The 56,733-nt window shown below is 68.3% G+C and carries 54 protein-coding genes and 2 pseudogenes (2 of these 56 running past the window's edge); 14 read left to right on the forward strand and 42 right to left on the reverse strand.

The window, feature by feature from the left end:
- The 5 genes from D3H54_RS19535 to D3H54_RS19555 all read right to left on the reverse strand — a co-directional run.
- Positions 1 to 14 carry the 5' end (the start) of a cytochrome P450 gene (locus D3H54_RS19535; RefSeq protein ID WP_149380457.1) on the reverse strand. 1,201 nt of this gene lie to the left of the window's left edge, so only the first 14 of its 1,215 coding nucleotides appear in the window; the start codon lies at positions 12 to 14; the stop codon falls past the left edge of the window.
- Positions 15 to 40: 26 nt separating this feature from the next.
- Positions 41 to 1,174, reverse strand: coding sequence for a spirocyclase AveC family protein (locus D3H54_RS19540; protein WP_149380458.1), 1,134 nt, complete (start codon positions 1,172 to 1,174; stop codon positions 41 to 43).
- 5 nt (positions 1,175 to 1,179) lie between these two features.
- Positions 1,180 to 2,298 carry an ABC transporter substrate-binding protein gene (locus D3H54_RS19545; protein WP_149380459.1) on the reverse strand — a complete coding sequence of 373 codons (1,119 nt, stop codon included), beginning with the start codon at positions 2,296 to 2,298 and terminating at the stop codon, positions 1,180 to 1,182.
- Between the two features lie 13 nt (positions 2,299 to 2,311).
- On the reverse strand, positions 2,312 to 3,154 hold the full coding sequence (locus D3H54_RS19550; protein WP_149380460.1) for a CbbQ/NirQ/NorQ/GpvN family protein: 843 nt from the start codon (positions 3,152 to 3,154) through the stop codon (positions 2,312 to 2,314).
- 62 nt (positions 3,155 to 3,216) lie between these two features.
- A complete protein-coding gene (locus D3H54_RS19555; RefSeq protein ID WP_149380461.1) occupies positions 3,217 to 4,899 on the reverse strand; it encodes a nitric oxide reductase activation protein NorD in 1,683 nt (560 codons plus the stop codon).
- Positions 4,900 to 5,320: 421 nt separating this feature from the next.
- On the opposite strand from D3H54_RS19555, the gene D3H54_RS19560 reads away from it, so the two are divergent.
- Positions 5,321 to 6,424, forward strand: a complete 1,104-nt coding sequence (locus D3H54_RS19560; protein WP_149380462.1) for a hypothetical protein — start codon at positions 5,321 to 5,323, stop codon at positions 6,422 to 6,424.
- A 30-nt stretch (positions 6,425 to 6,454) separates the two neighbouring features.
- Here the strand turns inward: D3H54_RS19560 and hypE are convergent.
- From hypE to hypF, 4 genes and pseudogenes are all read right to left on the reverse strand, one after another.
- A pseudogene (gene hypE / locus D3H54_RS19565) lies at positions 6,455 to 7,624 on the reverse strand (hydrogenase expression/formation protein HypE).
- Complete coding sequence (hypD, locus tag D3H54_RS19570; protein WP_149380463.1) at positions 7,617 to 8,720, reverse strand: hydrogenase formation protein HypD; 1,104 nt, start codon at positions 8,718 to 8,720, stop codon at positions 7,617 to 7,619. The pseudogene hypE and the gene hypD overlap by 8 nt, the downstream one beginning before the upstream one ends.
- Positions 8,717 to 8,992: a HypC/HybG/HupF family hydrogenase formation chaperone gene (locus D3H54_RS19575; RefSeq protein ID WP_149380464.1), complete on the reverse strand. Its 276-nt coding sequence runs from the start codon at positions 8,990 to 8,992 to the stop codon at positions 8,717 to 8,719. The genes hypD and D3H54_RS19575 overlap by 4 nt, the downstream gene beginning before the upstream one ends.
- Positions 8,965 to 11,295, reverse strand: coding sequence for a carbamoyltransferase HypF (gene hypF / locus D3H54_RS19580; protein WP_149380465.1), 2,331 nt, complete (start codon positions 11,293 to 11,295; stop codon positions 8,965 to 8,967). Before hypF ends, D3H54_RS19575 begins: the two co-directional genes overlap by 28 nt.
- Positions 11,296 to 11,553: 258 nt before the next feature.
- On the opposite strand from hypF, the gene D3H54_RS19585 reads away from it, so the two are divergent.
- Together D3H54_RS19585 and hypB are read left to right on the forward strand one after the other, a co-directional pair.
- Positions 11,554 to 11,889 carry a hydrogenase maturation nickel metallochaperone HypA gene (locus D3H54_RS19585; protein ID WP_149380466.1) on the forward strand — a complete coding sequence of 112 codons (336 nt, stop codon included), beginning with the start codon at positions 11,554 to 11,556 and terminating at the stop codon, positions 11,887 to 11,889.
- Between the two features lie 24 nt (positions 11,890 to 11,913).
- On the forward strand, positions 11,914 to 12,714 hold the full coding sequence (hypB, locus tag D3H54_RS19590) for a hydrogenase nickel incorporation protein HypB (protein ID WP_149380467.1): 801 nt from the start codon (positions 11,914 to 11,916) through the stop codon (positions 12,712 to 12,714).
- 21 nt (positions 12,715 to 12,735) lie between these two features.
- Here hypB and D3H54_RS19595 read toward each other — a convergent pair whose 3' ends face one another.
- The 10 genes from D3H54_RS19595 to D3H54_RS19640 all read right to left on the reverse strand — a co-directional run bounded on the left by D3H54_RS19595 (position 12,736) and on the right by D3H54_RS19640 (position 22,478).
- A complete protein-coding gene (locus D3H54_RS19595) occupies positions 12,736 to 13,950 on the reverse strand; it encodes a cytochrome P450 (RefSeq protein ID WP_149383634.1) in 1,215 nt (404 codons plus the stop codon).
- Positions 13,950 to 14,528: a hypothetical protein gene (locus tag D3H54_RS19600; protein ID WP_286198935.1), complete on the reverse strand. Its 579-nt coding sequence runs from the start codon at positions 14,526 to 14,528 to the stop codon at positions 13,950 to 13,952. The genes D3H54_RS19595 and D3H54_RS19600 overlap by 1 nt, the downstream gene beginning before the upstream one ends.
- A 253-nt stretch (positions 14,529 to 14,781) precedes the next feature.
- Positions 14,782 to 15,960, reverse strand: a complete 1,179-nt coding sequence (locus D3H54_RS19605) for an NHL repeat-containing protein (RefSeq protein WP_149380468.1) — start codon at positions 15,958 to 15,960, stop codon at positions 14,782 to 14,784.
- Entirely contained in the window at positions 15,957 to 16,847 is an 891-nt protein-coding gene (locus D3H54_RS19610; RefSeq protein ID WP_149380469.1) for a NifU family protein, read from the reverse strand. Before D3H54_RS19610 ends, D3H54_RS19605 begins: the two co-directional genes overlap by 4 nt.
- Positions 16,831 to 18,003 (reverse strand): tetratricopeptide repeat protein, encoded by a 1,173-nt coding sequence (locus D3H54_RS19615; protein WP_432246603.1) that lies wholly within the window; start codon positions 18,001 to 18,003, stop codon positions 16,831 to 16,833. Before D3H54_RS19615 ends, D3H54_RS19610 begins: the two co-directional genes overlap by 17 nt.
- 106 nt (positions 18,004 to 18,109) lie before the next feature.
- On the reverse strand, positions 18,110 to 18,355 hold the full coding sequence (locus tag D3H54_RS19620) for a hypothetical protein (protein WP_149380470.1): 246 nt from the start codon (positions 18,353 to 18,355) through the stop codon (positions 18,110 to 18,112).
- 5 nt (positions 18,356 to 18,360) lie between these two features.
- Positions 18,361 to 19,122 (reverse strand): hydrogenase maturation protease, encoded by a 762-nt coding sequence (locus D3H54_RS19625; RefSeq protein WP_149383636.1) that lies wholly within the window; start codon positions 19,120 to 19,122, stop codon positions 18,361 to 18,363.
- A 104-nt stretch (positions 19,123 to 19,226) separates the two neighbouring features.
- On the reverse strand, positions 19,227 to 20,834 hold the full coding sequence (locus tag D3H54_RS19630; RefSeq protein ID WP_149380471.1) for a nickel-dependent hydrogenase large subunit: 1,608 nt from the start codon (positions 20,832 to 20,834) through the stop codon (positions 19,227 to 19,229).
- 54 nt (positions 20,835 to 20,888) lie between these two features.
- Positions 20,889 to 21,860, reverse strand: a complete 972-nt coding sequence (locus D3H54_RS19635; protein ID WP_036339240.1) for an NADH-quinone oxidoreductase subunit B family protein — start codon at positions 21,858 to 21,860, stop codon at positions 20,889 to 20,891.
- Between the two features lie 84 nt (positions 21,861 to 21,944).
- A complete protein-coding gene (locus D3H54_RS19640; RefSeq protein ID WP_149380472.1) occupies positions 21,945 to 22,478 on the reverse strand; it encodes a helical membrane plugin domain-containing protein in 534 nt (177 codons plus the stop codon).
- Positions 22,479 to 22,679: 201 nt separating this feature from the next.
- Here D3H54_RS19640 and D3H54_RS19645 point away from each other — a divergent pair, with 201 nt between their 5' ends.
- The gene (locus D3H54_RS19645) at positions 22,680 to 23,738 is read left to right on the forward strand and encodes an AraC family transcriptional regulator (protein WP_149380473.1); all 1,059 of its coding nucleotides are present in this window, start codon (positions 22,680 to 22,682) and stop codon (positions 23,736 to 23,738) included.
- 2 nt (positions 23,739 to 23,740) lie between these two features.
- Here D3H54_RS19645 and D3H54_RS19650 read toward each other — a convergent pair whose 3' ends face one another.
- Positions 23,741 to 24,949, reverse strand: a complete 1,209-nt coding sequence (locus D3H54_RS19650; protein WP_149380474.1) for a GAF domain-containing sensor histidine kinase — start codon at positions 24,947 to 24,949, stop codon at positions 23,741 to 23,743.
- Entirely contained in the window at positions 24,946 to 25,596 is a 651-nt protein-coding gene (locus D3H54_RS19655; RefSeq protein ID WP_149380475.1) for a response regulator, read from the reverse strand. Before D3H54_RS19655 ends, D3H54_RS19650 begins: the two co-directional genes overlap by 4 nt.
- Before the next feature lie 221 nt (positions 25,597 to 25,817).
- On the opposite strand from D3H54_RS19655, the gene D3H54_RS19660 reads away from it, so the two are divergent.
- Complete coding sequence (locus D3H54_RS19660; RefSeq protein WP_286199303.1) at positions 25,818 to 26,387, forward strand: HAD family hydrolase; 570 nt, start codon at positions 25,818 to 25,820, stop codon at positions 26,385 to 26,387.
- A 35-nt stretch (positions 26,388 to 26,422) separates the two neighbouring features.
- On the opposite strand, the gene gatB is transcribed toward D3H54_RS19660, so the two are convergent.
- Genes gatB through gatC form a run of 4 tightly spaced genes read right to left on the reverse strand, consistent with a single transcriptional unit; the run spans position 26,423 to position 30,816 of the window.
- A complete protein-coding gene (gene gatB / locus D3H54_RS19665; protein WP_149380477.1) occupies positions 26,423 to 27,937 on the reverse strand; it encodes an Asp-tRNA(Asn)/Glu-tRNA(Gln) amidotransferase subunit GatB in 1,515 nt (504 codons plus the stop codon).
- A gap of 48 nt (positions 27,938 to 27,985) precedes the next feature.
- Positions 27,986 to 29,017: an ATP-dependent 6-phosphofructokinase gene (locus D3H54_RS19670; protein ID WP_036339260.1), complete on the reverse strand. Its 1,032-nt coding sequence runs from the start codon at positions 29,015 to 29,017 to the stop codon at positions 27,986 to 27,988.
- A gap of 18 nt (positions 29,018 to 29,035) precedes the next feature.
- Positions 29,036 to 30,520, reverse strand: coding sequence for an Asp-tRNA(Asn)/Glu-tRNA(Gln) amidotransferase subunit GatA (gene gatA, locus D3H54_RS19675; protein WP_149380478.1), 1,485 nt, complete (start codon positions 30,518 to 30,520; stop codon positions 29,036 to 29,038).
- Positions 30,517 to 30,816: an Asp-tRNA(Asn)/Glu-tRNA(Gln) amidotransferase subunit GatC gene (gene gatC, locus D3H54_RS19680; protein WP_149380479.1), complete on the reverse strand. Its 300-nt coding sequence runs from the start codon at positions 30,814 to 30,816 to the stop codon at positions 30,517 to 30,519. Before gatC ends, gatA begins: the two co-directional genes overlap by 4 nt.
- Positions 30,817 to 30,839: 23 nt before the next feature.
- Here gatC and D3H54_RS31840 point away from each other — a divergent pair, with 23 nt between their 5' ends.
- Entirely contained in the window at positions 30,840 to 32,612 is a 1,773-nt protein-coding gene (locus tag D3H54_RS31840; RefSeq protein ID WP_286198937.1) for a hypothetical protein, read from the forward strand.
- Positions 32,613 to 32,665: 53 nt separating this feature from the next.
- Positions 32,666 to 33,325 (forward strand): ACT domain-containing protein, encoded by a 660-nt coding sequence (locus tag D3H54_RS19690; RefSeq protein ID WP_149380480.1) that lies wholly within the window; start codon positions 32,666 to 32,668, stop codon positions 33,323 to 33,325.
- Position 33,326: 1 nt separating this feature from the next.
- Here D3H54_RS19690 and ligA read toward each other — a convergent pair whose 3' ends face one another.
- Positions 33,327 to 35,390 carry an NAD-dependent DNA ligase LigA gene (gene ligA / locus D3H54_RS19695; RefSeq protein WP_149383637.1) on the reverse strand — a complete coding sequence of 688 codons (2,064 nt, stop codon included), beginning with the start codon at positions 35,388 to 35,390 and terminating at the stop codon, positions 33,327 to 33,329.
- Between the two features lie 90 nt (positions 35,391 to 35,480).
- Here ligA and D3H54_RS19700 point away from each other — a divergent pair, with 90 nt between their 5' ends.
- Positions 35,481 to 35,876: an MmcQ/YjbR family DNA-binding protein gene (locus D3H54_RS19700; protein ID WP_149380481.1), complete on the forward strand. Its 396-nt coding sequence runs from the start codon at positions 35,481 to 35,483 to the stop codon at positions 35,874 to 35,876.
- Here D3H54_RS19700 and D3H54_RS19705 read toward each other — a convergent pair.
- Together D3H54_RS19705 and D3H54_RS19710 are read right to left on the reverse strand one after the other, a co-directional pair.
- Complete coding sequence (locus D3H54_RS19705) at positions 35,873 to 36,079, reverse strand: hypothetical protein (RefSeq protein WP_149380482.1); 207 nt, start codon at positions 36,077 to 36,079, stop codon at positions 35,873 to 35,875. The genes D3H54_RS19700 and D3H54_RS19705 overlap by 4 nt on opposite strands.
- A gap of 190 nt (positions 36,080 to 36,269) precedes the next feature.
- Complete coding sequence (locus D3H54_RS19710) at positions 36,270 to 37,472, reverse strand: NADH:flavin oxidoreductase (RefSeq protein ID WP_149380483.1); 1,203 nt, start codon at positions 37,470 to 37,472, stop codon at positions 36,270 to 36,272.
- Between the two features lie 52 nt (positions 37,473 to 37,524).
- On the opposite strand from D3H54_RS19710, the gene D3H54_RS19715 reads away from it, so the two are divergent.
- Entirely contained in the window at positions 37,525 to 38,511 is a 987-nt protein-coding gene (locus D3H54_RS19715; RefSeq protein ID WP_149380484.1) for an NAD-dependent epimerase/dehydratase family protein, read from the forward strand.
- Here the strand turns inward: D3H54_RS19715 and D3H54_RS19720 are convergent.
- Together D3H54_RS19720 and D3H54_RS19725 are read right to left on the reverse strand one after the other, a co-directional pair.
- Positions 38,477 to 39,058 carry a TetR/AcrR family transcriptional regulator gene (locus D3H54_RS19720; RefSeq protein WP_149380485.1) on the reverse strand — a complete coding sequence of 194 codons (582 nt, stop codon included), beginning with the start codon at positions 39,056 to 39,058 and terminating at the stop codon, positions 38,477 to 38,479. The two genes, D3H54_RS19715 and D3H54_RS19720, sit on opposite strands and share 35 nt — an antisense overlap.
- 106 nt (positions 39,059 to 39,164) lie before the next feature.
- The gene (locus D3H54_RS19725) at positions 39,165 to 40,172 is read right to left on the reverse strand and encodes a uroporphyrinogen decarboxylase/cobalamine-independent methonine synthase family protein (RefSeq protein ID WP_149380486.1); all 1,008 of its coding nucleotides are present in this window, start codon (positions 40,170 to 40,172) and stop codon (positions 39,165 to 39,167) included.
- Positions 40,173 to 40,231: 59 nt separating this feature from the next.
- On the opposite strand from D3H54_RS19725, the gene D3H54_RS19730 reads away from it, so the two are divergent.
- Positions 40,232 to 40,870, forward strand: a complete 639-nt coding sequence (locus D3H54_RS19730) for a sensor domain-containing protein (RefSeq protein WP_149380487.1) — start codon at positions 40,232 to 40,234, stop codon at positions 40,868 to 40,870.
- On the opposite strand, the gene mnmA is transcribed toward D3H54_RS19730, so the two are convergent.
- The 6 genes and pseudogenes from mnmA to D3H54_RS19760 all read right to left on the reverse strand — a co-directional run bounded on the left by mnmA (position 40,848) and on the right by D3H54_RS19760 (position 46,852).
- A complete protein-coding gene (gene mnmA / locus D3H54_RS19735) occupies positions 40,848 to 41,930 on the reverse strand; it encodes a tRNA 2-thiouridine(34) synthase MnmA (protein WP_149380488.1) in 1,083 nt (360 codons plus the stop codon). The genes D3H54_RS19730 and mnmA overlap by 23 nt on opposite strands.
- A complete protein-coding gene (locus tag D3H54_RS19740) occupies positions 41,927 to 43,132 on the reverse strand; it encodes a cysteine desulfurase family protein (protein WP_149380489.1) in 1,206 nt (401 codons plus the stop codon). Before D3H54_RS19740 ends, mnmA begins: the two co-directional genes overlap by 4 nt.
- A gap of 109 nt (positions 43,133 to 43,241) precedes the next feature.
- Positions 43,242 to 44,078: a lysophospholipid acyltransferase family protein gene (locus D3H54_RS19745; RefSeq protein ID WP_149380490.1), complete on the reverse strand. Its 837-nt coding sequence runs from the start codon at positions 44,076 to 44,078 to the stop codon at positions 43,242 to 43,244.
- Entirely contained in the window at positions 44,075 to 44,923 is an 849-nt protein-coding gene (locus tag D3H54_RS19750) for a GNAT family N-acetyltransferase (protein WP_149380491.1), read from the reverse strand. The genes D3H54_RS19745 and D3H54_RS19750 overlap by 4 nt, the downstream gene beginning before the upstream one ends.
- A 136-nt stretch (positions 44,924 to 45,059) precedes the next feature.
- Complete coding sequence (locus tag D3H54_RS19755; RefSeq protein ID WP_149380492.1) at positions 45,060 to 46,016, reverse strand: electron transfer flavoprotein subunit alpha/FixB family protein; 957 nt, start codon at positions 46,014 to 46,016, stop codon at positions 45,060 to 45,062.
- Positions 46,017 to 46,058: 42 nt separating this feature from the next.
- Positions 46,059 to 46,852 (reverse strand): annotated as a pseudogene (locus D3H54_RS19760) (electron transfer flavoprotein subunit beta/FixA family protein).
- Positions 46,853 to 46,987: 135 nt separating this feature from the next.
- On the opposite strand from D3H54_RS19760, the gene D3H54_RS19765 reads away from it, so the two are divergent.
- Genes D3H54_RS19765 through D3H54_RS19775 form a run of 3 tightly spaced genes read left to right on the forward strand, consistent with a single transcriptional unit; the run spans position 46,988 to position 50,690 of the window.
- On the forward strand, positions 46,988 to 47,902 hold the full coding sequence (locus D3H54_RS19765; RefSeq protein WP_432246356.1) for a class I SAM-dependent methyltransferase: 915 nt from the start codon (positions 46,988 to 46,990) through the stop codon (positions 47,900 to 47,902).
- Entirely contained in the window at positions 47,899 to 49,461 is a 1,563-nt protein-coding gene (locus tag D3H54_RS19770) for a 1,4-alpha-glucan branching protein domain-containing protein (RefSeq protein WP_149380494.1), read from the forward strand. Before D3H54_RS19765 ends, D3H54_RS19770 begins: the two co-directional genes overlap by 4 nt.
- Positions 49,458 to 50,690, forward strand: a complete 1,233-nt coding sequence (locus tag D3H54_RS19775) for a glycosyltransferase family 4 protein (protein ID WP_149380495.1) — start codon at positions 49,458 to 49,460, stop codon at positions 50,688 to 50,690. The genes D3H54_RS19770 and D3H54_RS19775 overlap by 4 nt, the downstream gene beginning before the upstream one ends.
- 4 nt (positions 50,691 to 50,694) lie before the next feature.
- Here D3H54_RS19775 and D3H54_RS19780 read toward each other — a convergent pair whose 3' ends face one another.
- Complete coding sequence (locus tag D3H54_RS19780) at positions 50,695 to 51,177, reverse strand: MPT63 family protein (protein ID WP_149380496.1); 483 nt, start codon at positions 51,175 to 51,177, stop codon at positions 50,695 to 50,697.
- Between the two features lie 95 nt (positions 51,178 to 51,272).
- Positions 51,273 to 52,019 (reverse strand): acyltransferase, encoded by a 747-nt coding sequence (locus D3H54_RS19785; RefSeq protein WP_083116693.1) that lies wholly within the window; start codon positions 52,017 to 52,019, stop codon positions 51,273 to 51,275.
- Between the two features lie 109 nt (positions 52,020 to 52,128).
- Between D3H54_RS19785 and D3H54_RS19790 the strand changes: the two genes are divergently transcribed.
- The gene (locus D3H54_RS19790) at positions 52,129 to 53,391 is read left to right on the forward strand and encodes an outer membrane protein assembly factor BamB family protein (protein ID WP_210419752.1); all 1,263 of its coding nucleotides are present in this window, start codon (positions 52,129 to 52,131) and stop codon (positions 53,389 to 53,391) included.
- Here D3H54_RS19790 and D3H54_RS19795 read toward each other — a convergent pair.
- The 4 genes from D3H54_RS19795 to D3H54_RS19810 form a co-directional block, all read right to left on the reverse strand.
- Complete coding sequence (locus tag D3H54_RS19795) at positions 53,388 to 54,083, reverse strand: esterase (protein ID WP_149380498.1); 696 nt, start codon at positions 54,081 to 54,083, stop codon at positions 53,388 to 53,390. The genes D3H54_RS19790 and D3H54_RS19795 overlap by 4 nt on opposite strands.
- A gap of 61 nt (positions 54,084 to 54,144) precedes the next feature.
- The gene (locus tag D3H54_RS19800; protein ID WP_432246604.1) at positions 54,145 to 55,365 is read right to left on the reverse strand and encodes a THUMP-like domain-containing protein; all 1,221 of its coding nucleotides are present in this window, start codon (positions 55,363 to 55,365) and stop codon (positions 54,145 to 54,147) included.
- Positions 55,323 to 56,321 (reverse strand): class I SAM-dependent methyltransferase, encoded by a 999-nt coding sequence (locus tag D3H54_RS19805; protein WP_168214918.1) that lies wholly within the window; start codon positions 56,319 to 56,321, stop codon positions 55,323 to 55,325. The genes D3H54_RS19800 and D3H54_RS19805 overlap by 43 nt, the downstream gene beginning before the upstream one ends.
- Before the next feature lie 9 nt (positions 56,322 to 56,330).
- Positions 56,331 to 56,733 carry the 3' portion of an enoyl-CoA hydratase gene (locus D3H54_RS19810; RefSeq protein ID WP_149380501.1) on the reverse strand. The gene runs 311 nt beyond the window's last position, so 403 of the gene's 714 nt are visible here — the last part of the coding sequence; the start codon falls outside the window, past its right edge; the stop codon is at positions 56,331 to 56,333.

Consider the following 56,733-nt stretch of genomic DNA (forward strand, 5'->3'; position numbering starts at 1 on the left):
AAGAGTTGTTCCATACCGGCTCCTAGATTGAAATTGGTTATCAGTCAGCGGGATTCGGCAGCGCGCAGGCACCTTCACCGGCAGGTGGGGGCGTCACATCGGGGCGGCCGTCCGGCAGGCCCTGCTGCCAGGTGGACCACTTGCCCACCGAGTACGGGCCCTGTGCTCCCGCCTTCTCGTAGTTGCCCTGCGGGTCGTAAACCTTGGCCTCGGGGTAGGGCCACGGACAGGCGACAGAGGTGGCGGCGCCGCTGGCCTTGATCACCCAGAACCAGCTGCCGTACGCGAAGTACGAGACGTTGATGATCGCGAACATCACCAGGAAGGTGCCCAGAACCGGCCTGGCCGGGAAGATCTTGGCCCTGGCGGCGAGCTTCTCCGCGACCGACTTCCCGGTGTCGTCGCGGTAGACCAGGATCGCCGCCGGGATCATCACGAATGTCACCGACAACGACTCCCACAGCAGTGGGAACTGGAATGTGCTGCCGCCGAACAACGTTCCGAACGGGATCGCCTGAGAGTAGATGTACAACCCGGTGCGGACCAGGCTGATCTCCAGGATCGCGTCGAAGATGAACCCGATGACCAGCACCAGGGCGCCGAGGCTGATCAGCGGGTGCCGGCTGACGTACGATGCGGGACCGTACTTGGCCTGCAGCTTGCGCAGAATCCAGATCGCCGGGAAGTACGGCCCGAAGTAGAACGTGACGTAGCCGAACACGATGAAGGGTTCGACGGTCGGCGACATCATGATCAGGTACCAGGATTCCGGCCAGTGCACCAAGATCGGGTTGTACACCGCATACGGCGACCAGTTCATGATCGGGTCCTGCCACACGATCAGCGTCGTACACAGCACCATGAGCAACACGGGGCTGCCCGGGTTCTTGCGCCAGCCGCGGATGAAGACGATGGTGAGCACCGCGACCATGAGCGCGACACCGATCTGCGGCACCAGCTGCCAGTGGTCCCACGCGTTCAGAAACGCGACAGGGCGGGGTCGGCCCTCGACGTTCGGGTTGGCTACCCGCGGGTCGACGCGGGTACGCCCGACCGCTGCGAACAAGCCGAGAAAGCCGAGCCAGGCAATCAATGAGATCACTCGACCCCAGTTCGGCCCGGCGCCAACTGTTTCCGTCGGTGGCGGTGCGGGCGCGGATTCCTGCGTTGCCATCGGGATCAGTCCTCCGAGCCGAAGCGATCGACCAGGTGCGAGTTGACGCCGTCGGCGTCGAGGGTGCGCGCCACCAGGTAACCGGCCCCCATCCACGCGCGACGCGTCCATTTGCCCAGCGACACACGGGTTCCCGGCGCACCGGAGGCGGCCGGCATCATCTTCACTCGTTCCAGCGCCTCCTTCACGCCCCGGGGGCTGAGCGGATGTGAGTCGGCAAACGCCCGTACCAGCGTTGCGGCGACGTCATGGTTGACCACCGTGACGCAGTATTCGGGCCTGCTACCGTCGTAGCGGGCGGCGTACCGGTCGAGCCATGCCTGCCCGATCGGATTGCCCTCGTCGTATTGGTCGACCCCGGTCCAGCCCATGAAGGCCTGCCACATGATCGGGTTGACCCAGGCGTTCTGAAAAGCGGTGGTGGTGAACCGCGGTGGATCCCAGCCGAGCGCCTCCAGCGCCGGATTGACGAAGACGATCCCGAAACCGAAGCCAAGGTGTACGACGGCGTTGGCTTTCGCTTCGTGCAGCGCGCGGACCGCCTCGTCGACATCCTGCGCTGTCTGAGCGATAGCGGCCTCGGCGACGATGCGAATACCTTTGCGGCGGCAGGCACTTCGGAGGTTCTTCAGGTAGCTTTCGCCGATCAGGCTTTGTTCGACCAGCACACCGATGTTCGTCAGTCCCCGCTTGGCTGCGAGATCGGCGATGAAGATCGGTTCGTCGGTCATCGAGCCTTGGGGAAACGAGAACGTCCACTCCCCCAGCCAGTCGTCGGTTCCGGTGACGCTGATCGCAGGGACCTTGAAACGTTCCTCGATCGCCTCGCGCAGCGGCACACAGTTGTCGGTGATGTTGGGCCCGAACACCACCAGAGCACCGTCGTCGACGAGTTCGGCGTAGGCGTCGATCACGGCCTTCACACTGCCTTTGGGCAGTCCCTCGACTTCCCGGTAGATCATCCGCACCGGCCGGTCGAGGACACCCTCGGCGATGGCCTCCTCGAAGACCAGGTCGAAGCATCGGGTGAAGGACGACAGCAACTCGTCCTGGAAGCCGGGGGGCAGCGTGAAGTCCATCAGGTAACCGACCTTGATCGGCTCTGCGGTGCTCTCGTAGGACATTGACGTCTCCTGGTCAGGCCGGTGCGGCGAGGTAGATGTCGATCATTTCGGCAAGCCCGCGGCGGACGACCGCATCGTCGGTCAGCGGCCCCGCGATCGCGGCGAGCGCTGCGTCGCGCATCGGCAACCCCTCGGCGACCAGCCGACCCGCCGCGATCAGCACCCGCGTCGATGCCACTTCTCGCAGTCCGCCCGCTTCCAGGCGGCGTACCGCCTGGCCGAAACGCACCAGTGCAGCTGCCACCGAGCGGGCGACCGCCGCCTCCCGGATCACGATCTCTTCCTCGACTTCGGTTGTGGGAAAACTGAAATCGATGGCAACCATGCGCTGACGGGTGGAGTCCTTCAGATCCTTGAGCACACTCTGATAGCCGGGGTTGTAGGAGACGACCAGCCCGAAGCCGGGCGCGGCGTCCAGCGTCACACCGAGCCGTTCGATGGGAAGCTGGCGGCGGTAATCGGCGAGTGGGTGCAGGACCACCGTCGTGTCCTGGCGGGCCTCGACCACCTCGTCGAGGTAGCAGATCGCACCCTCACGCACAGCGCGGGTCAACGGCCCGTCGACCCACACGGTTTCGTCACCGCGCAGCAGGTAGCGGCCGACCAGATCGGCGGTGGTCAGGTCGTCGTGGCACGCCACGGTGATCAGCGGGCGACCGAGATCGTGGGCCATCGCCTCGACGAACCGGGTCTTTCCGCAGCCGGTGGGGCCTTTGAGCAATAGCGAAAGCCCTTGCCGATAGGCCGCTTTGAAGACCGTTTCCTCGCTGCCGAGGGCCTGGTAGTACGGGCGCTCCCCACTGTGAAGGCAGCTGGCACCGTTGTTGTGCTCGAGCTCGCCCGGGAGCTGTGACATGACGATCGTCCTTCCCCGCAATTCTGCGGTGTAGGCAGCCTATCGCGGACCAGATGTTTGTTTCAACCGTGCTTCGCCGGCACCCGCTGCCGACGCTCGGCTGCGCGGACGGCTGATCGGAACAGTGGTCCGACGACGCCGGGAAGCTGCTCCGGACGGCTCACCACCGCGTACGCGGCGGTGCCGAAGACGTTGCGCAGCTCTGCCGAGTCGACGCGTGCCCCCACGGTCAGGCACACGCAACCGGTACCTCTGCGGCGCGCCTCATTGAGCGCGCGGCGCGCGTCGGCTGCACCGTAGTCGCGCTCGTAACCATGGTCGTAGGCAAGCCCGTCCGACAACACGACGAGGAGGCGCCGCGACGTGCCGCCACGCTCCTCGAGCACCCGTGCTCCGTGCCGGATGGCGGCGCCGAGTCGCGAATACGCGCCCGGCTGCACGCTGTTCAGAGTGCGCAGCACGTGGCTGTCGAGATGGTCGTCCATCCGCTTGATCGGCGTGATGTTCACGGCGGCTCGACCCTGAGAGTTGTAGCCGTACAACGCGACGCGATCACCGAGATCGTGCAGCGCGACAACGAGATCGGCGGCGGCGCTGCGTTGCTGCTCGTGGACTGTCCGGCCCACCGTTCCGGCCGCGGCCGACGAGCCCGATACGTCGAGCAGCACCAACACCGACAGGTCGCGGCGGCGACGCAGGCTGTCCAGATACACCGATTCGTCAGGCACCGATCCGGCCCGCACCTCCACGCGCGCGGACACCGCGGCATCGATGTCGATGTCGTCGCCCTGGGGCTGTCGGTGCCTGCGATGTAAACCCATGCCGAGGCGCGCGAGCGGCCGGCGAAACGCTACGGCATCGCAGATGGCGGCCGAAGCGTCCGGCTCGACCGTCGGTTCGACCTCACGGACCGTGCACCAGTTCGGGCGGTATCGCTGGTGGTGGACGTCCCACTCCGGATAGGTCAGGCCGTTCGCGCCGGCATCCGCGCCGCCCTCGGTCGCGGCCGGCGCAGTCGACGTGACCGCAGTGGCACCGCGCGTGGACACAGCGGCGCGATGCGTCGGCGTATCCGCACCCGGCGGCCCGCCGCCGGAGCTGCCCGCACGAGCGGACGACAGCATCTTCTTGAGCCATTTGCCGATGAAGCCGCCCCCACCGACCGGGCTGCTGAACAGGTCGGGACCGTCTGCCGCCGTGGTCGATTCGAGCTCCTCGCGCTCGGCCGTGGCGTCGCGTCGCGGAACGTGACCGACCGAGTCGCGGTCGGTCATCGCGACCCGGGATCCCATCGTCGCGAGTACCTGTCTCGGCCGGATCTCGCCGAAATGCGCAGGCGCGTCGGCGATCGGCGCCGAGCCTCTCGCGATCGCCAGCGACTCCGCGGCCGAGTGGCTGCCGCCGCAGACGCCCGGGGCGGCCGGCCACGCCGGCGCGCCCGGCAGCACGTCGGCGTTGGCCAGCACCGCGCGGTGCCCCTCGACGGCCAGGTACCGAGCGACCACCCGGGTCTTGCGACCCAGCGCTCGGAGGATCTCCGCATCGAGACTGCCCGCCGCGATCAGCGATGCTTGGACGGCGATGGCGTCGATGATCGCGCGCCGGTCGCCGTCGGGATCGACGAAGATGCGCTGGCCGTCGGTCCACGACGGCGAGCCGGGCTCACCGGGCGCCACCACCACGGTGCGTCCCGCCAGAGCCGATGCCACGAGGGCCAGCGGGGCGAGTCGCTCGTCGTCCACCACCGAGCACCTCCGCCCCTCCGGACCGACCCTGACGTCGTTGACCAAATATCTGTTCCACCGTAGAGTTGGATCGAAGGGCAGTCAACTGCCTGCTGACGCGGTGTCGGGGTCGCGGTTGTCCGAACCGAATTGACAAGGGTGACGGCATGATCGACTTCGCGGGCCAATCAGTCATCGTGACCGGTGCCGGTCGCGGACTCGGTGGCCGACGAAGCCGACGTCGAATTTCCAGAACCTCCGAAGACGATGTCCCGACACTGATTCCACGACCGCGTCCAGCCGTCCGATGACCGACCGCTATCGGTTTCATAAAGGAATCGACACGGCCTTGTTTTGGCCGTGCAACCCGCTACCGTCTTGATGGCCAATCACGATCGACACGGACGGGGAAACGTTGTCACCGAGCACCTACGGGCGCGCCGTGTCGGTCGGTATCGCGGCCGCGACCGTGCTGGGCTGGGTGTCCAGCCCACTTGCCGGTGCTGACCCCAGCCCGGGCGTGCCCTGCGGCAGCATCATCGAACAGCTCGCCTCCTCGCCGACGGCCGTGCCTGACATGCTCGGCACCGCGGCCTCGGCCGCAGGTGAAGCACTCCCGAACGCCGAAGCACTGACGCCGGCTCCCGCTGCCGCTCCCGCCGCGCCTGCGGCTGCGGCGTTGCCGGTAGCCGCTGCGCCGGTGACAGACAGCGCGCTGACCCCCGCGCCCCCGGTCGCGGTGCCGGTGGTTCCCGCCGCCGCGCTGCCCGTGCCCATAGCGCCCGCTCCGGTCGTGGTGCCGGCCGCCGCCCCCGTCGCGGCGCCCCTGCCGGCTGCGGTGCCGGCACCTGCCGCCATGCCGGCCGCTCCGGCCGTTCCCATCGAGGCTGCCGCGCCGGTGCCGGCCGCCGCACCTGCCACCGATGCCGTTCCGGTGGCGAACATCTCGCCCGCGCCACCGGTGGCCGCCCCGGCCCCACAAGCCGCACCGCTCGTCGAGGCCGTCCCGACACCGCCGGTTGCGGCCGCTGAGCCCGCGCCGATCACCCCACCCGTCGCTGCCGCGCCGGATGTCGCCGCGGTCCCCGCCCCCGGGGAACTCTTCTCGCTCACCCCGGAGCCCGCTGCTGCCACACCGATCCCGGAGGCCGTCGCGGCACCCCTGGCCGCTCCGGTCGAAGACTCCGCGGCCGCGCTACCGGCACCGGCTGCCGTTCCGCCCGCCGCAGCACCGGTTGTGGTGCCGCCCGCCCCGGTGCCGCTCGGCGCGCCGGTGCCGGTCGTTGCCGCACCCGCCGCGCCCGTGCCCGCACCGCCGATTCCCGCGGCGCTCACCACGTTGCCCGACGCGGCCGCGTTGGCGCCGCCGCTGCCGGTCCAGGCCATCGTCGACGCCATCCCGGGTGGACAACTGCTACCCGCCCAGATCCCGGTTCCCCACGATCTGATCTGCGAAGGCACCGCGTGGTCGGCCGCAGCGGGGACGGCTACATCGCAGCCGCACCACCCGGCCGCGCGCCCGCCGCTGTGGGCTGACACGCCGTAACGAAAACTCGCGCCCCGTCGAGGAGCCGGCTCAGCAGATCCTCGGAAGTTGTTCGCCCAGTTCACGTTCGATCACCCGGGTGGTACCGAACGCGGTGCGCCCGACCACCATGCCCGGATGGTCCGTCACCACCCGGCCGATGACAACCGCCCCCGCACCGTCGGGCCGGGATCGTATTGCCGCCAACACGGCATCGCTGTGCGCCGGGTCGACGAAAGCCACCAACTTGCCCTCGTTGGCAACCTGCAGCGGATCGAGCCCGAGGAAGCTGCAGGCCGACGACACCGCATCAGGAATCGGAATCCGGTGCTCGTCGAGTTCGATACCGACGCCGGCGGCGCGGGCGATCTCGACGGTCGAGGCGACCAGCCCCCCGCGAGTCGGATCACGCAGGGTGTGTACGACGTTCGGGTCGGGCACCGCCGCCAGCATCGCCGCCACCAATCGGTGTAGCGGCGCGCTGTCGGTGACCACCGTCGTCCCGAAGTCGATTCCTTCGCGCACACTCATGATCGCCACGCCATGCTCGCCGAGATTGCCGGACACGATCACGTGGTCACCCGGACGCGCTTGCTCAGGCCCGATGCGGACGCCGTCGGGTATCACGCCGACACCGGCGGTATTGATGAAAAGGCCATCCGCACTGCCTCTTCCGACGACCTTGGTATCGCCGGTGACGATGCTCACCCCCGCGGCGGCCGCCTGCCATCGTCTGGCGCGACGTGGCCACAGCGCGCGTCACGCAGCGCCCCCCGCGTCGGCGGCCGCCTTGCCCATCGTCTGGGCGACGGACCCGAGCACCTCGAGCTCCAAACCCTCCTCGAGGATGAAGCCGGCGGTCAACCCCAGCGGCTGAGCACCGCTCATCGCGAGGTCGTTGATCGTTCCATTGACCGCCAGGTCCCCGATATTGCCGCCCGGAAAGAACAGCGGGTTGACGACATAGGAATCTGTGGTCAGTGCAATACGCCCACCGGCAACGGCCAGCACCGCGGAGTCACGAGCCGGCCCACCATCCGAACCGAAGGCCGGCAGGAACAGGTTCTCGATCAGCTCCTCGGACAGGATCCCGCCACCGCCGTGCCCGAGCACTATCCGCTTGGTCTCCCGTAATGGCAACGGACACACCCAATCCGACGGATCGACGGCGGCCGAAACCACGCCCCGGGTCGCTTCGCTCCTGCCCGCCGAATCAGACATGCGCCGACGTTCCCAACCGCCGAAACTGGTAGTAGGCCGCGCACGCGCCCTCACTGGACACCATGGTGGCGCCCAGCGGGGTACGGGGCGTGCACGTCGTGCCGAATGCCGGGCATTGATTGGGCTTGAGCAGACCCTGCAACACCTCGCCGCTGTGGCATTCGGCCGACTCCTGCACGTGCAGGTGACCGACACCGAACTTGAGTTCGGCGTCGAACTCGGCGTAGCGCGGCGAGAGCGCCCACCCCGACCTCGGGATCATCCCGATGCCACGCCACTGCCGATCGACCACCGTGAACACGTCGGCGAGCGTCTGCTGCGCCACGGTGTTGCCGGCGTCGCTGACTGCCCGCGGATAGGCGTTGCGCAGTTCGGCGGTACCCGATTCGAGCTGATCGACCACCTGCCGCACGCCTTCGAGCAGGTCCAGCGGCTCGAATCCGGTTACCACGATGGGCACTCCAAACTTCTCGACGAGCGGCCCGTATTCCGCGGTGCCCATCACGGTGCAGACGTGGCCGGCGGCCAGGAAGCCCTGGACTCGGTTGGTGGGTGAGCTGAGAATGGCCGTCATCGCGGGAGGTACCAGAACGTGCGAGATGAGCACCGAAAAGTTGGTCAGGCCAAGACGTTGGGCGTGCAGCACCGCCATGGCATTGGCGGGGGCGGTGGTCTCGAACCCGACGCCGAAAAACACCACCTGCTTGTCGGGGTTGTCGGCGGCGATCCGGGTGGCGTCCAAGGGCGAGTAGACGATCCGGACATCACCACCACGGGCGCGCACGCTGAACAGGTCGTGGCGGCTACCGGGCACCCTGAGCATGTCGCCGAACGAACAGAAGATGACGTCATCGCGGGCGGCAACCTCCAATGCCCGATCGATCATCTCCAGCGGGGTGACGCACACCGGGCACCCCGGACCGTGAATGAACTCGACCGCACCGTCGAGCAACTGGTCGATGCCGTTCCGGATGATCGAATGCGTCTGCCCGCCACACACTTCCATGATCGTCCAGGGGCGGCTGGCCTGGCGCCGGATCGCGTCGACGAGGGTCCTGGCGGCGGCCGGATCGCGGAACTCGTCGAGATACTTCATGCCGGCTCCCTCCTGCCCTGCCCCTCGGCGCCACCGAGTTCTTCGTCGAGCACGCCGAGTTCTCGGAACATCCGCAACGTTTCGTTGGCCGAGGCCTCGTCGAGTCGGGTGATCGCGAAACCCGCATGGACGATTGTGTATTCGCCGATCTCCATGTCGGGCAGATATGCCAGGCACACGGTTTTGGTGGTGCCGCCGAAGTCGACGGTCGACATCCGGGTGCCGGCCTCCTCCCAGATTTCGATCACCTTGCCGGGGATTCCGAGGCACATACGCCGTTCCTTTCCGATACAGCCGAGGCGGGCCCGTCGGCGAGCGTCGCGGCGGCGATGGTCGCCTGGCCCAGCGCCAGCCCACCGTCATTGCAGGGCACGAGCCGGTGACTGAGCACCTCGAAGCCGCCCGCGGTGAGCACCTGCCGCAGGCCCTGCAGCACAAGGCGATTGGCGAACACGCCGCCAGTCAGTCCGATGACCGAAATCCCCGCCGCGCGAGCGCATTCGGTGGTTGCCGTCGCGGTCGCGCGGATCACCGCGTCATGGAAGCCGGCGGCCAGGTCAGCAGCCGGTGTGCCGCGCCGCAGCCCCTCGACGATCGCAGCGATCACCGGCGCGGGGTCCAGCACACCGTCGGCGACACGGAAGTCCAACGGACTCGGGTCGCCCCGTCGAGCCAGGTGCTCGAGCTCCACCGCGGCCTGGCCTTCGTAGCTGACCTCCTGGCAGACGCCGAGCAGGCTGGACACCGCGTCGAAGAGCCGCCCCATGCTGGTCGTGGGGACACAGCCGAGGCCGCGCGGGATCTGCTGGCGCAGGATGTGCAGCGAGTTCTCGTCGAGCGCCGCCACCGGCGGCAGGTCGCCGGCCCACTCGATGCCGGCACGGTGCAGCAGGTCCAGGGCGATCCGAGCGGGATTGCGCACCGCGCCGTCACCGCCGGGCAACGCGAAATGCCGCACGTGGCCCACCCGCGTGAAGCGGGCGGCGTCGGTGATCGCCAGCAGCTCGCCGCCCCAGATGGTGCCGTCGGTGCCGTAGCCGGTGCCGTCGTAGGCGACCGCGATGACCGGCGTACCCAGCCGTCGGTGTTCGGCGAGCAGCGATACGGCGTGGGCGTGATGGTGCTGGACGGCGATGACGGGCCGGCCCTCGGCGTAGCGCCGCGCCCACGCGGTGGTGGCGTACCCGGGGTGCAGGTCACAGGCGATCACGTCCGGGGTGCGATCGGTCATGAACGCCAGATGCTCCAGCGCCGCTTCGAAGCAGCCCTGGGTCCGCAGGTCGGCCATATCGCCCAGATGGGAGGACATGTGGGCATGGCCGTCCGCGCCAACCAGACAGAAGGTGGTTTTCAGGTCGCCGCCGGTGGCGAGAATGACCCGCTCCGGTAGCGGGCCGGGCACCGACACCGGCAGCGGGGCGTATCCGCGCGAGCGACGCAACGGCAGGTGCGCGCCGCGGTCGTCGATCATCACCACCGAGTCCTCGCACGGCACGTGGATGGGACGGTCATGGGTGAGTACGGCGTCGGCCAGCCCGTCGATCCAGCCGAGGTCATCATCGCGGAACACGATCGGTGACCCGCCCCGGTTCGCCGACGTCATCACCAGCGGGACGCGGCCGAGCCGATCGAACAGCTGGTGGTGCACCGGAGAGTAGGCGAGCATCACGCCGACGTCGGTCAAGGCCGGCGCGACATCGTCGGCCACCGTTCCCGGCCGGCGGGCGATCAGCACGATGGGTGCCGACGGCGCGGTCAGGGCGATGCTCGCCGCGTCGTCGAGCACTGCGATCTCGCCGGCACCGGCCAGGTCGGCGACCATCACCGCGAACGGCTTGGCCGGCCGGTTCTTGCGGCGGCGCAGTTCGGCGACGGCGGCGGCATCGTCGGCACGGCAGGCGAGATGGAATCCGCCGATCCCCTTGACCGCGACGATCAGCCCGGCCCGCAGCGCGGCCACCGCCGCGCCGATCGGGTCTTCGAATGTCGACGAGCCGCCGGCGGGCTGCCACGTCAGCCGAGGTCCGCACTCCGGGCAGGCGATGGTCTGGGCGTGATAGCGGCGATCCAGCGGATCGTGGTACTCGGCCTCGCACGCCGGGCACATCGGGAAACCGGCCATCGTGGTCGCGGGCCGGTCGTACGGCAGATCGGTGATCACGGTGTAGCGCGGCCCGCAGTTGGTGCAGGTGATGAAGGGATGCCCGTAGCGGCGGTCGGCGTTGTCGCGCATCTCGCGCAGACAGTCCTCGCACACCGCGATGTCGGGCGGAACGAGGGTGCGGGACTCGTCGCCACTCTGGCTGCCGATGATCTCAAACCCGTTGTCGCCGTGCGGTTCCAGGTGCCGGCTGAACAGTTCATCGATGCGCGCCATCGGCGGGGTTCGGTGCCGGATCGCCTCGATGGCCGCCTCGACGTCGGCTGCCGGGCCTTCCAGCTCGCAGTGCACCGACCCCGCGTCGTTGTACACGAAACCGCCGAGCCGCAGTTCGGCTGCGATCCGTGCCACCGCCGGGCGGAAACCGACGCCCTGCACCACCCCGGCGATGTCCAGACGCACCCGCACGTTCATCGGATCGCCGTCATCCCGGGCCCCGGACAACGCCGGCGGAAGTCGATGCTCATGAACCTCCTGAGCAGATGAAGGCCACTCGCGTCGATGGGCTGTGCGCGCGGGTAGATCACCACCACGCTAATCCCGAGCTGCGAGGTCCACAATCACAATCTCGCAGCGAAAGTCTGCGTTTTTCCGTCCAAAAGGCCCTCGGCTGCGGCAGCGGAGCGCTGTAGGGTGCAGGCCTGCCCGACTCGGAAAACGGAAAGATCGACAGTGCACGAATTGTCGCTGTGCCATGCGATTGCCGGGGTGGTGCGGCCATACGCGGCCGGCCGCCGTGTCGATGTGGTGCGGGTGCAGATCGGCGCGCTACGGCAGGTGGTGCCCGACTCATTGTCGTTCTGCTGGACGCTGGTCCGCGATCACGAGAGCATGCCCGAGGCTGAGTTGGAGCTCGAGTTCGTCGCCGCGGAGGTGGCCTGCCACAGCTGTGGACAGCATTCGGAGATCGCCTCCCGCTGGACGGTGTCCTGCCCGCAATGTGAGAGCACCGACACCGAAATCGTTCGGGGCAACGAGTTCCTGGTCACCTCACTGGACGTGACGTGACCTGCGGAGCGAAAGGCAGTCAGCATGGGTAGGTTTCATCGTCACGACGACGGCACCGTGCACAGCCACGAGCATCATTCCCATGACGACGGCGACCACGAGCACCTTTCCCACGACCACGGCGACCACAGCGGCTATGTCACCGGCTCGCAACGGATCGAGGTGCTCGAACACATCTTCGCCGAGAACGACACCCGGGCCGACATCAACCGGGCGGCCTTCGAGAGCAACGGAATCCGGGCGCTCAACTTGATGAGCTCGCCGGGTTCGGGGAAGACGACGGTGCTGGCGGCCACTCTCGACGAGCTTGCGGATGATCTCGCCGTCGGCGTGATCGAGGGCGATATCGCGACCGACCTCGACGCCGCCAAGCTCGGCGGCCGCGGCGCGCAGATCTCCCTGCTCAACACCAACAACGGCTTCGGCGGCGAGTGCCACCTGGATGCCCCGATGGTCAACCGCGCGCTACAGGGCCTGGAGCTGCCGCTGCTGGATTTGGTCATCATCGAGAACGTCGGCAATCTGGTGTGCCCCGCGGAGTTCGACGTCGGCGAGCACGCCAAGGCGATGGTGTACTCGGTGACCGAGGGCGAGGACAAACCGCTGAAGTACCCGGTGATGTTCCGCTCCGTCGACATCGTGCTGCTGAACAAGATCGACCTGGTGCCCCATCTCGATGCCGACGTCGACACTTACATCTCGCGGGTCCGTGAGGTCAACCCGACGGCGACGATCCTGCCGGTGAGTGCACGCACCGGGGAAGGCATGGCGGCCTGGTTCGATTGGGTGCGCCGCTTCGCGTCCGCGGCGGCCACCGCGCTCTGAGCCGGCACCCGGTTCGCGCGCTCAGCGCACCGCGAGTTCCAGGGACGAGTGCCGCCGTGCCAGCACACTGGGTAACCACGGTCCGACGTCGACGGTCTCGATCCACGTTGTGCGTTCGAGCATCAGGCGCAGGACGGTGGTGGCCTCCAGCCGGGCCAACGGCGCACCGAGACAGAAGTGGGCGCCTCGGCCAAACGACAGATGCCCCTTGCTGTTCGGTCGGTCGAGCCGGAATTCGTTGGGTGCCTCGAAGTGCTCCGGATCGCGGTTGGCCGCACCCCACAGCAACAAGACCCTGGAGTCGGCGGGCAGTCGGACGCCGCAGAGCTCGGTGTCCCGCAACACGTGGCGGTAGTGGGCGCGAAACGGCGGCTCCAGCCGCAACGTCTCTTCGATGAAGCCACCCAGCAATTCGGGGCTGTCGCGGAGCTGAGCTTGGAGCTGCGGACTGCCGGCCAACGTCGACACCGCTGTTCCGAGTAACGACGCGGTGGATTCGCCACCGGCACTGAACAATGACACCAGGATGAGCTGGGCGGTGAACTCACTGAGCTGGCCGTCACGACAGGCTCTGGCCAACTCACCGATCAGGTCGTCGTGCGGGTCCGCGATGGCCTGCGCGAGGTGCTTGACGATATAGCCGGACAGTTCGGTGATCGCGGTCATCGACGCGGCGAGCTCCTCCGCCGACATCAGCCCGTCGAGCAGCTGAGTCGTCGCGCATCCCCAGTGCGCCAGGCGATCGGTGTCGACATCGGGCACTCCGATGAGGCGGGTCACGATCATCATGGGCAATCGGTTGGCTACCGCGTCCATCCACTCGATGCGGCCGTCGGCTAGGCCTGCGGACCACTGTTGTTCGAAGACGCTTGCGATCAATGGCCCCAGAGCGGCAACGTGTTTGGCGGAGAACTGCGAGATCACGAGCTTGCGGTGAGCAGCATGCACCGGATCGTCAGCGGTGACCAGGATGTGGGTGGCTCCCCCGACGCCGTCCATCGGAAACGGCACCACCCGACCGCTGGTGGAATAGGTCATCGTCGCGGTGAGGTTCGATGAGAAATCCTGCGGACGCGCCACGACATCGGTGATCGCGGGCCACGAGCAGGCCAGATAAAAGCCGGAGTCGCCGACCTGATGGACCGGTCCCGCCGCGCGCAACTGCTCGTACAGCGGATAGGGATCCTGGATGGCCTCCGCGCCGAAGAACTCCGCCGGGTCCACCGGACACGCGATCACGCGATCAACCCGAGCAGACCGGGATCGAACGTTGTCCGCGCGGAAACCGACACCGCTGCAGCCGAAACCACCAGAGCGGCATCGTCCTCGTATCCCTTGGGGAAGACGATCTCCGCGCTGTCCGGGCTTTCGCGGTGCGCCATCAGCCAATCGTAAAGCAGCCAGTCCACCGCACAGCTCACCGTCAACGGATCGGCATCCGGGGAACGCGCCGCCGTGACCACCGCCTGTAATGCGTCGCGATGCTCCTTGCGCGCGGCATCCTTGTTGACCCCGGAGCTGTCGAAGAACAGCATCGCCAGCGTGAGCGGAAACCGTTGGCCCGCTTCGGTACGGACCACCCAGCGGCCGCCCTTCCACGGTGTGTCCGGATCGACCTGGTGGAATTCGCCGAAGCCACCGATGACTCCGATGGACGGATCGTCGAGTTCGCCATCGAAAGGCGCGGGCCCGAGCAGGTCGAGCGGCCGGCGTGCCCGGATCGAGAACAAGGCGGCTGTGCCGATGATCTTTCCGGCCCGCAGATCAACACCGAATCCGGTGAGTTCCTGGGCCGTCGCGAAATCGAGGCACAACCGGTCGAGGGTTCGATAAAGCTCGACAAGGCCGTCACGTTCGTCGGCGTCGGCGGGTAGCCGCCCGCCCCCAATATCTCACCGAAGCGGCCCGCCGCGATGATCAGCGCATCGTCGAGCGCCTCGAGGTGGGTGGCCATCAACCGGTCAGGTTCGTCGTCGACGGTGACGAGGGCCTTCAGCGACGTCGGACTGCCGGTCGGCGTCGACCAGTAGAACCCGATCTGGTCGTCTCCCTGGATGATTCGCGGTCTCACGGCCGCCGCCAGATCATCACTCGGTTGTTGCCGGAGTCGGCGACGGCCAGCATGTCCCCGTGCAGCGACAAGCCGTACGGCCAGCAGAGCGTGTCGCGTTGCACCGAGGTCCACCGATTCTCGCCATTGGAGCCGAAATCCGGTTGAGCCAGCACGTGATCGGCTCCGCGTCCATCGGCGGGGATGCCGTCCCACAACAGAATCCGGTTGTTGGCGGTATCGGCCACGGCGAGGCGCTCGCCGTCCAGACACGCCGCATAGGGGAAGCGCAACCGGTCCGAGGTGTGCGGCCCATAGGGCCATTCGAGCGCACTGGTGAAATCCGGCTGGCCGAGCACGGAATCGGCGCCACGGTCGGCCTCCGGCGGGGGCGACCAGCCCAGCAGCCGGTGATCGCCGGCGTCGGCGACCAACAGCAGGTCCTCGTGGCCGGTGATGTCGTGCGGCCAGCGGAACGTGGCCGGCCCGACGGCACCGCCCCGGTTCTCCTCCCGGGTGGCCGCGTCGGGCTGACCCAGCACGACATCGGCGGGCTGATCCGGTTCGGGTATCCCGTTGCGCCACCCGAGAACCCGGCGATTGCCGGTGTCGGCAACCCAGAACGCCGAGCCGACCATCCCGATGCCGAATGGCCAGTACAGGCTTGACGCCGAGCATTCACCGCCGCGGTTCTCCACCACCGAGGTGGCATCGGGCTGGCCGAGCACAAGGTCGGGCGCCACGTCAGGTGTCTGCGGCACGCTGTTCCACACCAGGATCCGGTGATGCCAGGCGTCCGCGACGACGAGCCGGCCATCATGCACCAGCACCCCGGTCGGCAGGTTCATTCCGCGTTCCGGACCGCGACCGCCGGCCGCGCGGCCCTCCGACTCACCGTCTGGTTGTCCGAGCACGACGTCGGCAGGCTGCTCATCGTCTTCGGGGATTCCATGCCAGATCAGGACGCGATGATTTCCCGAGTCGGCCACCACCAGGTGCCGGTCCCCGAGGAACACGCCGCGTGGTGAATACATCCACGACATGGACGGTTTCGCCGGCGGAAGTGCCAGCCCGCCGGGGGCCGGTGCGCCCAGCCACAGCGCGGGTGACCAGCCGTCGGTGCGGTCGACGTCGGGTACCACATCAACGCGGGTGCCCAATCCGCTCACGTTGTGCCGGACGGTGTAGCGGCTCATCCGCCGACGCGAACCCAGACGACACCGTCGTCGACGCGCAACGGCAGCTGCTCCAGCTGCGCGCCGGGAGCGCTGAGACACTCCCCCGACGTCGCGTCGTAACAGAAGCCGTGCCACGGACAGGTCAGCGTGTTGCTCTCCAGGTCGAGTATCGCGTTGTCCAACGGAAGTGCTTCGTGCGCACACTCGTTGCGGTAGGCCGACAGTCGCCGGCCGGCATTGACCACGATCACCTCGGCGCGCGTGCCGTCGGCTGTCGTCACGCTCAGCGGCGACAGATCGTCGACGGCCAGACCAGCGGCCGGGCCCACGTCGACCCAGCCCTCACCAGCCGGGTCATGCCCGATCCGGAGCGCCTCGATCGGAATCAGGGTCGGTGTCGGCTCGTTCGGCAACACCTCCACCGCCGAGATCGCCGGGACACCCTGCACCAGAGCCTCTTCCACCAGGTTGCGCAACGTCACCGCCGACATGGAACAGCCGTTGCACGCTCCTTCCAGGCGGACGTACGCCGTGCCGTCGTCCACCCGCACCAGGGTCACGTCTCCGCCGTGGCTGTTCAGTTGTGGACGCACCGAGGCCAGCACCTGGTTGGCGTGGGTGACCGGATCCGGGCGCACGATCCCATGCAACGACAGCAGCAGATGCACGGTCGGATCGTCCACCAAGTCGAACAACACGTCCCGTGCCGGATCGTCGGACCGCATCCGGCGCACCATCGTCACCAACCCGGCACGGTGGATCTGCTCGATCGCCGCCTTGAGCTCCTCGGCAACCTCGCGCGCCGCGGGATCCAGAGCACCCAGCGCGGCCACCGCGTCATCGACACGCTTGGCGAGGTCTTCGAACGTCGGCTCCGTCACCGGCCGTTCAGTGGTCGTCGACACCGGTGCCGTCCGTCCTGCCCAGCGTGACCTGCCGGGCGATCTCGTCGAGTACGCCGCGCACCGCCCGTACCGAGTCGCCGTCGCCGAGCTCCTCGAACAGGAACCGGGCTTCGTACAGTTTGGCCTTGGCCTGATCGAAGGAACCGAGATGCGCCAACACGTTGCCCTGATTGGCCAGGACTCGGGCCCGGCCCAGCGGATCGCTGTCGCGGCTGCGCGCGTCGAGAACCGCCTCGTACAGTTCGACGGCTTCGACCAGGTTGTCGGCCTGGTGCTTCGACGGGGTGTACACCAACGAATTCGCCAGGTTCAGCTGCACGCTGGCCCACTGTTCGGGATAGTCCTCGCGGGTGTACACCTTGAGCGCCGAGCGCAGCGACTGCGCCGCGATCCCCAACCGCAGCTGGCCGGACGCCTCCGTCATCGGCATGGTGAGGTAGGCGGTGGCCAGGTTGGCGTGCGCCGACGCCCACAACAGCGGGGCCTCCTCGCGCAGCACCAGCTGCAGCGCCGAATGGTAATGGGGCACAACAGCCGCCAGCAGCTCGGGCCGCTGCGGTGCCTGTTCGTGTAGCAGCCCCGCCAGGTTCAGATGCAGTTCGGCCCGAGCGACGCGCAGACCGTCGGCACCCTCGAGACCCTTGAGCGCCGTCTCGAAACGCCGGACGGCATCAGGATGGCCGCCGTGAGCGGCGATCGACGCTGCCGCACCGAGCAGCACCCCGTACAGCGGTGTGGACACCGCGGCCGCTTCGTCGGCCGCCTGGTCGAGCAGCGCGGTGGCCCGGGCCGCGTCGCCGTCGTTGAACGCGCTACTGGCCTGGGTCGACAACACCAGCGCCGCGAGTTCGGCGCCGGCCGAACCCAGCTCCGGTGCGACGTCCGAGCGGCCGACCGCGAACAGCACGACATCGACCAGAACTCCGAATTCGCCCAACAGCGAGCGCAATTCCGCGGGATCGTCACCGTCGGGGTCCATCACGAAACGGTTGTAGCGGCTGACCGGATCGTCACCGGTCAGCGCCTCCAAGGCACCGTCACGATCACCGGCCAGTGCCAGCTCGTGTGCTCGCAGCGCCTCCGGCCACTGCGGTACGTTGCCGGCAAGCAGCGCGGTGCGGGCGTCCTCGGTGTCGGCAGATGCCGGAATCAGCATGTATCCCAGCGGGAGTGGGAAGGCGCCCAGCGGCTGCGGTCGCTCCGCGAGGACGTCGGTGTCCACCGATTCGGTGTTGGCAAGTGCGGTCACGACTCGTCTCCCGTCATCCGTGGATGGGTCCGCGGATATCGCGCTCGGCGGCGCGTTTGATCAGCCGGGCCGACAGTTCGGCGCGGGCCTTGGTGTGGTGGGTGTCGATGCGCTTACGCACCACCCCGTCGGCGAAGACCACGACGATGTCGACCGCCCATCGCCCGCGTTCCTCGACGACGACGGTCTGCACATCCACGGCCTCGTCGGAGGCGCTGTCTTTGCCGACGGTGGTCTTCGGCCGGGGCTCGTCACACATCACGATCACCGCGCCGACTCCAGCGGAATCCGCAACGCCTGTTGGGCATGGTCCCAGAATGCCTGATGAGCGCCGGTGACGAGGCGATCCGCCAGCACTTCACGGATCAGGAGGGACCGGTCGCCCGCAGGGTTGCGCTGTTTGAGCAGCAGCCCCCCGCTGCGAGGGCCGCGCAGCGGGAACAACCAGAGGTCGTCGTCGCGCACCATCGCCGCCACGGCGTCCGAGGGAAATCGGTTGGCCGCCAACGCCGCATCGAGGCGCACATACCCGTCTTCGGTGAACTGTACCGAGACGTCGTCGCCGACCGGGGGTCGCAATGGCCCCAGAAAGTCCCGCTCGAGAACGTCGATCACCTGCTCCATCGCGGCCTGCACCGGGTCCGAGAGGTCAGCGCCCAGCTCGACGCCGCCCGCCTCGATCAGGAACACCGTGATGTCGCTGGGGCAGTCATCGGCCAGCGCCCAGTGAGCGAACGCGATCGCGTGATCCCACCGGAACGAGTGGGTGTGCAAACCCTGTAGGGGTGGCAGGTCGGCCAGCTCCTCGCCGGGGACGCGGTAGATGGTCCCCGGGGCCGCGCCGGTAGCCGAGGCGTCGATGATGACGACCCGCTCGGCGCCCCGCATCTGGAACGCGACGTCCATGCCCGCGGTGCCGCCGTCGACCAGACGAGCGCCGGCGGGCACACCACGCTCCCAGAGGTGCCGGACCAGAACCGGTCCGACACCGTCGTCTCCGCGCAGCAGGTTGCCGCAGCCCACCACCAGAACCGCACACCCAGGCGGCCCGATATCGAGCGAGGGGTTGCTGATATCGGAACCGCCTGGGTTGCTGTGGGAGTCGTGTGCCCCAGGCTCGACCGCCGGGATCACACCATTCCGTTTATGACGAACTTCGAGAGCTCCTTGCCTGTCTTGCCGTCGTAGGCGTGCACGGTGCACACCAGGCAGGAGTCGAAGCTGCGTGCCACATGTCCGAGCTCTACCGGATCGTCGGGATCGACGATCGGTGAACCCACCAGTGCCTTCTCGATGGGACCCAGAACCTCGTTGCCGTCCCGTGGCCCGATGTTCCACGCTGTCGGGGTGACGACCTGGTAGTTCTTGATCTTGTTGTCCTCGATGACAATCCAGTCGCTCAGCGAGCCGCGGGCAGCCTCGGTGGAGCCGAAGCCCTTGCCCTCGGCGTATTCGGTGGGCTTGGTGTAGAAGCTCTCCTTGAGGTCGAGCTGGTCCAGCCAGCCCTTGACCCACTTGTAGTACTTGGGTGCTTCGTGCATGCGGGCCAGCTGGCGGGTCAGGACACTCGGCCCGATCTTGTTCATGATGTCGACGAACAACGGGTCGTTGTCCTGGTGCGGTGCGGCGTTGGGGCCGCCCGCGGCTATCCGGCGGGCCAGCGGTCCGGCTTCCAGCGGGATGGTGCCCAGGTCGCCGACGGCGTAGCGCGGCGACTTCGCCCAGCTGTACTTGCCTTGCTTGCGGCCCTCTTCGGGGTCGATCGGAATGGTCTCGCCCTCGAACGGGTGCAACGGCTTGCTGCCCTGATAGAAGGAATGGCTGGTGTCCTCTCGGACATTGGCCTGGTCGAACTCGTGCCACTGGCCCTGCGCGTAGATGCCACCGCGGCCGATCAGTGCCGCGTTGCGGCCCTCGATGGTGGGATTCTCGTACAGCGTCGGGTCGAAGTAGGTGCCGGTGGCGATGTAGTTGCCCACGCCCTGGCCGTATTTGTCCAGGCCGATATCGAGGGCGTAGCGGATGAAAAAGCCGCAGTCGCTGTTGTACTGGGATTCGTTCTCGTCGACCCAGGCCAGAACGTCGTCCCAGGTCTTGTTCTCCAGCCACCGGTCGATGCTGCAGCCCAGCCACCGGCCTTCGAGCCAGTTGTCCTTCCAGTGCTCCAGGATCGCGATCGAGCGTGTCACGTCCGACAGCGTGGGCGCACACATGACGCCGCCGGGCACCATGAAGCTCGAGTGCGGCCACTGACCGCCGAAGATCGCGTACACCTCGACGGGCTTGTTCGAAAGCACCACTCCCGGTTGGTAACTGGTACCGACGTAGGGTGCGAAGCGGCGAACCGCCTCGTCATAGAGCTTGGACTTGGCGTAGTTCTTGTTGGTCAGGTCGATGGCGAACAGCGCGTAGAAGTAGCGGGGAATCGACTGCAGCGTTTCGCATGCCTGGGCGATGTTGCGGATCAGTGTCGCGTTCGCCGGCATGTGGGTGCGCCACGCGGTGTCCAGAGCGTAGGCCGACTTGTAGAGATGGCTGCCGCCACAGATCCCGCAGATGCGGGGGCACACGACGAGACCGGCCTGCGGGTCCTTGCCCCGCAGGATGATCTCGAAGCCGCGGAACATCGCGGCTTCCGTCCATGCCGACGTCACGACGCCGTCGTCAATGGTGACCCGGACATCGAGGTCACCCTCGACACGGCCCAATGGGCTGACGTAAAGGTCGAGCGCGGTCATGAGATAGTCCTCCAAGAGGTGAGAGCTGAACCAGGGCTGGCGGTTTCGCTGGGCCTAGACGACGAACATGTCCTCTTTGGACCACTGCGGCGCGGCGATGCGGGCAGCCGCCGCATGCGCCATGTACGTCAGGTGATCGGATCCCTCCGGCACTTCCTTGGGGATCACACCGCCGACCTTCTGGGTCTTGAACAGCGTTCCGGGCGCCAGGTCGAAATGCGGGAACTCCGGTTCTGTGCAGCCGAGGCACGGCATGCCGGCGCGGGTCTTGGACGACTGCCGGTTCCACAGGATGCGATTGCACGGCGAATGCGTCATCGGCCCGCGGCAGCCGAACTCGTAGAACAGGCAGCCCGTTCGGGTGCCTTCGCCGAAGGACATCGTCGACTGCTTGTATTCGAAGAATTGCACACGGGTGCAGCCGGTTTGGGTGAACGTCTTGAAGAACGTCTCGGGCCGGTGCAGCTCGTCGAGGGCGATGTCACCGGCGCGCCCGGTGGCAAGCGCGACGATGATCTGGGTGATCCAGTCGGGGTGTGCGGGGCAGCCCGGAATGTTGATGACCGGAAGTCCCATCTTGGAGCGGAAGTCGGGCCCGAGGAACCCGCCCTTGTCCCGCTTGTGGAACTGCAGACCGGTCGAGGCCGAGGGGTTGGGCTCCATCGCGGGGATGCCGCCCCAGCAGGCGCAGTCTCCGATCGCCACGACGATCTGGGCGGCGCCGGCCAGGTCGGTGACCCAATCCTTCATCGGCCGATCAGCGAACATGTCCATCCGCCCGGTGCCGTTGGGCGCTTCGATGACGGTGCCCTCGAAGACGAAGATGTCCAGGGGCCGTTCGCCTTTGGCGCAGTCCCAGAACACCTTCTGGGCGTTCTTGCCCAACTCCAGACCGAGCGACGGGTGCCAGATCAGATCCAGGCCGAAGTCGACGATCAGGTCGACGACGTTGGGTTCCTCCGCGTTGAGGAAGGACATGGTGTTGCCACTACACGCACCTCCCTGGAACCACAGAACAGAAGCCATTCGAACTCCTCTCAGAGAGCGACCCGGGGCCAGGCCGGTAGTGATGACCGAAGGTCAACCGCACGAGCGACATATGGGCGAGCACTACCGGTTGACCCGGCGGCCGAAGGATGTGGCGACGGCGATGAGGAAGCCGAGACCGCGGGCGAAGTCAGGGTCTTTGGTGGCCTTCCACAGCCCGTAGATGCCTTTGGGCGGATTCGCCGCACCGGCCTTGCCGTCGCCCAGGGCGTCGCCGATGGAGGCCAGCACTGCAGCGGTCTCCGGCTTGGTGAGGCCCGAGGACAGCACGGTGTTCAGCGCGGGCGCGGCAGTGACGACGGAGCCGGACAACGAGGCCAGACTGGTGGCGAGGCTCTGCAGGTCGACACCCTTGAACGCGTCGGCACCGGGGACCGCCGCCGACGAGGCGCCCCTAAGCTCGGCGACCGCAGCCGACACCGAGTCGGTGATGGTGTCGCCGCGACTGAGGAAGCTGTCGAGACCGCTGAGCAGGACGGCCAGTACGTCGGCGTGGTCCAGCAGGGTATTGAGTGCGGCCGCGACATCGGGGTCGTCGAGTCGATCACGGAGTGTGTCCGCTGGGGTGACTACCACCGTCTGCCCGTTAGCTGTCATGCGCACCTCCCGGCAGTATGGCTTGAACCGAAGGTAGCCGTCCGGAGCTTGGCTGCCTATCGCTTTCGCGCAATGACTGTCAGAATTACGAACAGTTACCCGCGCTCAAGCGCGGCCGATGTTTGAGAGGCTGGCGGATCGATTGCGACGGACACTAGCGGCGGGCTGTCTACCGCGGCGAGTTCACCCGGGTAACCCCTGATGTCCCGGCTCACCCGACTCGGCTACATCGATGTGCGGCGCACCAGCAATCCGGTTCGGCGCAAGGTGCGCTCCCGCGGCGTCCCTCCGGCGCTGGCCGACAACGAGATCTTCTACACCGAAGACGTCAAAACCGCCTCGAGGCTGATCGCCAAAACCCTGGGCCCGCTCCGGCTCACCGTCGCAGGCGACGCGACCGGCTTCGCGGCGACCATGCACGGCGTCCGGCTGCGCAACGTCAGCCTCCTCTATCTCGACCTGCATGTCGCGGCGGCAGTCGAGATTCCGATGGTCGGACCGCACTACGCGGTCCACATGCCGATGAACGGCCGCGCGCTGGTCGACCACCGTGCGCACTCCTTCGAGGCCAACACCATCCGCTCTGTGGTGAGCAGCCCCGGTGCGTCACTGCGGATGGCGTTCGACCACGACTCACCACAGTTGATCATCCGGATCGAGGAGCGGGCACTGGACGCGCATCTGACCCGGCTGCTCGGTCGTGCGCTGGACCGCCCCCTGGTGTTCGACCCGGAGTTCGACATGTCCACCGAAGCCGCCATGCGATGGCACGCCGCTGTGCAGCTGATCCACACCGAGGTGTTCCACGAGGGTTCACTGATCCAGCGCGGCCAGGGCATCGGCGCGGTGGAGGACTTCGTGATCAGCAGCCTGTTGCATCTGCAACCGTCGAACTACCACGCGGAGTTCCTGGCGCCGGCCCAGCCCGACCAGCGCCGCGCCGTCGTGCAGAACGCCATGAGCTATATCGAGGACCACCTTGCCGAGCGGATCACGATGGAGTCGGTGGCCAAGGCCGTGCACATGAGCGTCCGGTCGATTCAGCAGGGGTTCCGCGAGGAGCTGGGGATGACACCGATGACCTACGTGCGGGAGCGCCGTTTGGAACGGGTGCACGAGGAACTGACCGACGCCATCCCCGCCGACGGCGTGACGGTGACGCAGGTGGCGGAGCGATGGGGCTTCAACCATCTCGGCAGTTTCGCCGTCGAATACCGAAAGCGTTGGGGCGAAGCCCCTTCGGGCACGCTGCGCCGCTGAGTTCAGCCCTCGACGGGGATGCTCACCGTGACGGTGGTCCCCGCACCGGGGCGCGACCTGACGGTCAGGGTGCCGCCGACCAGCTCGGCGCGTTCAGCCATCGAGAGCATGCCGTACCCACCCGACGACGAGACCGGCCCCGTCTCGAATCCCACCCCGTTGTCGACCACCTCGAGCCTGGCCACCCCGTCCCGGACCGTGAACGTCACGGTGGCGACCAACGCACGAGAATGCTTGACGACGTTCTGAAAGCACTCCTGCGCAATCCGATACAACGCAACCTCGATGTGCTCGGGCAGCCGCTCGTCGGCCAGGTGCAGGTCCAGGTCGACCTCGGGGATCGAGGTGGCAAGGCTGGCCAGACCGCCCAACAGACCGAGGTCGTCGAGGACCGGCGGCCGAAGGCCGCCGATCGCCGACCGGGCCTCGGCCAACGTGAGATCGACCAAATCCCTGGCCTTCTCCAGCTGCTCGGCAGCCGCCGGTTGATCCAGGTCGTCGACGGCGCGGGCCGCCGCATCCAGGCGGTAGGTCAGTCCGACCAGGCGCTGCGAGATGCCGTCGTGAATATCACCGGCCAGCCGGCGGCGTTCGCTTTCCTGGGCGGCGATCACCTGCTCCGCGAAATTCTCGTGCGCGCGTTCACGTGCCGACAGCTGCCGGTGCAGCCGGGCCTGGTGCAGGGCGCCCGCGATCAGCCGCCCGATGACGAGGAGCAACTCGATGTCGCGCGGGGTGAAATCACGCCGCTCGATGGTGTGCACGTTGAGCACCCCCACCAGACCGCCGGGTTCGGTTTCCATCGGCACCGACGCCATCGAGGCAAAGTCCTTGCCGCGCAACGCCGCGATCGGGACGTAACGCGGATCGGCCTCCTTGTCGCTGACGATCACCACGGGTTCGCGATGACTGGCGACCCACCCCGAGACTCCCGAGCCCAGCGGCATCCGGATGCGGCCGACCTGCTCGTCGAACGGCGGGGTGGCACCGGCCAAGGTCAGCGACTGATCGGTGTCGTCCAGGACGTGCACGAAGCAGACATCGGATGCCGTTGTCGCGGTGATCATTCGAGCCACCGCCGCGGCCATCGGCTCCACCTCGGGACCGCTCGACGTCGCGGCGATGATGTCCAGCAGCAGAGCGACTTCCCGGTCGGCGTCCACCAGACCGTGCACGGCGTGCGGGCTCACACCACCGGAGCGACTACTCATCGAAAGATGCCTTCCCGCAACGCCGTTGCCGCGGCGCTGGTGCGGTCGCTGACTCCCAGTTTGCGATAGATGGAGCTGAGGTGGGTTTTGACCGTCTCCTCACCGATCACCAGCTTGCCGGCGATTCCCCGATTCGACAGGCCGGTCACCACCAACGACAGGATCTCGCTCTCGCGCTGGGTGAGCCCGTGCCGGGCGCCGGGCCAGAACTGGTCGCTCTGCAGCCGCGCCGCGGTCTCCGCCGCCCGCGCTGCCAGCCCGGCGTCGATGGCCGTCGAGCCTGCGTGCACACCTTCCAGCTGCCGCACCAGCTCGTCGCTGCTGATTCCCTTGAGCAGATAGCCCGACGCGCCGACGCGCATGGCCTGGAAGAGGTACTGCTCGTCGTCGTAGACCGAGAGCAGGATGACTTTGCGCTGGGGATCGCGCTTGCGGATCTCCCGGCACAAGTCCAGACCGCTGGCACCCTGCATCCGCACGTCGCACAACACGATGTCGGGTTGGAGGTCGAAGATCACGGCCATGGCCTTCTCGGCCCCGACCGCCTCGCCCACCACCTCGACGCGGTCACCGAACGGCGCGAGCATCGCCTTGAGACCCTCGATGACCATTTCGTGGTCGTCGACCAGCACCACCCGCACCGCCATGGACAACACCGTAGTGCCGCAACCACGCCCGCCGGACCGCAATGCCACTCGACACCCGTCAATTACACAGAAAGACCGCTGCCGCAGGTGATTTCGCGGGAAATTCGCCGGAGTGGTCGGCGGTGTCACCACGGCCAAGCGGGTGAGGGGCTCACCCGCCTCTCCCCTGAACGGGGGATGCTGTGCCCCACACTGCGCGCGATACTTCCCCCGTGGCCACGATGCTCTTGGACACGATCAGCCGGAATCGATCCTTCTGGTGGGATCGGGCGCGGTGCGCGCATGACGACGCGCCGGAACTCGACGCGGTCATTTTCGACTTCGACGCGCCGCTGGCGGCCACCGAGCGCGATGCGCACATGTTCCGCGAGCTGATCTGGAGCCTGCACTGCGGCGACATCCGGGTCGGCGTCACCACGGCGGCTCCCCGTGACCGGGTCGAACCGCTGGTCCGCGAGCTCATCGGCGACGGCGTGGTCGAGGTGCTGATCACCGGCGACGACGTCATCCGGCCCAAGCCCGACCCGGAGGTGTATCACCGGGCGCTGTGCGAACTCGGGGTCGGCCCCGAGTCCGCGATGGCCGTCGAGCATTCCCCGGCCGGGTTCCACACCGCGCGTTCGGCGGGACTGGCGACCATCGTCGTCACCACCCTGGGCATCCGGAACCGGGACTTCGCCGGGGCGGCCGCGGTCCTGGATCGCTACGACGGCGACGAACCGCTGTCAGCCGGCCGATGTCGACGACTGCACGAGCAGTGGTGGATCAACCGCAGCCGGCTGACCGCCTAACTAGCTAGCTCTGGCCGCACGCGGCCATACTGGGTCTAATCCGCCTGGCCGCAAGCGGCCATGACGAGCTCCCGCACGCGCGCCGCGTCGGCCTGCCCCTTGGTCGCCTTCATCACCGCGCCGACGATCGCACCCGCCGCCTGCACCTTGCCGCCGCGGATCTTCTCGGCGATATCGGGGTTGGCGGCCAGCGCTTCATCGACAGCAGTCTGAATCAGCGAGTCGTCGCGGACCAGCGCCAGGCCACGGTCGGCCATCACCTGCTCGGGCTCACCCTCGCCGGCGAGCACACCCTCGATGACCTGGCGCGCCAGCTTGTTCGACAGCTTGCCCTCGTCGACCAGCGCGACCACCTTCGCCACCTGAGCGGGCGTGACCGGCAGTGCGGCGAGCTCGATGCCAGCCTCATTGGCCTTCTGCACCAAGAAGTTTCCCCACCACGCCCGGGCCTGCTCACTGCTGGCGCCGGCCTCGACCGTCGCGGCGACCAGCTCGATGGCACCCGCGTTCACGAGGTCGCGCATCACCTCGTCGGAGACGCCCCATTCGTCCTGAATTCGCTTGCGCGACAACCACGGAAGCTCCGGGATGGTGGTGCGCAGCCGGGCCACCAGTTCCTCGCTCGGGGCCACCGGCTCCAGATCGGGCTCCGGGAAATACCGATAGTCCTCGGCGGTCTCCTTGTCGCGGCCGGGCGAGGTGAAGCCACCCTCGTCGAAGTGGCGGGTCTCCTGATGGATCTTGCCACCCTCGACGAGAATCGCTGCCTGACGGCGCATTTCGTAGCGGACCGCCACCTCCACGCTCTTGAGCGAGTTGACGTTCTTGGTCTCGGTGCGGGTGCCGAACTCCTGCTGGCCGATCGGGCGCAGCGACACGTTGGCATCGCAGCGCAGCGAGCCCTGATCCATCCGCACGTCGGAGACGCCCAGTCCGCGCAGCAGATCCCGCAACGCGGTGACATAGGCGCGGGCGACCTCGGGTGCCCGCTCACCGGTGCCCTCGATCGGCTTGGTGACGATCTCGATCAGCGGAACCCCGGCGCGGTTGACGTCCAGCAGCGAGGTGGTCGCACCGTGGATGCGGCCGGTGTCGCCGCCGACATGCGTGAGCTTGCCGGTGTCCTCCTCCATGTGCGCACGCTCGATGGCGACGCGGAAGGTGCTGCCGTCGTCGAGCGGGACGTCGAGATAACCGTCGAAGGCGATCGGCTCGTCATACTGCGAGATCTGGTAGTTCTTCGGCTGGTCCGGATAGAAGTAGTTCTTCCGCGCGAAGCGCGACCAGGGAGCGATCGAGCAGTTCAGCGCGAGGCCGATGCGGATGGCCGATTCGACGGCCGCCTCGTTGAGCACCGGCAACGCGCCGGGCATGCCCAGGCAGACCGGGCAGACCTGGGTGTTGGGCTCGGCGCCGAACGTCGTCGCGCAGGGGCAGAACATCTTGGTGGCGGTCGACAGCTCGACGTGCACCTCGAGCCCGAGCACCGGGTCGAAGCGCGCGATGACGTCGTCGTAGTCGAGCAGGTCAGCCTGCGCAGCAGCAGTCATGCCGTCAATCCTAGTGGGGCCGGTTTTCCGATCCGGACCGGTGAGATCTCAGCCGAAGAAGGCGGCGGCGTCGTCGTAGCGGCTCTGCGGCACCAGCTTGAGCTGGCGCACCGCATCCGCCAGCGGCACCCGGCCGATGTCCTGCCCGCGCAGCGACACCATCATCCCGTACTCACCGGCGTGCGCGGCGTCGGCGGCGTTGACGCCGAACCGGGTGGCCAGCACCCGGTCATACGCCGTCGGGGTGCCGCCGCGCTGGACGTGACCGAGCACGGTGACCCGGACTTCCTTCTTGATCCGCTTCTCCACCTCCATGGCCAGCTGCTGGGCCACCCCGGTGAAACGCTCATGCCCGAATTCGTCGGTGCCACCCTGGCGCAGTTGCATCGACCCCTCGGCCGGCTTGGCCCCTTCGGCGACGACGATGATGAAGCTGGACTCGCCGCGCTGGAAGCGCTTCTTGACCAGCCGGCACACCTCTTCGACATCGAAGGGCTGCTCGGGGATCAGGGTCATATGCGCACCCGAGGACAGCCCGGCGTTCAGCGCGATCCAGCCCGCATGCCGGCCCATCACCTCGACCAGCATCACCCGCTGATGCGACTCCGCGGTGCTGTGCAGCCGGTCGATCGCCTCGGTGGCGATCTGCAGCGCGGTGTCGTGGCCGAATGTGACGTCGGTGCAGTCGATGTCGTTGTCGATGGTCTTGGGCACGCCGACGACCGGCACACCCTCCTCGGACAGCCAGTGCGCGGCGGTCAGCGTGCCTTCGCCGCCGATCGGGATCAGCACGTCGATCCCGTTGTCCTCCAACGTCTGCTTGATGTCGTCCAGACCGGCGCGCAGCTTGTCGGGGTTGGTGCGGGCGGTACCCAGCATGGTGCCGCCCTTGGCGAGCAACCGGTTGTTGCGGTCGTCGTTGTGCAGTTGGATCCGGCGGTCCTCCAGCAGGCCACGCCAGCCGTCCAGGAACCCGACCACCGAAGACCCGTAGCGGGCGTCGCAGGTCCGCACCACGGCCCGGATCACCGCATTCAGACCCGGACAGTCACCCCCACCGGTCAGCACTCCGATACGCATGGGACCTATCCTGCCCCGTCAGATCGCTGTTGGCAGCGAACCGCGGGCAGACTCATAGGCCGCACCTATGCGGTACAGCCGGTCGTCGGCCAACGCGGGCGCCATGATCTGCAGGCCGACCGGCAGATTGTCGTCGGTCGACAGTCCGGACGGCACCGACATTCCGCAGTGCCCGGCCAGGTTCAACGGCAGCGTGCACAGGTCGAACAAGTACATCGCCAGTGGATCGTCGACCTTCTCCCCCAGCCGGAATGCGGTGGTCGGGGTGGCCGGGGACACCAGCACGTCCACCTTCTCGTAGGCGGCGTCGAGGTCACCGGCGATCAGGGTGCGAACCTTCTGGGCCTGGTTGTAGTAGGCGTCGTAATAACCCGCCGATAGCGCGTAAGTGCCAATGATGATGCGGCGCTTGACTTCTGGGCCGAATCCGGCCGCCCGCGTCAGCGCCATCACCTCCTCGGCGCTGCGAGTGCCGTCGTCGCCGACCCGCAGCCCGTAACGCATGGCGTCGAAGCGGGCCAGGTTGCTCGACACCTCCGAGGGCAGGATCAGGTAATAGGCGGACAGCGAGTAGTCCAGGTGCGGGCAGTCCACCTCGCTGACCTCGGCACCCAGCGCTTCGAGCTGCTGCACGGCGGTGTTGAACGAATCCAGCACGCCTGGCTGGTAACCCTCACCGCTGCGCAACTGCTTGACCACACCGATCCGCACGCCCGACAGGTCGCCATGGGCGCCGGCCTTCGCGGCCGCCACCACGTCGGGGACCTGCGCCTCGACCGAGGTGGAGTCGCGCGGGTCGTGCCCGGCGATCACCGAATGCAACAGCGCGGTGTCGAGCACGGTGCGCGCGCACGGCCCGCCCTGATCCAGCGACGACGCGCACGCCACCAGCCCGTAGCGCGACACGGTTCCGTAGGTGGGTTTCACCCCGACGGTCGCGGTCAGCGCCGCCGGCTGGCGGATCGAGCCGCCGGTGTCGGAGCCGATCGCCAGCGGCGCCTGGAAGGCGGCCAACGCGGCAGCGCTGCCACCGCCCGAACCGCCCGGCGTCCGGTCGACGTCCCACGGATTGCGGGTCGGGCCGTAGGCCGAGTTCTCAGTGGAGCTGCCCATCGCGAACTCGTCCATGTTGGTCTTGCCGAGGATCGGGGTGCCCGCGGCGCGCAGCCGAGCAGTCACCGTGGCGTCGTACGGCGACGTCCAGCCTTCGAGGATCTTCGAGCCGCACGTCGTCGGCATGTCGACGGTGGTGAAGACGTCCTTGAGGGCCAGCGGCACACCGGCCAGCGGCGACGGCAGTGTCTCTCCGGCGGCGACGGCGGCATCGACGCGGGCCGCACTGGCCAGTGCCTCGTCGGCGGCGACGTGCAAGAAGGCGTGGTAGCGCTCGTCGGTGGCGGCGATCTGGTCCAGGCAGGCCTGGGTCACCTCGACCGAGGAGACCTCCTTGGCCGCGATCTTCTCGCCCAGGGTGGCGGCGTCGAGCCGGATCAAGTCACTCACTGGGGCTCCCCCAAAATCTGCGGGACCGCGAACCGGCCCTCTGCTGCGGCCGGCGCCTCGGCGAGCGCCTGCTCCTGGGTCAGGCACGACTGAACCACGTCGGGCCTGGTGACGTTGACGTCTTTCAGGGGGTTGTCGGTCGGCTTCACGTCTGCGGTGTCGACGGCCTGAATCTGGCTGACGTGCTCCAGGATGGTGTCGAGCTGGCCGGCGAAGCTCTCGAGTTCGTTGTCGGTCAGGGCCAGCCGGGCCAGCTTGGCGAGCCGGGCGACATCGTCGCGGGAGATCTGGGACACGGTGGTCAAGCCTAGGTGAAAGGGTGATCCGCGTGCCGTGGGGACTGCTTCCGGTTGGGCTGCCGCTGGGCGGGCTGCTGGTCCTCGCCGGCGGCGCGCTGATCCTGCCGCGACCCGGATTGCCGCGGGTGCTCGCCGGGGCGGTGCTGACGCTGACCGTGATCGTGGTGGCGGTGGTCGCGCTTGGCACGGTGGGCCGGCTGACCGGCGTGCTGCTGCTGGCGGTGCTGGCATGGACGACGCTGGCCGTGCTGGTGGCGGCACGGCGAACGCACTGGTGGCGACTGCCGTGGCGTGCCGCGGTGAGTGTCGACACCGTGCCGCTGCTGCTGGTCGCGCTGGCCGCGATGGTGCTGGCGGTGGTGGCCGCCTACTACCTGCCGGTGTGGCAGTGGGACGCGCTCGGCTACCACCTGCCGTACGTGAACTTCGCCCTGCAGCGCGGCACCCTCGCCGACATCCCCGCCGACGTCGCGTACCTGTCCACCTATCCGCACATCGTCGAGGACGCGTTCATCGCGTGGCGGGCGCTGCTGCCCGACGACCGGCTGGTGGAGTTGGCGCACCTGATGTTCGGGCTCATGGGTGCGCTCGCGATCGCCACGATCGCCCGTGAGTCCGGTGCCCGCGGCTCCCACGCGGTGGCCGCCGGGGCGGCCTGGCTGACGCTGCCCGCCGCGTTCCTGCAGCTGCCGACGAACTACACCGACGTGGCGTCGGCGGCTCTGCTGCTGACAGCGGTCGCCTTCGTGGTGGCGCCGGCGCAGCGCCCGCAGCTGCTGCTGGCGGGAATCTCCATCGGGTTGTTCCTGGGTTCCAAACCGAACGCACTGATCGCCGGTGCGCTGCTTCTGGTGGTGCTGACCGTCCGCGCGGTCCGCGCCGGCCACCACCGTGCGCTCGTCGCGGCCTGGCTGGCCGCCCTGGCGCTGGGCGTGCCGACCTACGTGGTCAACGTCGCCCGGCACCACAATCCGGTCTGGCCGGCGCGCATTGACGTCGGCCCGGTGAATCTGCCTGGTACACAAGCGATGTCGACACTCCTGCGGTCGGGGGCGGCGGCACCGCACCTTGATGGCCCACTCCTGACCCGGGTGATCCGGTCGTGGACGACGATCGTTCCGCCGCTACCGGTGTTCGACATGCGGATCGGCGGGCTCGGGCTGGTGTTCCTGGTGGCGCTGCCGGTCGCGCTGATCCGGGCCGCACGCACCCGGTCGCCCGCGGTGTGGGTGTGCTTCGCGGCGGCGCTGGCCACACCGGATCCCGCGGTGGCCCGCTATGTGCTCGGTTTCGCCGGTCTGGTGCTGGCGTTCGCGGTTCCGGTGGTCGGTCGTCTCGGGCGCCGCCGGCGGCAGGTGGTGTTCGCCGTCGTCGCGGCGGTCGCCGCCCAGGGTGTGTGGATCTCCTACCCGGGCCTGACCGGTGAAGGACCGCCGCTTCGCGCCTACGTGCACATGACCCCGGAGCAGCGCCGCGCCGCGGTCGGCGCAGACGGGCCGCCCGGCGACATCGTGACCGTCGTGAACCATCTGCCGCCGGGGGCGATCACGGCCTTCGACAGCAGCGCGGAGCTGCCCTACCTGGCGTGGCCGGACGACCTCTCGCACCGGGCCAGCCGGATTCCCGACGACGTCACACCCACTCAGGCAAGTGATCTGCTCAACGATTCCGGCACCGCAGTCCTGATGGTCGGAGACAACTCCGTCACCGGCCGACTCCTGCAATCTGACCTGCGGTTTCGCCCGGCATTCGGCTGCGGTCCCGCGCCCTGCACGGTGTATCTGCGGCGCTGAGTGGCCGACCCTGCCGGAATGCTGAGTCCAGGCGGCTGTGAAACAGTGTCCGCGTGCCTTCGTATCTGCTGCGGGTCCAGCTGGCCGACCGGCCCGGTAGCCTCGGCTCGCTCGCCGTGGCGCTGGGCACCGTCGGCGCAGACATCCTGTCGCTCGACGTGGTCGAGCGGGGACCCGGCTGGGCGATCGACGATTTGGTCGTCGAGCTCCCGCTGGGCGCCATGCCCGACATGCTGATCACGGCCGCCGAACACATCAAGGGTGTCCGGGTCGACACAATCCGCCCGCACACCGGGCTGTTGGAAGCCCATCGCGAACTGGAGCTGATCGACCACATCGCGGCGGCCGGCGACCGCGCCGCCAAGCTGCAGGTGCTTGCCGACGAGGCGCCACGGGTGCTGCGGGTGGGCTTCTGCACGGTGGCGCGGATGTCGGAGTCAGGCCTGGAACGCGTGGTCGGCAGTTCCGGCGCCCCGGAGACCGCGGCGACCTCCGCGCCGTGGCTGCCGCTGGCGCACGCGGAGGCCCTCGACGGCACCGCCGACTGGGTGCCTCAGGCCTGGCGTGACATGGACACCACACTGGCCGCCGCGCCGCTGGGTGACCCCAACACCGCGGTGCTGCTGGGCCGCCCGGGCGGGCCGCTGTTCCGTCCCTCCGAGGTGGCCCGGCTGGGCTACCTGGCCGGGATCGTCGCGACGATTCTGCGCTGAGTCAGTCGTCGGCTTCGGCCGGCGGTGGCGGTCCCTCGTCCAGCAGGGCGCGGAACCCGTCCTCATCGAGGATCGGCACCCCCAGCTCGACGGCCTTGTCGTACTTCGATCCGGGCGAATCGCCCGCAACCACGTACGAGGTTTTCTTCGACACCGAACCGACCGCCTTACCGCCGCGGCTGATGATGGCCTCCTTGGCCTCGTCGCGGGAGAAGTTCGGCAACGACCCGGTGACCACGATCGAAAGTCCTTGCAGCGTAGGACTGATCGACTCATCGCGGACATCTTCCATTCGCACACCGGCCGCCCGCCACTTGTCGATGATCGCGCGGTGCCAGTCGACGGCGAACCACTCGACCAGCGCGGCGGCGATCGTCGGTCCGACGCCTTCGACGTCGGCGAGCTGCTCCTCGGTGGCGGCCATGATCGCGTCGAGGCTGCCGAACGCCACCGCCAGCGCCCGCGCCGCGGTCGGCCCGACGTGGCGGATGGACAACGCCACCAGGATCCGCCAGAGCGGCCGGTCCTTGGCCTGCTGCAGATTGATGAGGAGGCGGGCGCCGTTGGCGGACAGCGTGCCGTCCTTGGTGGTGAAGAAGTCCGACGTCAGCAGGTCGGCGCTGGTGAGACCGAACAGGTCGCCCTCATCGGTGATGACCTTGGCGGCCAGCAGTGCCGTCGCCGCCTCGTAGCCCAGCCCCTCGATGTCCAGCCCACCGCGGCCGGCCAGGTGGAAGACCCGCTCCCGCAGTTGCGCGGGGCAGGATCGGGAGTTCGGGCACCGGATGTCGACATCGCCCTCTTTGGCCGGCGCCAGCGGGGTGCCGCACTCCGGGCAGTGCGTGGGCATCACGAATTCGCGCTCGGTGCCGTCGCGCAGGTCGACGACGGGCCCCAGGACCTCGGGGATGACGTCGCCGGCTTTACGGATCATCACGGTGTCACCGATCAGCACGCCCTTGCGCTTGACCTCCGAGCCGTTGTGCAAGGTGGCCATGCCGACCGTCGACCCGGCGATCTTCACCGGCGTCATCATCGCGAACGGGGTGACGCGGCCGGTACGACCGACATTGACCTGGATGTCCAGCAGCTTGGTCTGGGCCTCCTCCGGCGGGTACTTGTAGGCGCATGCCCAGCGCGGCGCGCGGGAGGTGGCGCCGAGGCGGCGCTGCTGAGCGAAATCGTCGACTTTGACCACCACGCCATCGATTTCGTGCTCGATCTCGTGGCGGCGTTCGCCCCAGTAGACGATCTTCTCCTCGACGGCGGCCAGCCCCGCCACCCGAGTGGTGTGATCGGAGACCGGCAGGCCCCACGCCTTCAGCGCGAAGTAGGTGTCGTGCAGGGAATCCGGGGCGAACCCGTCGGTGCGGCCGAGGCCGTGGCAGATCATCCGCAGCCGACGGCGGGCGGTGACCGCCGGATTCTTCTGCCGCAGCGAGCCGGCCGCGCTGTTGCGCGGGTTGGCGAACGGCGCCTTGCCCTCCTCGACCAGGCTGGCATTCAGATTCTCGAAATCCGCCAGCATGAAGAACACCTCGCCGCGCACCTCGAGAAGCGCCGGAACCGGGTAATCCTCTGACGCAGTGAGGGTCTCGGGTATGTCGTCGATGGTGCGGGCATTGTTGGTCACGTCCTCGCCGACCCGGCCGTCGCCGCGAGTGGCGGCCCGCTCCAATCGGCCGTCGCGGTACACCAAAGCGATCGCGACGCCGTCGATCTTCAGCTCGCACAGGTACTGCGGATCCGGGCCGATCTCGGCTTCGACCCGGCTGGACCAGGCCGCCAGCTCCTCGGTGTTGAACACGTCGTCGAGGCTCAACATGCGGTCCAGGTGGGCGGCCTCGGCGAAGTCGGTGGTGAAGCCCGCGCCGCCGACCAGCTGGGTCGGCGAGTCGGCTACCCGAAGCTCGGGAAAGCGCTCCTCGAGTGCGAGCAGCTCGTTGAAGAGCCTGTCGAACTCCGCGTCGGAGACGATCGGCGCGTCCTTGATGTAGTAGCGGAACTGATGCTCGCGCACCTCCTCGGCAAGTTCCTGCCAGCGCCGCCGTACATCCGGATCGATGGGATCAACCTCGGGGTCGGACGTCTCTGCAGCCACCCTGGCAGGCTATCGGAGCGCCCCGACAGGCTTCGATCGTGGCAAGGTGGGGCCATGTCGCACCCGATCATGTTCGACGATTCCGATCCGATCCTGGCTCGGGTGCGCAGGATCGCGCTGGCGTTGCCGGAGGCGACCGAGAAGATCTCGCACGGCAGGCCGACGTTCTCGGCGCCGAAGATGTTCGCCGTCTACGGCGGCAGCCAGAAGAACCCCAGCGGCCCGATGATCCGCTACGCCCACGCGCTGCTGGTCAAGGTCGACGACAGCGAGCGCGAGGCGCTGCAGCAGGACGCCCGGTTCTTCTTCCCCGCCTACCTGGGTCCGTACGGCTGGCTGGGCCTGGACTTCGACGCCGCCACAATCGACTGGACGGAAGTCGCCGAACTGGTCGACGCCTCGTTCCGGCTGCAGGCCCCGGCGCGCCTGATCAAACAGCTCGACAGCTAGCCGGTCAACACCGCTTCACGTTCTGAAAACCGTTGTGGCCGTCTTAGATTAGCGCGTGAGACCCGCGCCAGGATCGACGGTCGCATCAGCCGGGCCGGTGAGTCACGCATGCTCAGCACCCGGAAGAACTGGCTGGTGACCATCAGATCGGTTTCCACGGTGAGCACCATGTCGGCGAACTTGTTGTTGATCCGCATTCCCACCGGCCGATCGCCGGCGATCGCCGGCGATCTCCGGTAGCGACAGGTCGGCACCGACGGCGTTGCGCCACGCCATGCGAACCGTCTTGGCCGCCGTCTTGAAGAACCGCCGGGGCAAGTCAGTGTCGCCGTGGCGCAGACAATGACGCAGCGCGATCGCCTCCAATGCGGCCACCGTCATTCCCGCCGGCGGTCACGTTCGCAATACGCATCGGGTGCCGTCGTAGATCGTCGCCATGCACTTCGTGCAGTGCACACACAGCCCCTCGCGGGTGGTGTCCTCTCGAAACTTGTTGATCAGCGCGGGATCGCGCAACAGCGCGCGGGCCATGGCGACGAATTCGAACCCTTCTTCCAGCGCAGATTCGACGGTGTCCATGGTGTTGACCCCGCCAAGCAGGATCAGCGGCATCGTGAGCGCCTCACGGAATTGGCGGGCCAGCGGCAGGAAGAACGCCTCTTCGAACGGGTAGGTGCGGAACATGTGACCGCCGATGACCCGCAACCCCAGCCCGACGATCGCGGGTTGGGCGGCAATGAATTCAGCCATCGGGACATCACCGCGGAAGTAGTACATCGGGTTGAGCAACGAGCTGCCGCCGGTCAATTCCAGCGCGTCGAGGTGACCGTCGGATTCCAGAAGCTGAGCCGTGGGCAGACTGTCGGTGAGCCAGAAGCCGCCGCGCACACCGTCGTCCATGTTGAACTTCGCGGTGACGGCGACGGCGTCCCCGGCCTCGCGGCGGACCCGCTCGACGACCCTGCGCGCCAATTCGGCCCTGCGCCGCATGTCACCGCCGTAGCGGTCTTTGCGTTTGTTGAGGTTCGGGCTGAAAAACGAGCTCACCAGGTACCCGTGACCCAGATGCACCTCGATGGCGTCGAATCCCGCGTCGACGGCGTGGCGCGCGGCGGCACCGAAGTCCTCGATGACCTTGTCGAGTTGGTCAACGGTCGCGCCGCGTACCAATGCCATTGCCGGAGCACTCAATCGGGTGGACGGTGACAGTGTGCTCATGCGGTTGGACCGAGTGTTCGCGACTAGACCCGCATGGCCGATCTGTGCGCACACCAGCGCACCGCCGGCGTGTACCGCGTTGGTCAGCCGGCGCAACGCCGCGGCCCGCCGGCCGTCGAGCACCATCGTGTCCCGGTGGACCCGTCCGCCGGGTGAGACCGCACAGTAAGCGAGGGTGGTCATCGCCGCGCCGCCGCGCGCGACTTCGACGTGGAAATCGATGAGATCGTCGGTAACCTCGCCGCGCGGCATGCGACCTTCGAAGGTCGCCGCCTTGATGAACCGGTTCTTGAGCGTGAGCGGTCCCAGCCTCATCGGAGTGAATGCCGCGGAGGAGGCGACCACTCGATCGCCTGTATATTTCGATGCCATTGGCATCGTAAACTAGCACACGCAGCCACTCGACCAAGAGGCAATTGCTGGAGGAAACATGCTCATCGGCGTTACCGGGGGAACCGGGTACGTGGGTGCACATTGTGTGCGCGCCGTGCTCGCGGCTGGACACCAGGTCCGGCTGCTGGTCGGCCCGGACGCCGACGGCGCGCCGGTGCTGGACCGATTCGCCGAATACGGCGACGCCGAGTTGCTATCCGGCGACATCCGCGACGACGCGACGGTCGACGCCCTGCTCGCCGGCTGTGATGCGGTGCTGCACGCCGCCGGTGTTGTCGGCACCGACAACCGCCGAAGCGAGTTGATGTGGCAGGTCAACGCGCATGCCACCGAGGCGATACTCACGCGCGCCGTGGACAAGGGACTCGACCCGGTGGTCTCGGTGAGCAGTTACAGCGCCCTGTTCCCGCCGCCGTCGGGCGTGATCGGCCCCGACACCCCGACCGCCGAGGGCCGCAGCGCGTACGCCAAGACCAAGGGTTACGCCGATTGCGTGGCCCGGCGACTGCAATCGCAGGGTGCGCCTGTGGTCGTCACGTACCCGTCAAGCGTGGTGGGTAAGGCGTTTCACACCGCACCCGGCGTCACCGAGCGGGGCTGGGCGCCCATCGCGCGGTTCGGCGTCGCGCCTCGGTTGCGGGGCGGTATGCAGATGATCGACGTTCGCGATGTCGCCGACGTCCACGCGGCAGTGATGGTGCCCGGTCGCGGTCCGCGACGGTACGTGTGCGGCGGAGTGATGGTGCCATTCGACGATATGGTGTCGGCGATTGAACGCGGGACGGGGCGTCGTATCACGCGAATCCCATTGAATCCAAGCTTGTTTCGCGGGATCAGCCGCATCGGTGACGTGCTCGGCGGAATCGTGCCGATGGGTGACGGCCTGACCTACGAGGCGGCCCTGCTGCTCACCGCGGCGACGCCGACCGACGACACCGCCACCTTGGGCGACCTCGGCATGACGTGGCGTTCCCCGACCGACGCCATCGTCACGTCGTTTCCGGCGACGTCACCGCGCCGGTGAGGATGCCGATGATGCGGGCACGCAGCGTCTCGGTGTCGTCCTCGACGGCGACCGTGGTCAGAAACAGCGCAGCTCCGGCCGCCATCGCGAGCACGGCTCGTCCATCGCGTTCGGCGTCGTCCGGGTCGCGCGCATCGGCGCCGGTGAACAACGCAACCGCCGGTCCGCTGAAGCCAGACCACAGTCGACGGCGCAATTCGTCGTTCTCGGCCATGGCCAGCAGGAGTCCGGGCACCGCAGCCTTGACCTCGGCGCGCGCGAACAGCTGATGGCTGCCCCGCACAACCCAGTCCACCCACCCCACCAGGTCGGTTCCCGCGAATGGCGCAAGATCGGGGCTCGCCCCGAGGATCGCATGCAGAACGAGCTCAGCCTTCGACGGCCAGCGGCGGTCCAGACTCGATCGACTCACCAGGGAGCGGGCGGCTATCAACCGCATACTCAGCCCTTCCCAGCCCACCTCGACAAGCAGTGCCCGCGTAACCGCGAAGACCCGTTCGTCGATCGATGCGTCCCGCGGGCGCCCAGCGGTCTTCTCACTCTCCACGTCGGTAATTGAACCCCAAGCCGTGGTCGATCCCGGCGCGGCAAGGGAGTGTGCCTCGCAACCCACCATCGCGCGGCAACGCGCCCCTACTCGGCACGGGTAACAGCTAGATCGCGTCGGGATCCTCGGCGACGGCGGCTGCCGCCCGCTCACACAACCCGATCGCGGCGCGGGCCCACGCGGTGTCCGCGCCCGCCAGCCCGCAGGACGGACTGATGCCGACGCGGTCGCGGATGGCATTGCGGGAGAAGCCGATCCGATCGGTGATTGCCACTGCCGTGGCGGCCACCTCCTCGGCGGACGGCCGGGCCGCCGGGGCGCTCGTCGGCACCAGACCGAACACCACCGACCGCCCCGAGTCCAGGAACTCGCCCAACCCGTCGAAGTCGGCGTCACCAAGGGTACTCACATCCACCGAAACCGCATGGATGGCGCTGCGCTGCAACACATTCCATGGCATATCCGCGCAGCTGTGCAGTATCACCTCGGTGCCTGCGGCGGCCACACACTCGTCGAGCAACCCGATGGCGACCGCCTCGTCCACCGGATGCACCGGGCTCATGGCGGTCACCCCGGTCAACCGGCCGGCCAGCGCGGCGAACAGCAGCGGCTCGTCGTACTGCACGACGACCGTCGTCGAGAGCCGGCGCGCCACCTCGGCACGATGCCTGGCCACTCCCTCGGCCAGCGACGACGCCAGGTCGCGCACCGCACCCGCATCGGTGAGCGCCCGGTGTCCGTTGGGAAGCTCGAGCTGGGCGGCCAGTGTCACCGGACCGGGTGCCTGTACCTTGACGGGCCGTCCGGAGCCGGGGCCGCCGGCTTTCTCCCAGGCCTCCTCGATGGCGTCGATGTCCTCGTCGAGCAGACTCTTCGCCCGGCGGGTGACAGCACCGGGGCGGGCGGCGATGCGGTAGCCGCGCGGCACGGTGTCGATGGCGATGTCGACCAGGAGCGCGCCGGCCCGCCCGATCATGTCGGCGCCCACGCCGCGGGCCGGCAGCTCGACCAGGTGCGGCAGTCGGTGCAGCTCCCCGACCACGATCTCGGCGGCTTCCCGCGGGGCGGAACCCGGCCACGAGCCGATGCCGGTGGCTGCCGCGAAATCACTCACCGGGCAACCGTATTGGACACACCCCGCACACCGCACGGCCGGGGGCCTACCGTGATGACATGACGGTGCGCGCGGCAGTGGCCTGCTGCGCTGCCGCGGCACTGCTGACGGGCTGCACCCAGTGGGTCGACGGAGCACCGCTGCGCGCCCTGAGCGAGCCGCCGTACAGCCCGCCGGGCATCGTCGACGTCGACCGAATCATGCTCAGCCAGGCCCAGATCCAGGCCATCACCGGTGGCGGCCAGGACGTGACGATCATTCCGAGCATGGACGGTAAAGCCATGGTGGACGTCGACCCACTGGCCGAGTCGGTCCCCCGCGATTGCCGCTTCATCTTCGCCGAAACCGACACCTTCGGCACCGATGTCGAGGACTTCCACAAAACCAGCTTCCAGTACCCGCCGCGGCGCGCGCTGATCTCAGAAGCGGCCGCGGCCTACCAGGACGAGGCCAACGCGCGGCAGGCGTTCAACACCCTCTCGGCCGCCGTGCACCGCTGCGCCGAGGGCTCCATGGGCGCGAGCCTGGTCGGCGACGTCGATGGCGACGCCGAGTCGCTGCGCACCCGGTCCGGCCGATGCGGCCGGGACTACCGGCTGAGGTCGTCGGTGCTGGTCGAGGTGACGTTTTGCATGTTCCCCGAGTCAGTGCCCGAGATTGTCATGACGAACATTCTCAACAAGATTCCGGGCGGCTGATCGTCGCGCTGGCGACGACTTCGTCGCCCGCCGGATCGGGCCGGTAGAGCACCAGCGTCTGTCCCGGCGCGACGCCACGCAGCGGAACACGCAGGGAAACGCGCAGCTCGTCGCCGACCGCTTCGGCGACGGCGGGGACCACGCCACCGTGGGCACGGACCTGAACCTCGCATTCCACCGGCCCGGTGGGCGCGACACCGGAGGTGAACACCGGGCGGATGCCGGTCAGCGACTGCACCTCGAGGTCTTCTTTCGCCCCTACCCGCACCGTCTGCGACTCGGCGTCGATGGCGGTGACGTACCGGGGCAGGCCGTCCGGCCCGGGGCCGGCGATGCCGAGGCCCTTGCGCTGGCCGATGGTGAAACCGTGCACGCCGTCGTGCTCGGCGAGCACCGCACCGGTGGCGTCGTCGACGACGGCTCCGCGCCGCACTCCGATCCGGGCGCCGAGGAAGGCCTGGGTGTCACCGGAGGGGATGAAGCAGATGTCGTGGCTGTCGGGCTTGTCGGCGACGGACAGCCCGCGACGCGCGGCCTCGTCGCGGATCGCCGGCTTGGGGGTGTCGCCGATCGGGAACGCCGCATGGCGCAACTGCTGGGCGGTCAGCACACCGAGCACGTACGACTGGTCCTTGTCGACGTCGACCGCACGACGCAGCCGCCCGTCGGACAGCCGGGCGTAATGCCCGGTGGCCACCGCATCGAAGCCCAACGCCAGGGCTTTGGCCGCCAACGCGGAGAACTTGATCTTCTCGTTGCAGCGCACGCAGGGGTTGGGGGTTTCGCCGCGCTCGTAGGACGCGACGAAATCGTCGATCACGTCCTCGGCGAACTTGTCGGCGAAATCCCAGACATAGAACGGGATTCCGAGAACATCGGCGACCCGGCGGGCATCGCCGGCGTCTTCTTTGGAGCAGCAGCCGCGCGAACCGGTCCGCAGGGTGCCCGGCTGGCGGGACAGTGCCAGGTGCACGCCGACGACCTCGTGACCGGCGTCGACCATCCGCGCGGCGGCCACCGAGGAATCGACGCCGCCGCTCATCGCCGCCAGCACTTTCATCGCAGCGCCCCCAGTGATGAACTGGCCAGTGCGGCCTGGCGGGCCCGCTCGACCGCGGCGGGCAACACTCGCAGCGCGGCGTCGACATCGGCTTCGGTGCTGGTGTGGCCCAATGACAACCGCAACGATCCGCGGGCGGCGTCGGCGTCGGCGCCCATGGCCAACAGGACATGCGAGGGTTGCGCCACGCCGGCCGTGCACGCCGACCCGGTGGAGCATTCGATTCCGTTGGCGTCCAACAACATCAGCAGCGAGTCGCCTTCACAACCACGGAATGTGAAGTGGGTGTTGCCCGGGAGCCGGCGATCGCCGAGGGCGCCGTTGACTCCGGTGTCGGCGATCGAATCCAGCACGCCGTTGACGAGCCGATCGCGCAGGTAGCGCAGCCGGGCGCCGGTGGCGTCGAGCGATTCGACGGCGACATCGGCAGCCGCCGCCATCGCGACCACACCCGCGACATCCGGTGTGCCCGAACGGACGTCACGTTCCTGACCGCCGCCGTGCAGCAGCGGAACGCAGGCGGTGGCCCGGCGAAGCAGCAGCGCGCCGACGCCCGTCGGTCCGCCGAACTTGTGCGCAGCCAGGCTGATGGCCGACAGGTTGGAGCCGGCGAAGTCCACCGGAATGTGACCGACCGCCTGGACGGCGTCACTGTGGATCGGCACGTCGAACTCGGCGGCCACGGCGGCCAGTTCGGCGATCGGCATGATCGTGCCGACCTCGTTGTTGGCCCACATCACCGTGACCAGCGCCACGTCGTCGTGTTCGGTGAGCGCCTCGCGCAGCGCGGCCGCCGTCACCGACCCGTCCGGTTCGGTCGGCAGGAACGTCACCTCGGCGCCCTCATGCTCGGCCAGCCAGGTGACGCCGTCGAGCACGGCGTGGTGCTCGACGGCGGTGGTCACGATGCGGCGGCGGGCGGGTTCGGCGTCGCGCCGCGCCCAGTAGATGCCTTTGACGGCGAGGTTGTCGCTTTCGGTGCCGCCTGCGGTGAAGATCACCTCGGACGGCCGGGCGCCGAGGCGCGCCGCGATGGTCTCCCGGGCCTCTTCCATCCGGCGGCGGGCGTCGCGGCCCGCGGTGTGCAGCGAAGAGGCGTTGCCGACGGTGGCCAGCGCAGCCGTCATCGCCTCGATGGCAGCAGGATGCATCGGGGTGGTGGCAGCGTGGTCGAGATACACCGGACCGGCGGTCGGGCTCATAGCCCGTCCAGGATACCGGCAGGCGCGCAAGCCTCTTGCCACGGCGAACGTCACCCCAGCGTGACGCTCGGCGCCGAACGTGACTCCGGAGTGACGTTCGGCGGCGAAATCAGCCCGCCAGGGCGTGGCTGTGCTGGAACCGCGGGGCAATCTGCCCACGCACCGCCACCTCGCAGCGGGCCGCCAGCTCACGCCGATCGGCACCCGGCAGCTCCAGGGACGCCACCTCGACGTCGACGACGGTCACCCGGGTCCGCACCGTGCGGCTCAGGGACTGCCACAGCGAGTCGTCTCCCACGAACGCCGTCACCGTCGAGGGCCGCCCGTCGCGGTGGTGGTAGGTCAGCCGGAGCGGCTGCACCGGCCGGCCGGAGTCGACGGCGGCCTGGAACATCGCCGGACGGAACTGGCCGTAGGCCAGCCCGCACCAGGTGGTGCCTTCCGGGAACGCGACGACGGTCTGCCCGTTGCGCAGCCGCTCGGCTACCGTCGCGACGACCTGCGGCAGCCGGCGCAGGCTGGCGCGGTCGATCGGGATGACCTTCATGATCCGCGCCGCCAGGCCGACGGCAGGCCAGTCGATGAGGTCGGCGCGCGCGACGAACGCCCCCGGCAGCACCGAACCGATGACGAAGGTGTCCACCCAGGAGACGTGGCCGCTGACCACCAGCACACCGCGCAGGTTGCGAATCGGGCCGCCCGACACGGTGATTCGCACACCGAGGCAGCGCAGGAAGGTCCGGCAGTACAGCCGCTGGACACGACCGCGCCCCGGCAGCGGCACCGCCAGCAACGGCACCACCATCAGCAGCATCAAGGCCGCCGCGATCCGGTAGGTCGCCCGCATTGCCGCGACCAACCGCCGCGACGGCGGGGCACCGCCGGCGCGCACACAGCTGCTGTCACACAGTGCACGCGGCAGCCACGCGTGCTCGGTCACCGTCATGGGTTTCTCCCGACTCCGTCGGCCATCTCGCCGGCCGCCGACACCGACCTCAGCCTGGTCAGGTAGCGCGTATCGGCCTGCCGCTTGTCCAGCAGGGCCGGGAAGTCGCCGACGCCGAACTCGGGGTCGTGCGCGGGTTCTCCGCACACCCGGGCGCCCAGGCGCAGGTAACCGCGCATCAGCGGCGGGATCGTCGGCCGGGCCGGCGGGGCGATGTCGTCGAGACCCTTACCGCCCAGCACGACCGGCCGGTACGGATACACCGTGTGCTCGGCTGCGGCGGCGTGGCGGCGCAGCACGAAATCGCGCACCCCGCGAACCTGGCTGCCCGGGGCGCCGGCTGGATCTGTCGGGTGCGTCGGCACCGAGACACACCCGGTGACGTAGTCGTATCCGCAGCGGTCCAGATAGGCCAGGATGCCGGCCCACATGAGCAGCACCACCGCGCCGTTGCGGTGGTCGGCGCGCACCACCGCGCGGCCCATCTCCACCAGCGACGGCCGCAGCGCGTCCAGCGACCTGACATCGAATTCGGTTGCGGTGTAGAGACTTCCGGCGGCGATCGCACCGGGCGGCGGCAGCATGCGGTAGCAGCCGACGACCTCTCCGGAGATGTCTTCGCGCACCAGCAGGTGGTCACAGAATTCGTCGAACCGGTCGGCGTCACGGCCGTCGCCGTCGGCGGGCAGCGTGTAGCCGGGTTCGGTGGTGAACACCTGATACCGCAGCCGCTGGGCCGCGTCGATCAGGCTGGGGTCGGTGGACAGCAGGAGTGAGTAGCGCGGGCCGCGCAGCGCGGCGGATTCGTTTCGGTCGGGGGCTATGAGTACGGATGCAGTGCTCATACCTGAACGGTTGCTGAGCCGTTCGGCGAGATGTCAACGCCAGCGTGACGTGTTCGTGCACGCTCGATGACCAATAAAAGCGACGGCCCCCGAACGCCGTGCGGGCGCGCGGGGGCCGTTGCCTTGGTGCTGTGAGTTAACCCTTGCGGGACTTGACCGCGTCGGTCAGCTGGGGCGTGACGTTGAACAGGTCACCGACGATGCCGTAATCGGCGATCTCGAAGATCGGTGCTTCCTCGTCCTTGTTGACCGCGATGATCGTCTTGGACGTCTGCATGCCCGCGCGGTGCTGGATAGCCCCGGAGATGCCCAGCGCGATGTACAGCTGCGGCGAGACCGTCTTTCCGGTCTGGCCCACCTGGAACTGGCCCGGGTAGTAGCCGGAGTCGACGGCGGCACGCGATGCACCGACGGCGCCACCCAGCGAGTCGGCCAGGTCCTCGACAACCGAGAACTTGTCGGCACTGCCGACACCACGGCCACCGGAGACCACAACGCTGGCCTCGGTGAGCTCCGGGCGGTCGCCGGCCACGGCGGGCTCGCGCTTGGTGATCTTGGTGGCGTTCTCGGCCTGTGCGGGGACCTCAACGGTCACCTGCTCGCCGGCACCGGCTTCAGGCGCGGCGTCGACGGCACCCGGGCGCAGGGTGATCACCGGGGTGTCACCGGTGGCCTTGGCCTCGACGGTGAAGGCGCCACCGAAGATGCTGTGGACACCCACTCCGCCTTCTTTGACCTCGACGACGTCGGACAGCACACCGGCGCCGGTCCGTGCGGCCAGCCGGCCCGCGATCTCCTTGCCGTCGGCGTTGGCCGCCAGCAGCACGGCGGCCGGGGTGGCCGACTCCACCAGCGACGCCAGAACGTCGACGAACGGGGTGATCAGGTAGCCCGCGGCATCGTCGGATTCGGCGACGTAGATCTTGGCCGCACCGGCGGCCTTGAGGTCGTCGACGAGCGGCGCGGCGGTGCCGGGGGCACCGACCACGACGGCCGACGGCTCGCCCAGGGCACGGGCGGCGGTGATGAGCTCGGCGGTGACTTTCTTCACCGCACCTTCGGCGTGCTCGACGAGCACAAGTACTTCAGCCATAGCTGTTCAGCCTCTTTGTCTTTCGAGTGGTCCGGGAAGGAATTAGATGATCTTTTGGGCGACCAGGTACTGGGCGATCTTGCTGCCGCCGTCGCCTTCGTCGGTGATCTTCTCGCCTGCGGTCTTCGGCGGCTTCGGCGTGGACGACAGCACCGAAGTGCCGGCGTTGGCCAGGCCGACCTCGTCGCCCTCGACGCCGATCTCGGCCAGCGTCAGGGTGGTCACTTCCTTCTTCTTCGCGGCCATGATGCCCTTGAAGGACGGGAAGCGCGGCTCGTTGATCTTCTCGTTGACGCTGATCACCGCGGGCAGTGAGGCCTCGAGGGTGAACACGCCGTCGTCGGTCTCGCGCTCGCCGGTGATCTTGCCGCCCTCGACGCTCACCTTGCGCAGGTGCGTCAGCTGGGGCAGGCCGAGATACTCGGCGATGATGGCCGGGACCGCACCGCCGGTGCCGTCGGTGGCCTCGTTACCGGCGATGACCAGCTCGGTGCCCTCGATGGCGCCCAGCGCGCGGGCCAGGGCCCAGCCGGTCTGCACCATGTCGGAGCCGTGCAGGCCGTCGTCGAGCAGGTGCACGGCCTTGTCGGCACCCATCGACAGCGCCTTGCGGATCGCCTCGGTGGCGCGCGCGGGCCGGCGGTCAGCACGGTGACGGTGCCCGCGGCGTCGCCTTCGCGCTCCTTGATCAACAGCGCCTCTTCAACGGCACGCTCGTTGATCTCGTCCAGCACGGCATCGGCGGCGTCGCGATCGAGCGTGTAGTCACCGTCGGACAACTTGCGCTCGGACCACGTGTCTGGGACCTGTTTGATCAGGACCACGATGTTCGTCATGAGTCTTCTACGTCCTCCTGGCAGGCGTCCTGCGGCCAGAAAAGGTCGCAAGACTTTTGGTCATTCCGCAACACACATCATGTTACCGATGGGTAACTTAGAGTGGTTCGCACGATCACCATAGCTGGTCGAAGTTTGTGTATTAGCAGCCCATCGGTACCGAGCAGTTCGCGAACCACCAACTTCGGGTTAGCCTGCCTTGCAATGAGCGCATTCGTGACTGACGCCGGTGACAGCGGGTTGCCGCTGACCGGCGAACGGACCATCCCCGGGCTGGCGGAAGAGAATTACTGGTTTCGCCGCCACGAGGTGGTCTACCGCCGCCTTCTCGACCTTTGCGCTGGCCGTGACGTGCTGGAAGCGGGCTGCGGCGAGGGCTACGGCGCCGACCTGATCGCGTCGGTGGCGCGCCGGGTGGTGGCCGTGGACTACGACGCGGCGACGGTCGCGCACGTGGCGGCGCGCTACCCCAGGGTCGAGGTCCTCGAAGGCAACCTGGCGGCCTTGCCGTTGCCGGACGCTTCAGTTGACGTTGTGGTGAACTTCCAGGTCATCGAGCATTTGTGGGATCAGCCACAATTCGTGGCCGAATGCGCTCGGGTGCTGCGGTCCGGTGGCCTGCTGCTGATGTCGACGCCGAACCGCATCACCTTCTCCCCCGGGCTGGACACCCCGGTCAACCCGTTCCACACCCGCGAACTCAACGCCCACGAACTGGCCGAGCTGCTGACCGACGGCGGCTTCTTCACCTTGCAGTCGATGAGCGGCGTGTTTCATGGGCCGGGCTTGACCGCGATGGACGAGCGCCACGGCGGCTCGATCATCGACGCACAGATCGAGCGGGCATTGGCCGACGCCCCCTGGTCCGACGGCCTGCTGGCCGATGTCGCTGCCGTGCGCTGCGACGACTTCGAGCTCCTCGAAGCAGGATCACTCCCCGGGTCGCTTCGCTCTCCCCCTCGCCTGCGGCCGGGCGGTACCCCCAGCCCGCCGGCCGAGCGCGACATCGACGACAGCCTGGATCTGGTGGCGATCGCGGTGCGCGTATGAGTCCTGAACAGCAGGTGCCCGGGCAGTTCACCCTGGTCCTGCACACCCATCTGCCGTGGCTGGCCCACCACGGTCGCTGGCCGGTCGGCGAGGAATGGCTCTACCAGTCCTGGGCGGCGGCATACCTCCCGTTGATGCGGGTGCTGCGGACGCTGGCCGCCGAAGGCCGCCGCGGCGTGCTCACCCTGGGCATGACACCGGTGGTCACCGCACAACTCGATGACCCCTATTGCCTGGACGGCATGCACCGGTGGCTGGCCAATTGGCAGCTGCGGGCACTCGAAGCGGCCACCCTGCGCACCCCGACCGGTGCCGGCGCCGGTACCGCGACAACCCCGGAAGCATTGCGCGAGTTCGGAATCCGTGAATACAACGAGGCCGGGCGGGCCCTCGACGAGTTCAGCACGCTGTGGCGGCACGGTGCCAGCCCGCTGCTGCGCCAATTGATCGACGCCGGAACCGTCGAGCTGCTGGGTGGCCCGCTGGCCCACCCGTTCCAGCCGCTGCTCAATCCGCGGCTGCGCGAATTCGCGCTACGCGAGGGCCTGGCCGATGCCGGCCAGCGCTTCGCGCATACACCCACAGGCATCTGGGCACCCGAATGTGCTTACGCACCAGGCATGGAACACGACTACGCCGCCGCCGGAGTCGGACACTTCATGGTCGACGGGCCGTCGCTGCACGGTGACACCACCCTGGGCCGGCCGGTCGGAACGACCGATGTGGTGGCGTTCGGCCGTGACCTCCAGGTCAGCTACCGAGTGTGGTCGCCGAAGTCGGGCTACCCCGGCCATGCCGCATACCGCGACTTCCACACCTACGACCATCTGACCGGGCTCAAGCCCGCTCGGGTCACCGGCCGCAACGTCGACTCGGATGCCAAGGCCCCCTACGACCCACAGCGCGCCGACAACGCGATCGACACCCATGTCGCCGACTTCGTCGGGGTCGTCCGGCAGCGGTTGATCTCGGAGTCGCAGCGCATCGGCCGTCCCGCACACGTGGTGGCCGCCTTCGACACCGAACTGTTCGGGCACTGGTGGTACGAGGGCCCGATCTGGCTCGAGCGGCTGCTGCGTGCACTGCCCGAGGCCGGCGTTCGGGTGGGCACACTCAGCGACGCACTGTCCGCCGGGTTCGTCGGCACGCCCGTCGAATTGCCGCCCAGCTCTTGGGGATCCGGCAAGGACTGGCAGGTCTGGGCCGGCGAGCAGGTGGCCGACATCGTCGCGCTCAACAGCGAGGTCGTCGACACCGCTCTGACGACTGTCGACAAAGCGCTCGCGCACCGAGGGGCCGCTCCCAGCCGGGATATCGTCGCCGACCAGATCCTGCGCGAGACGCTGCTGACGGTGTCCAGCGACTGGCCGTTCATGGTCAGCAAGGATTCCGCGGCCGACTACGCGCGCTACCGCGCACACCTGCATGCCCATGCCGCCCGGGAGATTTCCGACGCGCTGGCGTCGGGACGCCGCGACGCCGCCGAACGGCTGGCCGCGGGCTGGAACCGGGCCGACGGGTTGTTCGGCGCACTCGACGCCCGGCGGCTGCCCCGATGAAAATCCTGATGGTGTCGTGGGAATACCCGCCGGTGATCATCGGCGGGCTGGGGCGTCACGTCTACCAGCTGGCGACCGCGCTGGCCGCCGACGGTCACGACGTCGTGGTGCTTTCCCGCCGTCCGTCCGGCACCGATCCCAGCACACACCCGACCACCGACGAGGTGCACGAGGGTGTGCGGGTGATCGCCGCCGCGCAGGACCCGCACGAATTCGAGTTCGGCCGCGACATGATGGCGTGGACGATGGCCATGGGCCACGCCATGATCCGCGCCGGACTGACCTTGCAGGCCAAGGGCTGGCAGCCTGACATCGTGCACGCCCACGACTGGCTGGTCGCGCATCCCGCCATCGCGCTGGCTGAATTCTTCGACGTGCCCATGGTTTCCACCGTGCACGCCACCGAGGCCGGGCGGCATTCCGGCTGGGTGTCCGGCCAGATCAGCCGCCAGGTGCACGCGGTCGAATCCTGGTTCGTCCGGGAGTCTGATTCGCTGATCGCCTGCTCGGCATCCATGGCCGACGAGATCGCCGAGCTGTTCGGGCCGGACCTGGCCGAGATCGTCGTGATCCGCAACGGAATCGATTCCAGCCGTTGGCCTTTCGCTCCTCGTCAAGCCTCCGCGGGTCCGCCGGAACTGTTGTACATCGGCCGGCTCGAGTACGAGAAGGGCGTGCATGACGCGATCGCGGCGCTGCCACGTATCCGGCGCACCCATCCGGGAACGACGTTGACGATCGCCGGCGACGGCACCCAGCAGGACTGGCTCGTGGACGTGGCCCGAAAGCACAAGGTGCTCAAGTGCGTTCACTTCGCCGGCCGGGTCGACCACGACGAGTTGCTGCGCCTGCTGCACCGCGCCGACGCCGCGGTGCTGCCCAGCCACTACGAGCCGTTCGGTATCGCCGCGCTCGAGGCGGCCGCAGCAGGCATCCCGCTGGTCACCTCCACCGCCGGCGGACTCGGCGAAGCCGTCATCGACGGCGAGACCGGAGTGTCCTTCCCGCCGCGCGACGTCACCGCGCTGGCCGCGGCCGTGCGTCGCGTTCTCGACGATCCGGTCGCCGCGCAGCAGCGAGCGATCGCCGCGCGGGACCGGCTGACGTCTGATTTCGACTGGCACACCGTGGCAGCCGAGACCGCTCAGGTGTACCTGGCCGCCAAGCGCCACGAACGCGATCCCCTACCGCGCCGGCCGATCGTCGAGCACGCACTGCCGGGGCGCTGAGGGCTTACGGCGTCCAGATCAGCAGATCCTCCATGCCGTTGTTCATCGTGACCGTGGTCGGTGCCGGCCCGGTGACGTCGAAGTGGATCTTGCCTGTCGCCGTGGCGCCCTGCGGAATGGTGGCGCCGCTGATGTTCGACGGCGCGGCGACCATCCACAGCACCCGGTAGGCCGCCTGATTGGGCGCGACGGCGTTGAACTGCGAGATGGCCGGGGTGACCGGGCCGTTGATCGCGTTCACGGTCGCCGTCGCCTCCCACAGCTGGCCGGCCACAGGATAGCCGGGCATCACGTCGCTGCTGGGTTTGAGGTCACTGACCTTCCAGCTCAACGAGACCTGGCCGACGCTGTCGGTCATCGTCAGCGGGCTTCCCAGTTTGCCGACGATGGGATAGTCGGCCGCCGCCGAGAACGGTGCGGCCGCCAGCGCGATGAGTGCGCTCAACGCGATGGCCAGTACAGCCTTGATGTAACTGGAGATCTTCACAGTGCCCTCCCCGATGAAGACATTGAATGGACGCCTTTGGCATAACCCCGGACTGACGCCGGAAGATAGTGCCCAAAGACCCGGGGAGAGATGACTTACGCCTCTAGACGGGACGCCTTCTTGCGTTCGATATCCGCCAGCGCCGCCGCGAGCTCGGCGCGCTGCGCGGCCGAGGTGTCCCAGGCGAGCTTACGGTTCTTGACGACCTTGGCCGGCGAGCCTACCGCGATCGAGAAATCCGGGATGTCGCCCTTCACCACCGCGTGGGCACCCAGGACGCAGCCCCGGCCGACCGTGGTGCCGCGCAGGACGGTCACCTTCGCCGCGATCCAGGTGTCGGGCCCGATCCGCACCGGGCTCTTGACGATGCCCTGGTCCTTGATCGGCATCTCGATGTTGTCCATCTTGTGGTCGAAGTCGCACACGTAGCACCAGTCGGCCATCAGCGCCGAGTCACCCAGTTCGATGTCCAGGTAGCAGTTGATGACGTTGTCGCGGCCCAACACCACTTTGTCGCCGAACCGCAGCGAGCCTTCGTGGGCACGGATGGTGTTCTTGTCGCCGATGTGTACCCAGCGCCCGATCTCCAGCTGCGCCAGTTCGGGGGTGGCGTGGATCTCGACGTCCTTGCCGAGGAACACCATCCCGCGGGTGATGATGTGCGGATTCGTCAGCTTGAACTTCAGCAGACGCCAGTAGCGCACCAGGTACCAGGGCGTGTAGGCCCGGTTCGCGATGACCCAGCGCAGCGAGTCCCTGGTCAGGAAGCGCGCTTGCCGCGGATCCCGCAGGCGCGAACCCATCCACCGCTTGTGGAGCGGCGATCCCCACATCGTCGTCATGGCCTGAGAGCCTAGTGGAGGTCCGGCGCGGGTTACCCTCGCCTGTACTGACACAAGGGCGCGATGGCGCGATGGGAAGGTGACACGGGTGCTGCGGCGATTGCTCGCGTTGGCGTCGGCCGCGCTGGTCGTGATCGGTTTGGCCGGTTGCGGCAACACGGACTCGTGGGTCCAGTCCACCGCGGCGCACGGCTGGTCGGCCCAGTACGCCGACGCCGCCAACAGCAGCTACACCAGCACCGGTGGCGCCACAGCGCTCCGGCTGAAATGGAGCCGCTCGGTGAAGGGCGAACTCGGCGCGGGCGCCGCACTGGGCGATGGCAGCTACCTCGCGGCGAACGGCCAGACCGCCGGCGGCTGTTCGCTGATGGTGTGGGAGAACGACAACAACGGCAGGCAACGCTGGTGCACCCGGATGGTGCTCGGCGGCGGATTCGCCAGCCCGCTGTTCGACCAGTTCGACAATCTGTTCATCGGCCAGCCCGGCATGATGCAGTCCTACCCACCGACGCAGTGGATCCGCTGGCGCCAAAACGTGATCGGAATGCCCACGACCGCAAGGTTTGTCGGTGGCGGCCAGTTGCTTGTGGTCACCCACCTCGGGCAGGTGCTGGTGTTCGACTCTCACGGCGGTGACGTGACCGGCACCCCGCTAGATCTCGTCGAGGGCCTCGACCCGACCGATTCGGTCCGCGGGCTCACCGATTGCGCCCAGGGGATGCCGCAGTGCCCGGTGGCCGCACCGCCTGCCTACGCCACCGCGACCCGGATGATCGTCGTGAGCCTGTGGCTTCCCGGCGCCAGGGCGTCGACGCTCGTGGGCCTGCAGTACCACCCCGGCCAGACCCCGCTGCTCACTCGCGAGTGGACGTCCGACGCCATCGCGGCCGGTGTGCTGGCCGCACCGGTGGCGTCCGCCGACGGGACCACCGTGTACGTCACCGGCCGCGACCGCAAACTGTGGGCATTGAAGACCTCCGACGGCAAGCCGAAATGGTCTGTGCCGCTGGACTTTCTGCCCCAGACTCCGCCATCGGTGTCACCCGACGGGCTGATCGTCGTCGGCGGCGGCCCCAATACCCACCTGGTGGCGCTCAAGGACGCCGGCGATCAGGCCCAGGTGGCCTGGCGCCGCGACGATGTCACTCCGTTGAGCACGTCGAGTCAGGCCGGCGGCGTGGCCTACACGGTGGCCGCGGGCGCGCCGTCGGGGCTGTCGTTGCTGGCGTTCGACCCCGCTGACGGTCACACCCTGAACAGCTATCCACTGCCGCAGGCCGATGGCTTCCCGGTGGGGGTGTCGGTCGGTCTGGATCGGCGGGTCGTGGTCGCCACCAGCGCCGGCCAGTTGTACAGCTTCGACCCGGCCTAGGTGAGCTGCAGCGGCGGCAGCGCCGCCCGCGGCACCGAGGCCGAGGTGGCTCCGGCGTCCGACGGCAGGAGCTCGCCCTGACCGAAGTAGAAGATCACCGCATCGTCGGTGATGGCGAAGTTCTGGTAGTGCGACGGGTCCAGTCCGTCGCCGGTGGCGATGACGCCGGTGAGACCGGTCTGACGCTCGAGATCGGTTTGTACGATCGGGAATATCGCGTTGAGAACCTTGGAATCCGGCGGGAAGAGCGTCTCGAACGTCACCGGCTTGCGGTGTGCCACATCGTAGGTGAACGCCTTGTACCAGGTTGTCGGGTGGGCGCCGCCGACGTCTTGGAAGAGTTTCAGCACCACGCTCTGGGTAACGCCCGGCGGCGGTCCCGAGGTGAATGATTCTGTGGTGACGTCCATTTCGTAGGGCATATTGCGGCCGGACGGCATCTGCGCGACGTTGGTGAATCCCTCGCGGTTCTGCGTCAGGTAGTCCAGGACGGCCTGCTCGTCGGCGTAGTCGGTGGGGAATCGCAGATCCATCGTGTACCCGGATCCGGCGGTGTGGACATGGCAGACAGTGGCGGCCTCCATCGTCCCGCCCATGGCCACGCAGTCGGTCGCCGCGCCGGCCACCGCGATGGATTGTTGGCCGGCCAGCACGCCGGCGACCAGCAGGGTGGCCAGATGGGAAATGCGCATTCGTCGACAGTCCTCGCGAGTGAAGACGGCACCGGCGCCGCTGGGCGCCAGCGTACCCGCGCTAGGTGTGTGCGGCGGATGCTCGACAGAGGAAGACCACTGAGCGCTCCCCCGCGCCGGTGCCGATCCGGGTGATCACCAGCGACAGCGAGGTGCGCCCGGCCGGCCGCAGCCGGCGTCGCAGTGCGTCGGGGTCGACTCCGACACCGCGCACCAGGATCTCGAGCTGTCCGCAATCGTGCTGTGAGAGTGCTTGGCGCAGAATCTTTTCCCGCAACGGCAGCTCGTCGAGCACTTCGAAGCCGCGCACCCCGGGTGGCACGTGATCGCCACTGAGGTAAGCGATCTCCGGGTCCAGCTGCCACAGCCCGTGCCGGGCCGCGTAATGGCGAACCAGGCCGGCGCGCACGATCGCCCCGTCGGGGTCGACGATCCAGCGGCCCGCCGGGCGGGTCGGACATTCGTCGGGGTCGGCGTCGGTGATCACCTCGCCGCGGTCCAGGACGCAGGCCCGCCGGCGCACTCCCGGTGTGGCCAGGGCGGGCGACCACAGACAGGCCTCCCGCACCGAGCCGCCGGCCGAGGTCACCTCGATCTCGCCCTCGAAGCCCAACTCCGCGACCGCCTCGAAATCGATTCCGGGCGCGCACTTCACGACGGTGGCTCGGCCGCGATAGGCGTCGAACAGCGCGTCCAGCGGTGGCACGTAGTCGCGGGGATCGAAGCGGCGACGCCCGCCCGAGCGGCGCGCCGGATCGAGCAGCACCACGGCGTCTCGGCTCACCGGGCGCAGTGCATCGGCACGGCACAGCGCCACGTCCGGCACATTGTGGTGGGCCATCGCCAGGCGCACCTCGTCGACATCACTGCCGACGAGCACGTCCGCCGTGGACCGCAACGCGGCCAGCTCGGTGCCGATCGAACAGGTCGCGTCGTGCACCACCGCACCGGCCAGCCGGGCGGCCCGGTGCCGGGCCACCGGCTCGGCCGTGGCCTGCTGCAGCGCGTCGTCGGTGAACAACCACCGCGACACGTCGCCCAGGCCGCCGAGTTTGGCGACGGCCTTGCGGCGCAACAATGTGGTTTCGACCAGTGCCGTACTGCGCTCGGCGAACCGGTCGCGGATTGCGGCGATGTCGGCGAGCCGGGTGGCATCGGTCAGCCGATAGCAGGCGACCTCCGCCAGCGCCGCCACACCGGCGTCACTGGTGAGGTAGGTGACGTCGTCGCGCCCGAAGGTCAGGACGGTTTGACTCCGGTGATCATGACGTTGTAGTACCAGCCCTTGGGCACGACGCGGCGCCAGAGGTTGTCGTCCACCCAGCTCAGCCCGATCCAGCTGTTGAAGGCGAACTTGGCGTAGCCCCAGCCCAGCTTGCCGGGCGGTACGGCGGCTTCGAATGTGCGCAGCGGCCAGCCGAGCATCGCGGCGGTGAACTCCGTCGTCGAGGTCGACACGTCGACGGCACCGGCGCTGCGGGCCATTCGCTCGAGGTCATCGGGGTCGAAGGTGTGCAGGTCCACCACCGCCTCCAGCGCCGCGGCGCGAGACGATTCGTCGAGTTCGGCCTGCGGCCGCCGCCAGCCCTCCAGACCGGGCAGCTTGGTGGCATTGGTGGCGACCCGCCAGGTCAGCGTCGACAGGGAGCGGGCGTAGGTGTTGCCCACGCTGGTGGGTTCGCCGGCGAAGACGAACCGGCCGCCCGGCTTGAGCACCCGCACGACCTCGCGCAGCGACTTCTCGACGTCGGGGATGTGGTGCAGCACGGCATGCCCGACGACGAGGTCGAACGTGTCGTCCTCGTAGGGGACGCCTTCGGCGTCGGCGACCCGGCCGTCGATGTCCAGACCCAGGTTCTGCCCGTTGCGGGTGGCGACCTTGACCATGCCCGGCGACAGGTCGGTCACCGAGCCGCGCCGGGCCACGCCGGCCTGGATCAGGTTGAGCAGGAAGAAACCGCTGCCACAGCCCAGTTCCAGGGCGCGATCGTAGGGCAGCTCACGCAGCTCCTCCGGCGGCACGGTCGCGTCGAAGAGGTTGCGGGCGTAGTCCACGCAGCGCTTGTCATACGAGATCGACCATTTGTCGTCGTAGCTCTCGGCTTCCCAGTCGTGGTACAGGATCTGGGCCAGCTTGCTGTCCTTGAGCGCCGCTTCCACCTGCTCGGCCGTGGCGTGCGGCTGCGGAGCCGGGTCGCCGGCGACATCGGGCAGGGTACGGGGATCCTTCGTCTCCATCAGGGCAGCCTAACTGCCGTCACCCGCTGCGAAGACCTGGCCGTAGCGTTGCGCCTGCTCACCGGCGTCGAGCCGGCCGTCGATGAGGGCTTTGGCGCCGGCCAGTGCGCTCGGCTCGGCGTCGACGAACCGGCCCGCCCAGGCCGCGGCGGCGTCGAAGACGTGATCGGGGGCCACCATCTCGTCGATGAGTCCGAGCGCCAGCGACTCCTTGGCGTCGACGAACCGGCCGCTGAACGCCAGTTCCTTGGCCCGCGCCGCCCCGATCGCGCGTGCCAGCCGCTCGGCTCCACCACCGCCGGGGACCAGCCCGGCCAGGATTTCGGTGGCGCCGAGTTTGACGTTGTCACCGCTGACCCGCCAGTCGGCTGCCAGCGCCAGGCTCAGCCCCGCGCCCAGCGCGTAGCCGGTG

It is taken from the genome of Mycobacterium sp. ELW1 (genome assembly GCF_008329905.1).
Taxonomy (GTDB): Bacteria; Actinomycetota; Actinomycetes; order Mycobacteriales; family Mycobacteriaceae; genus Mycobacterium.

Excerpts from the sequence above, each read along its gene's own strand:
- D3H54_RS19605 (WP_149380468.1), bottom strand. The coding sequence starts at position 15,960 with ATGAGCCGCTACACCGTCCGGCACAACGTGAGCGGATTGGGCACCCGC.
- D3H54_RS19655 (WP_149380475.1), bottom strand. The coding sequence starts at position 25,596 with ATGGCGGTGCGGGTGGTGCTGGTCGACGACCACGAAATGGTCATCGAG.
- D3H54_RS19545 (WP_149380459.1), bottom strand. The coding sequence starts at position 2,298 with ATGTCCTACGAGAGCACCGCAGAGCCGATCAAGGTCGGTTACCTGATG.
- D3H54_RS19540 (WP_149380458.1), bottom strand. The coding sequence starts at position 1,174 with ATGGCAACGCAGGAATCCGCGCCCGCACCGCCACCGACGGAAACAGTT.
- D3H54_RS19650 (WP_149380474.1), bottom strand. The coding sequence starts at position 24,949 with ATGAGTAGTCGCTCCGGTGGTGTGAGCCCGCACGCCGTGCACGGTCTG.
- hypF (WP_149380465.1), bottom strand. The coding sequence starts at position 11,295 with ATGAACGTGCGGGTGCGTCTGGACATCGCCGGGGTGGTGCAGGGCGTC.
- D3H54_RS19620 (WP_149380470.1), bottom strand. The coding sequence starts at position 18,355 with ATGTGTGACGAGCCCCGGCCGAAGACCACCGTCGGCAAAGACAGCGCC.
- D3H54_RS19740 (WP_149380489.1), bottom strand. The coding sequence starts at position 43,132 with ATGAGCCCGACCGCCGGTCCGGTGTATCTCGACCACGCTGCCACCACC.
- hypB (WP_149380467.1), top strand. The coding sequence starts at position 11,914 with ATGGGTAGGTTTCATCGTCACGACGACGGCACCGTGCACAGCCACGAG.
- D3H54_RS19770 (WP_149380494.1), top strand. The coding sequence starts at position 47,899 with ATGAGTCCTGAACAGCAGGTGCCCGGGCAGTTCACCCTGGTCCTGCAC.
- mnmA (WP_149380488.1), bottom strand. The coding sequence starts at position 41,930 with ATGAAAGTGCTGGCGGCGATGAGCGGCGGCGTCGATTCCTCGGTGGCC.
- D3H54_RS19750 (WP_149380491.1), bottom strand. The coding sequence starts at position 44,923 with ATGAGCACTGCATCCGTACTCATAGCCCCCGACCGAAACGAATCCGCC.
- hypD (WP_149380463.1), bottom strand. The coding sequence starts at position 8,720 with ATGAAGTATCTCGACGAGTTCCGCGATCCGGCCGCCGCCAGGACCCTC.
- D3H54_RS19710 (WP_149380483.1), bottom strand. The coding sequence starts at position 37,472 with ATGCCAATGGCATCGAAATATACAGGCGATCGAGTGGTCGCCTCCTCC.
- D3H54_RS19785 (WP_083116693.1), bottom strand. The coding sequence starts at position 52,019 with ATGACGACGATGTGGGGATCGCCGCTCCACAAGCGGTGGATGGGTTCG.
- D3H54_RS19805 (WP_168214918.1), bottom strand. The coding sequence starts at position 56,321 with ATGGAGACGAAGGATCCCCGTACCCTGCCCGATGTCGCCGGCGACCCG.
- D3H54_RS19775 (WP_149380495.1), top strand. The coding sequence starts at position 49,458 with ATGAAAATCCTGATGGTGTCGTGGGAATACCCGCCGGTGATCATCGGC.
- D3H54_RS19640 (WP_149380472.1), bottom strand. The coding sequence starts at position 22,478 with ATGACAGCTAACGGGCAGACGGTGGTAGTCACCCCAGCGGACACACTC.
- D3H54_RS19660 (WP_286199303.1), top strand. The coding sequence starts at position 25,818 with ATGCTCTTGGACACGATCAGCCGGAATCGATCCTTCTGGTGGGATCGG.
- D3H54_RS19630 (WP_149380471.1), bottom strand. The coding sequence starts at position 20,834 with ATGACCGCGCTCGACCTTTACGTCAGCCCATTGGGCCGTGTCGAGGGT.
- D3H54_RS19795 (WP_149380498.1), bottom strand. The coding sequence starts at position 54,083 with ATGCGCATTTCCCATCTGGCCACCCTGCTGGTCGCCGGCGTGCTGGCC.
- gatB (WP_149380477.1), bottom strand. The coding sequence starts at position 27,937 with ATGACTGCTGCTGCGCAGGCTGACCTGCTCGACTACGACGACGTCATC.
- D3H54_RS19615 (WP_432246603.1), bottom strand. The coding sequence starts at position 18,003 with ATGCTGATTCCGGCATCTGCCGACACCGAGGACGCCCGCACCGCGCTG.
- D3H54_RS19635 (WP_036339240.1), bottom strand. The coding sequence starts at position 21,860 with ATGGCTTCTGTTCTGTGGTTCCAGGGAGGTGCGTGTAGTGGCAACACC.
- D3H54_RS19575 (WP_149380464.1), bottom strand. The coding sequence starts at position 8,992 with ATGTGCCTCGGAATCCCCGGCAAGGTGATCGAAATCTGGGAGGAGGCC.
- D3H54_RS19645 (WP_149380473.1), top strand. The coding sequence starts at position 22,680 with ATGTCCCGGCTCACCCGACTCGGCTACATCGATGTGCGGCGCACCAGC.
- D3H54_RS19755 (WP_149380492.1), bottom strand. The coding sequence starts at position 46,016 with ATGGCTGAAGTACTTGTGCTCGTCGAGCACGCCGAAGGTGCGGTGAAG.
- D3H54_RS19730 (WP_149380487.1), top strand. The coding sequence starts at position 40,232 with ATGACGGTGCGCGCGGCAGTGGCCTGCTGCGCTGCCGCGGCACTGCTG.
- D3H54_RS19715 (WP_149380484.1), top strand. The coding sequence starts at position 37,525 with ATGCTCATCGGCGTTACCGGGGGAACCGGGTACGTGGGTGCACATTGT.
- D3H54_RS19670 (WP_036339260.1), bottom strand. The coding sequence starts at position 29,017 with ATGCGTATCGGAGTGCTGACCGGTGGGGGTGACTGTCCGGGTCTGAAT.
- D3H54_RS19700 (WP_149380481.1), top strand. The coding sequence starts at position 35,481 with ATGTCGCACCCGATCATGTTCGACGATTCCGATCCGATCCTGGCTCGG.
- D3H54_RS19745 (WP_149380490.1), bottom strand. The coding sequence starts at position 44,078 with ATGACGGTGACCGAGCACGCGTGGCTGCCGCGTGCACTGTGTGACAGC.
- D3H54_RS19550 (WP_149380460.1), bottom strand. The coding sequence starts at position 3,154 with ATGTCACAGCTCCCGGGCGAGCTCGAGCACAACAACGGTGCCAGCTGC.